We start from the raw sequence: 46,913 nt of genomic DNA on the forward strand, positions 1-46,913 counted from the left end.
CGATGTCGTCGGGGCCGATCTCGCTCCAGTGCAGCCCGCGCGGGTTGATGAGGTAGCGGTCTTGCGCGCCCGGCAGCATCACGCTGAAGTGGTTGCAGACGCCTTCGGACAGCCCGTGGTGGGCGGCGGCGCGCAGGGCCAGGGCGAGGTCTTCGCGCAGCTTGCGGACGGCAGGGCTGGCGTAGGTGGCATCGGCGGACATCGAGGGGCTCTCCATTTTTCTTGTTGCGCAGGAAGGGCGTAGATCAGGCGAGGGTTGTGCCCGTCCAGGCCGCGATGAATTTCTTCGCGTCGTCGCGCACCGCCGCGGCCTGCTTGCCGGGCTTGTAGAGCGCGGAGCCGATGCCGAAGCCGGCAGCCCCGGCCGCACGCCATTCAGCCATGTTCGCGGGCGTGATGCCGCCCACGGGCATCACCGGCGTGCCGGCCGGCAGCACGGCCAGCAGCGCCTTCACCACCGCAGGCGAGGCCAGCTCGGCCGGGAACAGCTTGAGCCCGGTGGCGCCGGCAGCGAGCGCGCCGAAGGCTTCGGTCGGCGTCATGACGCCCGGCAGGCAGACCATGCCGAGCCGTACGGCTTCGGCGATGACCTCGGCGTTGAAGTTGGGCGAAACGATCAGCTCGCCGCCGGCCGCATGCACCTCGCGCACCTGCTGCGCGCCGAGCACCGTGCCGGCGCCGACCAGCGCATGCGGAAAGCGCTTGCGCATCAGCGCAATGCTTTCCAGCGGCTGCGGCGAATTGAGCGGCACTTCGAGCAGCCGGAAGCCGGGCTCGACGATGGCATCGCCGACGTCGGCGGCCTCTGCGGGCGTAAGGCCCCGCAGGATCGCCACCAGGGGCAGCTCGCGCATCGCGGCGCCGAATTTGTCGAGGGGTGTTGGGGTGCTCATGCGGGAATTCTGTCGGAATCGAGAAAGCCGGACAGCGCATGCAGCCCGGCCCAGGTGGCTTCGGCCCCCAGTGTGCGTGTGGCGACGCCGGTGGCACGCAAGGCCAGCGTGTAGCGCTGCGTGAGGGTTGACGAGCCGATCAGGATCACTTCGCCGGCTGCCTGCAGCGACTGCGTGCGCAGTTCTTCGCCAATCAGCAGGCCCGAGAGGTAGCTTGCGAGCTCTTCCTTCGGCATGCGTTCGAACAGCGCGAGCGTGCGCGTGCCGAAGGCGTTGTGCAGCAGCCCGTGTCCGTTTTCGGAGCGGGTCACGCCTTCGAGGAACGAGGCTTCATCGAGCGGCGCCGATGCATCGAGCGTGCGCGCCAGGATCGAGTGCTGGCTCAGCAGCGCATAGAACTCGCCCGTCATGTAGGTACGGAAACCTGCGACGCGGCCCTTTTTTACCGTGACCCATTTGTTGTGCGTGCCGGGCAGTACAAAGACGCCTTCGCTCAGGCCGGTGAGCTCCATCGCGCCGAAGATCTGCACCTCTTCGCCGCGCATCACGTCGGGCACGCCGGCATGCTCGTCGCTCAGGCCGGGCACGATCGCGATGCGGGCGCCGGGAATGGCATCGATGTCGATGATCTTGCGGCCCACTTCGACGCGGCCCGCGGGGCAGGCGCAGTAGGGTGCTTCCACCCAGCCCTGCTTGCTGCCGGCCATGCCGGAGATCAGGCAGCGCGTGCCCTCAAGGCGCATCCAGTCGCCGAACAGCGTCTCGAAGACGGCGGGAAAGCCGCCTTCGGGCACAGTGAGAATGCCGCGCGCATCGCTGCGCTCTTCCAGCACCTTGCCGCCGGCATCCAGCAGTGCGCCGCGAAGGGAACTCGTGCCCCAGTCGATTGCTACCAGTCTTGTCATCTCAGTGATTGTCGCGCGGCACGAATGCCCCGCGGCGACCACGCAGGAAGGCCAGGTCGGCTCCCTGGTCAGCCTGCAAAACTGTATCGACGTACAACTTCCAGTAACCAGAGTCGAGCGGTGCCTTCGGTGCCACCCATTTCGCGCGGCGCTCGGCCAGTTCTTCGTCGCTCACATGCAGATGCAATTTACGGTTCGGCACGTCGAGCTCGACGATGTCGCCGTCTTGTACCAGCGCCAGCGGGCCGCCCGCGGCCGCTTCGGGCGCGGTGTGCAGAACCACCGTGCCGTAGGCTGTGCCGCTCATGCGCGCGTCGCTGATGCGGACCATGTCGGTGATGCCCTTGCGCAGCACCTTCGGCGGCAGCGGCATGTTGCCCGCTTCGGCCATGCCGGGGTAGCCCTTGGGGCCGCAGTTCTTGAGCACCATGATGCAGTGCTCGTCGATGTCGAGGTTCTCGTCGTCGATGCGCTTGTGCAGGTCTTCGGCGCTTTCGAACACCACCGCACGGCCCTTGTGCACCAGCAGCTCGGGCGTGGCCGCGCTGGGCTTGATGATGGCGCCGTTGGGTGCGAGGTTGCCGCGCAGCACGCAGATGCCGGCCTTCTCCTTGAAGGGCTCCGCCAGCGTGCGGATGACTTGCGGGCCGTAGTTCTCGGCGTCCTTCACGTTCTCCCACAGGCTCTGGCCGGTGACGGTGAGGATGTCCTTGTGCAGGTGCTCTGCAATTTCCTTGATCACGACCGGCAGGCCGCCCGCGTAGCAGAAGTCTTCCATCAGGTACTGGCCCGACGGCTGCAGGTTCACGAGGCAGGGCAACTCGGCGGCGAGGCGGTCGAAGTCGTCGAGCGTGAGGTCGACACCGATGCGGCCCGCAATGGCCAGCAGATGGATCACGAAGTTGGTCGAGCCGCCGATGGCCGCGTTGACCTTGATCGCGTTCTCGATGGCCTGGCGCGTGAGGATCTTCGACATGTTCATGTCTTCATGAACCATGTCGACGATACGCCTGCCCGCCTGCCGTGCCAGCACGTTGCGGCGGCCGTCCACGGCGGGGTAGGCCGCATTGCCCGGCAGGCCCATGCCCAGCGACTCGACCATGCTGGCCATGGTGCTCGCGGTGCCCATCGTCATGCAGTGGCCGTGGCTGCGATGCATGCAGCTCTCGGCCTCGAAGAATTCCTGCAGCTTGAGCGTGCCGGCGCGCACCTGTTCGCTCATCTGCCACACGCCGGTGCCCGAGCCGAGCTCTTGTCCGCGCCACTTGCCCGAAAGCATCGGGCCGCCCGACACGCCGATGGTCGGCAGGTCGACGCTGGCTGCGCCCATCATCAGTGCGGGAGTGGTCTTGTCGCAGCCCATGAGCAGCACCACGCCGTCGAGCGGGTTGCCGCGGATGCTTTCTTCCACGTCCATGCTCGCGAGGTTGCGATACAGCATGGCGGTGGGCCGCAGCAGTGTTTCGCCGAGCGACATCACGGGGAATTCGAGCGGGAAGCCGCCCGCTTCATACACGCCGATCTTCACCTGCTCCGCGAGCGTGCGGAAGTGCGAGTTGCAGGGCGTGAGTTCGCTGAAGGTGTTGCAGATGCCGATGACCGGGCGACCGTCGAACTGGTCGTGCGGCACACCCTTGCCCTTCATCCAGCTGCGGTAGATGAAGCCGTCGCGGTCATGGCGGCCGAACCATTGCTGGCTGCGAAGTTCACCGGGTTTTTTCTTTGGGGCGGTGCTCATGGAATGTCTCTCTTTGTTGTCGATGCGTGGGCTCAACCCTCAGGGTTTGTCCTGCCGATCTGCGGTTTCAATCATCATATGATAAGCGTGAACAATGCGCCGGAGCCTTAGTGTTTTCGAGCGGCGAGATACCAGATTTCACATCGCACATGATCAAGAACATCCACGGTCGCACGCTCGAACTCCTCGGTGAAGCCGTGGTGGCGGGGCGCTATGCGATTGGCGCGTCGATCCCCTCCGAGCCCGTGCTCGGCGAGGAACTCGGCGTGAGCCGCACCGTGGTGCGCGAGGCCATCAAGTCGCTGGCGGCCAAGGGCCTGATCGTCACGGGACCGAAGGTCGGCACGCGCGTGCTGCCCAAGGACAAGTGGAACTGGTTCGACCCCGACGTCATCACCTGGCAGGCACGCGCGGGGCTCACGCCTGAGTTCCTGCGCGACCTGCAGGACCTGCGCCGCGTGGTGGAGCCGGCGGCAGTCAGGCTTGCGGCCGAGCGGGCCACGGCCACCGACATCGAGGAAATAGAAAGCGCCTTCGCGGGCATGAAGGAGGCCGTGGAGAACGGCGGCGATTACGTCACCTTCGACCTGCGCTTTCACAACGGCCTGCTGAGCGCAGCAGGCAACCGCATGCTGTCGCAGATGAGCAAGGTGCTCAATGCGTTGCTGCGCACCAGTTTCGAAATTTCGACCACCAAGCCTGACGGCCCCACGCTTTCGCTGCCGCTGCATCGCGCGGTGCTCGATGCGGTGATCGCGCACGACCCGGCCAAGGCGGAGCTCGCGATCATTCGTCTCATCGACGGCGCGCGTCAGGACATTGAGGACGTGTTGGGCTCGCGCCGGCGATTGCCGCGCCTGAGCAGGCCACCGCCCAGGCTCAAGGCCAGTTAGCTGGTCGCATTTGCGCCATCTACGCGTTTGTCCGCAGTTCGCATCCGGTTCTTTCACCCTACGCTCGCGCCCCGAGCAAATTCCACCCAAGAGAAGAAGGAGACATCAACCATGAAACTCGTCAAGTCGCTGATTGCGCCGACGCTGGTCGCGCTGGGCCTGCTTTCAGCAGGCCACGCCGCCGCGCAGGAAAAACTCACCGTATGGTGGGTCAAGGGCTTCTACAAGGCGGAGGACGACGCACTGTTCGCCGCCATCAAGAAGTTCGAGGAGAAGAACAAGAACGTGAAGATCGAACTGTCGCAGTACCCGATCCAGGACATGATCCCCAAGACCGTGTCCGCGCTCGACTCGGGCAGCCCACCCGACGTGGCGTACGCCGACGTGTACGACTTCCAGGTCACCGGCAAGTGGGCCTACGACGGCAAGCTCGAAGACATCAGCAGCGTGCTCACGCCCATGAAGGACCGCTTCGCGCCCAACACGCTGGAGACCACCTACCTCTACAACGACCAGACCAAGACCAAGGCCTACTACGCCTTCCCGATCAAGCAGCAGACGATGCACATCGAGTACTGGCGCGACATGCTGGCCGAAGCGGGCTTCAAGGAGTCGGACATCCCGACCACCTGGAAGGAGTACTGGTCGTTCTGGTGCGACAAGGTGCAGCCCGCCAGCCGCAAGGAAAGCGGCAAGCGCAACTTCGGCATCGGCATGCCGATGGGCGTTGATTCGAGCGACGCGTTCTATTCGTTCCTGACCTTCATGGACGCCTACAACGTCAAGCTGGTGGACGACAACGGCAAGCTGCTGGTCGACGACCCGAAGGTGCGCACCGGCCTGATCGGCGCCATGACCGACTACACCACGCCCTACACCAAGGGCTGCACGCCGCCTTCTTCCACCAGCTGGAAGGACCCGGACAACAACGTCGCGTTCCACAACAAGACGACCGTGATGACGCACAACGCGACCATCTCCATTGCCGCCAAGTGGCTCGACGATTCGAACAACGCCTCGCTCACGCCCGAGCAGCGTGAAGAAGCGCGCAAGAACTACACCGAGCGCATCCGCACGGCAGGCTTTCCGAGCAAGCCCGACGGCAGCAAGATGGTCTACCGCACGGCCGTGAAGACCGGCGTGGTGTTCAAGGACGCGAAGAACAAGGCTCGCGCCAAGGAGTTCGTCACCTTCCTGCTGCAGGAAGAAAACCTCACACCGTACGTCGAGGGTTCGCTGGGCCGCTGGTTCCCGGTGACCAAGACCGCGCAGCAGCGTGACTTCTGGAAGGCCGACCCGCACCGCCTCTCGGTCTACAACCAGTACGCCTCCGGCACCGTGACCTTCGAATTCACCAAGAACTACAAGTTCACCGTGCTGAACAACGAGAACGTCTGGGCCAAGGCCATGAGCCGCGTCGTGACCGACAAGGTGCCGGTGGACAAGGCCGTGGACGAGATGATCGCGCGCATCAAGACGGTGGCGGGGCAGTAAGCCGCGCACGCACGGCACCCGTCAACAACAGCAGCTGCATGCCATGAGCGCCACTGCCACCGCCACCGCGTCGACCACATCGGCGCCTGTCGTCAATCTCGGGGCGCGGCATGCGCGCTGGCAGTTCTGGGGCGCGGTCATGGTCGTGCCCTACCTGCTGGTGTTCGTGGTGTTCGTGCTGTACCCGGTGGGCTACGGGCTTTGGCTCGCCCGCCATCCGCAAAGCTACGTGAAGCTGGTCGAAGATCCGATCTTCTTCCGTTCGGTGGTCAACACGGCCATCTTCCTGGTCGTGGCGATCAACATCAAGATGCTCGTGGCGCTGGTGCTCTCGGGCTTCTTCGTAACGTCTCGCTGGTGGATCAAGATCATCTCGGCGATCTTCATCCTGCCGTGGGCGATGCCCTCGATTCCGACCATCCTGTCGATCCGCTTCATGCTGAACCCGGAGTGGGGCGTGATCAACAGCACCATCTTTCGCCTGACCGGCGCCGATGGCCCCAACTGGCTCAACGATCCCTCGCTGGCACTGGCCTTCGCGATGATCGTGCACATCTGGAAGTCGCTGCCGTTCTGGACACTCATCCTGGTGGCGGGGCGGCTGGCCATTCCCACCGAGCAATATGAAGCGGCCTCGGTCGACGGCGCATCGTCGTGGCAGAAGTTCCGCTTCGTGAGCTGGCCTGCGCTCAAGACGCTCTACATCACCTCGCTGATCCTCTCGATGATCTGGACGCTGGGCGACTTCAACAGCGTGTACCTGCTGACCGGCGGCGGCCCCGCCGACCTGACGCACGTGCTCGCCACGCTGGGCATCCGCTACCTGCGGCTCGACCAGGTCGACCTGTCGATGGCGTCCATCGTGGTGGCCCTTCCATTGGTGCTGCCGCTCGTGTACTTCATGATGAAGAGGCTCTCGAAATGAAGCGCTGGACCCCCAAGGCCGTGGCGACCGAGGCCAAGCTGCTGCTCATCGGCATTCCGGTGCTGCTGTGGACGCTGATCCCGGTCTATCACATGGTTCTGTTCGCGATCTCGTCTAAAGACTCCGCGACCTCGGGCCATCTGTGGCCCAAGAATCCGACGCTGGACAACTTCCGCATCGTGTTCCAGCAGAAGCACTTCTACCTCGACCACTTCTGGCTGCAGCTGTGGAACTCGCTGCTGATCGCGGTGTCGGTAGGCGCGCTGACGCTCTTCGTGGCGACCACGGCAGCCTTCGCGATCAGCCGGCTGCGCGTGCGCGGCGGGCGCACGGTGATGAACCTGGCGCTGTTCACGTACTTCATTCCGGCGGCGTTCCTGGCCGTGCCCATGTACAAGACCATGGGCAACTACGGCCTGCTCAACAGCCAGTGGGCGCTGATCCTCGCGATGGTGACCATCGCCTCGCCGTACTGCATCTGGGTGCTGAAGCAGGCGTCGGACAAGCTGCCCTACGAGCTCGATGAAGCCGCGCGCATGGACGGCGCCTCGCCGCTGCAGCTGTTCCGCCTCGTGTACCTGCCGCTGATGGTGCCGTCTCTGGTGGCCGTGGGCACGTATTCGCTGCTGCTGGCCTGGAACGAGTACCTCTATGCCTTCCTGCTGCTGTCGAACGACAAGAGCGTGACGCTGGCGGTGGCGCTGGGCAGCTTCCTGTCGGCCGACGATTCGCCGTGGGAGCTGCTGATGGCAACCGGCCTCATCTACGCACTGCCGCCCGCGGCTATTTACTACGCATTCAAGCGCTACATGGTCGGCGGCCTCACCGCTGGCGCCGTCAAGAGCTGAACGATTTCAGGGACAACACATGGCATCCGTATCCTTTCGCAATATCGAGAAATCCTTCGGCAAGGTCCAGATCATCAAGGGCCTGGGCTTCGACATCACCGACGGCGAGTTCGTCGTGCTGGTCGGCCCGTCGGGCTGCGGCAAGTCGACGCTGCTGCGCATGCTCGCGGGCCTGGAAGACATCAGCGGCGGCGAGATCGTCATCGACGGCCGCGTGGTCAACGACCTCGAGTCGAAGGACCGCGACATCGCCATGGTGTTCCAGAGCTATGCGCTGTACCCGCACATGACGGTGGGCGAGAACATGGGCTTCAGCCTGCGGCTGCGCAACGCCGAGAAGTCGGTGACCGACGAGCGTGTGGCCAGGGCCGCAAAAATTCTCAACCTTGATGCGCTGCTGGGCCGCTATCCGCGCGAGCTCTCGGGCGGCCAACGCCAGCGCGTGGCCATGGGCCGCGCCATCGTGCGCGACCCGAAGGTTTTCCTGTTCGACGAGCCGCTGTCGAACCTCGACGCCAAGCTGCGCGTGGCGATGCGCGCCGAGATCAAGGCGCTGCACCAGCGGCTGAAGACCACCACCGTCTACGTGACGCACGACCAGATCGAGGCCATGACCATGGCCGACCGCATCGTCGTGATGCACGACGGCATCGTCGAGCAGATCGGCACGCCGCTGGACTTGTACGACCGGCCCGACAACCTGTTCGTCGCGCAGTTCATCGGCTCGCCGTCGATGAACGTCCTCGAAGGCACGGTGCGGCGTTCGGGCGGCGACTGCTGGGTCGAGTCGCAGGGCGCGCGCTGGCCGGTTCCCATCGGTACTTCGGCGGCCGATGGCCAGCCGGTGCACTACGGCATCCGGCCCGGCGACATGACGCTCGGCGGCGGCTCGCACGGCGTGGAGGCCAGGGTGATCGTGGTCGAGCCCACGGGCGCGGAGACCGAACTGCTGGTGCAGGTCGGTGAAGCCAAGCTGGTGCTCGCGGTGCATGGCCGCGTTGACGCCGGACCCGACGACACGGTGCGGCTGGCCATCGAGGCCGAGAGCGTGCACATGTTCGACCGGCAGACCGGCCGCCGCATGGGCTGAGTCGCCAGGGTCAGGCCGTGCGCAGCCGCAATAGGGCGCGCACGAAGCCGTGGTCGGAGCGCGAGCGGTCGCGCCCTTCGTGCAGGTGGTCGTTGAAGTAGTCGACACGCCGCACGTCGCCCAGGCTGTGCCGGCTGCTGGCGACGAACTCCTCGCTCACGAGGATCTGGTCGAGCACATCCGGAAAGCCCTGGTGGATGTGCGAGTACGCCACGTCCTTCTTGAGCGCCGACTCGCCCTGCATCTCGTAGGCGTTGAACAGCGCTACATCGCGCGCGGCCTTGTCGTAGGCCACTTCGGAGGTGGCCGCCACGAGCTGCGTGGTCACGCTGTGCGGGTTGTCGTTGAAGTCGCCCATCACCACGAGCGGCACGTTCGTGCCCTGCAGCAGATCGATGACGATGCAGCGCAGGGCCGCGGCCTCCGCGCCGCGCATCAGCAGAGAGCGCAGCGACGCCATCACGCCGATCTTGCGGTCGTCGCGGTCCTCGAGGTGGTTGCCCTGCGCATCCTGCAGGAACTTCGGGCGCTTGGACTTCAGGTGCACCGTGAGCACATGCACCTGCTGGCCGTGCTTCATGCGCACCGTGACCAGCAGGGGAGGCCGCTCGAAGCGCGTGTGCGGACCGAGGCCGGGCACGTCGACGCCGAAGCCCGGTGGAAAGTCGACGAAGGAGCGGACCTCGTCCACCTTCAGCCGCGTTGCTATGCCTACGCGCGGCGTGCCTTGTGCGCCCGTCCTTGCCGGCGTGCCCTCGGGGCTCCCGGGCGGCGGCGTGTTCTCGGCGCCGGGCACCGAGACGAAGTCGTAGCGCAGGCCGCTGCGCGCAATGGCCGCCTTCAACGCCGACTCGTCCCACACCTCCTGCACCGCCAGCACGTCGGCGTTGAGCGCATGGAAGCGCTCGCCTGTCCAGTCGATTTTTCGCTCGTACTCGCGCTCGGTGTAGGCGTCCTGGTTCTCGTAGTACACGCGGTTCGGGGCCGCGAGATTGAGGAGGTTGCAGGTGGCTACGAAGAGGGTGGCGTAGTTGGGTGGTATGTATTGCATGGCGGAACGATTGTGCCGATGCACCAAAGAAAAAGGGCACCGAGGTGCCCTTTCTTCATGTTCCGGGGCAGGTGTTCTGCCCGTGGATATCAGCGACCGAACGAACGGCCGCCGCCACCGCCACCCGAGCGGTTGCCACCACCGCCGCCACCGTAGCCGCCACCACCACCCGAACGGCCACCGCCGCCCGAACGGTTGCCGCCGTAGCCACCACCGCCGCCGCCACCCGGGCGACCGCGTCCGCGGCCACCACCCATGTGGTCGACGCTCGTGCGCAACGGATCCGGCTGGCCGGCACCGCCTGCGACTGCTTCGGCACGCAGGTGCGCGACCTGGTTGGCTTGCGTCGGGCTGTGGCTGTTGCCGTGATGGCGCGGCTGGCGCTCGTCATGCGGCAGATGGCCCTGTTGGTGCTGCGGGGCATGGTGCGGCGTGCGTGCCGGACCTTGCGGGCCGCGGCCCTGCGGCGGGCGGGCGCCCTGGCCGCGCGGACCCTGGCCTTGGCCCTGTCCACCGCCGTTGTTGGCATTGCGGCCTTGACCGCCGCCCTGGCCACCGCCACGGCGCTGACCGCCGCCATTGCCGCCGCCACCGCCGTTGCCAGCACCCTGGCCGGCCTTGTTCTCGCGGATGCGCTGCAGCATCTCGGTGCGGGCGGCCTTGGCGGCTGCCTGCATCACGTCGCGGCTTGGCGGACGACCGGCGCCGCCCCAGATCGTCTGGCGGCCCATGGCGATCGGTTCGGCGCGTTCGCCGTCTTCAGGGCCGAAGCCTTCGACCAGCTGCACCGGAATCGTCTGCTTGGTGAAGCGTTCGATTTCCTGCATGAAGCCTTCTTCGTCCAGGCACACGAAGCTCACGGCCTCGCCGCTCGAACCGGCGCGGCCGGTGCGGCCGATGCGGTGAACGTAGTCTTCGCTGACGTTCGGAATCTCGTAGTTCACGACGTGCGGCAGCTCGTCGATGTCGATGCCGCGGGCCGCGATGTCGGTGGCCACCAGCGCGCGGATGTCGCCGCTCTTGAAGCCGGCCAGCGCCTGCGTGCGCGCGCTCTGGCTCTTGTTGCCGTGCAGCGCCATCGCCTCGATGCCGTTCTTGGTGAGGAATTCGGCCACGCTGTTGGCGCCGAACTTGGTGCGCGTGAACACGAGCACCTGGCTCCACTTGTTCTCGTTGATGATGTGCGCGAGCAGCGCCTTCTTCTTGCCGCGGCCCACGGGGTGGATCACCTGGGTGATGCGCTGCACGGTGGTGTTGCGCGGCGTGACCTGGATGCTTTGCGGGTTCTTCAGCAGCGTGGCGGCCAGGTCGCGAATTTCGTCGCTGAAGGTGGCCGAGAACAGCAGGCTCTGCTTTTCCTTGGGCACCAGGGCCAGGATCTTCTTCACGTCGTGGATGAAGCCCATGTCGAGCATGCGGTCGGCTTCGTCCAGGATCAGCATCTGGACCTGGCTCAGGTCGAGCATGCCTTGCTGCTGCAGGTCGAGCAGGCGGCCGGGGGTGGCCACGAGGATGTCCACGCCCTTCTTGAGCTTGCTGATCTGCGGGTTCATGCCGACGCCGCCGAAGATCACGGTGGAGTCGAGCTGCAGGTATTTGCCGTAGGTGCGCACCGACTCTTCGACCTGTGCCGCGAGTTCGCGCGTGGGGGTCAGCACGAGGGCGCGGATGCCGGTGCCGCCGAACTTGTTGGTGGCGCTGCGACTCATGCTGAGCTTGTGCAGCATCGGCAGCGTGAAGGCGGCCGTCTTGCCGGTGCCGGTCTGGGCGCCGCCGAGCAGGTCGTGGCCGTCGAGAACGGCGGGGATGGCCTGCGCCTGGATGGGGGTGGGGGTGTCGTAACCGTGCTCGTGCACAGCCTTCAAGATGGCAGGAGCCAGCTTCAGTTCATCAAAATTCATTGGAAACAATAAGCGCCATACACGGCGCAGTGGCATCGGCCCGCTTGGCGTCTTGTTGACGCCGAGCCAGTCAAGGCAGATGAAGGTCAGGGGTGGGAGCCGAAAAACCCGTCGTGATAAAGGGCTTTCTTCGTCCCCGGCAGAGAGCCGGTGTTGCGGGCAACTGGACCCGGCAACGGTGGCTATTGTCGCATGAGTCGATAATGTGTGGTTTGCCGCGCCCGAATACCGCTTTCGGGCGCCCGCGCTTTTCCCGAATCTCCGCTACCCAAGGTAACTACCCCCAGATGGCTCAATACGTCTATTCGATGAACCGCGTCAGCAAGACCGTGCCGCCCAAGCGGCAGCTCTTGAAAGACATTTCGCTCTCTTTCTTCCCCGGCGCCAAGATCGGCGTGCTCGGCCTGAACGGCTCGGGCAAGTCCACGCTGCTCAAGATCATGGCGGGTGTGGACAAGGAGTTCGAGGGCGAGGCGCTGCCCATGCCGGGAATGACGATCGGCTATCTGGAGCAGGAACCCAAGCTCAACACCGAGCACACGGTGCGCGAATCGGTCGAAGAGTCCATGGGCGCGGTGTTTGCGGCCAAGGCGCGCCTCGAAGAGGTGTACATCGCCTATGGTGCCGAAGACGCCGACTTCGACGCGCTGGCGGCCGAGCAGGCCCAGCTCGAAGCCATCATCGCCACCGCCGGCACCGATTCCGAACATCAACTGGAAATCGCCGCCGATGCCCTCCGCCTTCCGCCGTGGGACGCGAAGATCGGCCTGCTGTCAGGTGGCGAAAAGCGGCGCGTGGCGCTGTGCCGCCTCTTGCTGTCCAAGCCCGACATGCTGCTGCTCGATGAGCCGACCAACCACCTGGACGCCGAATCGGTGGAGTGGCTCGAAGTGTTCCTGCAGCGCTTCACAGGCACCGTGGTGGCCATCACCCACGATCGCTACTTCCTCGACAACGCGGCCGAGTGGATCCTGGAAATGGACCGCGGTCGCGGCATTCCCTGGAAGGGCAACTACAGCACCTGGCTCGAGCAGAAGGGCGAACGCCTGGCGCAGGAGCAGAAGAGCGAAGAAGCTCACGCCAAGGCGCTGAAGAAGGAGCTGGAGTGGTCGCGCCAGAACCCGAAGGCACGCCAGGCCAAGAGCAAGTCACGCCTGGCCCGCTTCGAAGAGCTGAGCGACATGGAATACCAGAAGCGCAACGAAACGCAGGAAATCTTCATTCCTGTGGCCGAGCGGCTGGGTCAGCAGGTGTTCGAGTTCCACGGCGTCAGCAAGTCCTTCGGCGACCGCATGCTGATCGACAACCTGAGCTTCACCGTGCCGCCAGGCGCCATCGTCGGCATCATCGGCCCGAACGGCGCCGGCAAGTCGACGCTGTTCAAGCTGCTCGCGGGCAAGGAGCAGCCGGACGCCGGCAGTGTGGTCATCGGCTCGACCGTCAAGGCGGCTTTCGTCGACCAGCACCGCGACGAGCTCGCCAATCAGAAGACCGTGTGGGAGGACATCTCGAACGGCCTGGACATCATCAACGTCGGCAAGTTCCAGATGGCCAGCCGTGCGTATGCAGGTCGCTTCAACTTCAACGGTGCGGACCAGCAGAAGAAGGTCGGCACGCTGTCGGGCGGCGAGCGCGGTCGTTTGCACCTCGCCAAGACCCTGATCGCCGGCGGCAACGTGCTGATGCTCGATGAACCGTCGAACGACCTGGACGTGGAAACCTTGCGCGCGCTCGAAGACGCGCTGCTCGAATTCGCCGGCACGGTCATGGTGATCAGCCATGACCGCTGGTTCCTCGACCGTATCGCCACGCACATCCTGGCCGCCGAAGGCGACAGCCAGTGGACCTTCTTCGACGGCAACTACCAGGAGTACGAAGCCGACAAGAAGAAGCGCCTCGGCGAAGAAGGCGCCAAGCCCAAGCGCATGCGCTACAAAGCCCTGAAGTAAGCCTTAGGCGGCTTCGGTCGCTTCAGCAAGAGCGCGCGGTTCCGCAAGGGGCCGCGCGCTTTTTTCATCGTCCGCCGCGAAAACCTCGCGTGCGGCGAAGATGCCGTTGAGCGCCGCCGGGAAGCCCGCGTACACCGCCATCTGCATCATGATTTCGATCACTTCCGTGCGCGTGACGCCGACGTTCAGTGCGGCCTGGATGTGCACCTTCAGCTGCGGCGCTGCATTGCCCATGGCCGTGAGTGCGGCCACCGTTGCGATCTCGCGGGCGCGCAGGTCGAGGCCGGGGCGCGAGTAGATGTCGCCGAACGGAAACTCGATCACCAGGCGGGCGAAGTCGGGCGCGATGCCGGCCAGGCTCTCGACCACCTTGACGCCGCCTTCACCGTCGATCTCGTGCAGCTTGGCCAGTCCGCGCGTGTAGCGCAGGTTGTCGTCGTGGCCCTGGTTCTGTGTGTTCGTCATTGCTCGTCTTTCCTTCCGGGGCAGTGCCCGATGAAGGAGGACGCTTCTTCGTCTTCTCGACCGCGCGGTAGTGGTCGATCTTGAACGACAGCGCCTGCATGGATTGCTGCAGCGCCGCCATCTTGGCCTGAACTTCGGCGAGATGCTGTTCGAGTATCTCGCGCCGTTCGCCGACGCTGGCGTCCCCCTGGTTTCGAAGCCTGGCGAAGGCTTGCATGCCCTGGATGGGCATGCCGGTCTCGCGCAGGCGCAACAGGAAAGCCAGCCAGTCCATGTCGGCGCTCGCATACCGCCGCTGGCCGCCTGGTGCACGCGGCACCGCGGCAATCAGCCCGATGCGTTCGTAATAGCGCAGCGTGTAGGCCGTGAGGCCGGTTCGCTCTGCGACTTCCGCAATGGTCAGACTGGTTTCCATGGCGTTGATTCTCGAAATTAGAGCGCGCTCTAAGTCAAGCGCTTTGTCGAACTATTTTTGCGGGACATTCAGATAGGCATCCAGCCAGCCGCGCAGGCTGTTCACGAAGGCCAGCGCCTGCACCCGGGGCAGATCGTCCACCCGCACGACCGTTTCGGCAAGCTGGCCGCTGCGCACGCGGCCGGCGCGGCCGATGCCGTTCAGCAAACCACAGTGCAAGGGCGGTGTGACCCAGCAGCCGTCGAGCAGCAGGGCGATGTTGCCGCGCGTGCATTCGGTGATCTCGCCGTCGCGGTTCCAGAGCAGGGTGTCGAACACGCCCGGAGCGGTGGGCGCGAAGGCTTCGTAGTGGGCGCGGCGGGTGGTCTTGAAGCGGGTGAAGTCGCTGCCCGATTCATCGAAGCTGCGGTCCGCGAGCTGCAGTTGCACGCGTGCGGGCGGCGCTTCCATCGCGAAGGCTTCGGCGCGGGGCGTGCCTTGTGCGTCGAGCAGCAGGCGCACGCGCCACGTGCTGTTCGCGTGCTGTGCTTGAAGACGATACAGGCAGGCGGCGACCTGCGCTTCGTTCCACGCGTAGCCGAAATGCCGGGCGGCGTTTGCCATGCGTGCCAAGTGCGCCGGTGCATCGCGCAATTCGCCTTCCGCCAGCGCCAGCGTTTCGAGCAACTCGAAAGGCGGCTTCGCGGGTCGCCTTGCGTGCGACAGGAAGGCGCGCTTGTGCCGCCACTCCTCCCACTCGGCATCGGCTTGCGCATCGGCGGTGATGCCGCTTCCGATGCCGCAACGCGCCTCGCCACCGCGCAGCGTGACTGTGCGAATCGGCACATTGAAAGTCGCATGCCCGCCGGGCTGCACCACGCCCACGGCGCCGCAGTACACACCGCGCGCCTCGGGCTCCAGTTCGCGGATCATGCGCATTGCGCTGACCTTGGGCGCGCCGGTGATCGAGCCGCATGGAAACAGCGCCCCGAACACGTCGGCCAGCGTGGTGCCTTCGCACACGACGGCTTCGACGTCCGATGTCATCTGCCACACGGTCGGCAGCGCCTCGGTGTGGAACAGCCGAGGCACGCGCACCGAGAAGGGCCGGGCCACGCGCGAGAGGTCGTTGCGGATCAGGTCCACGATCATCACGTTCTCGGCCCGTTCCTTCGGCACGGTGCGCAGCCGCTGCGCCAGCGCCTCGTCTTCGGCGGGCGTGGCGCCGCGCGGGGCCGTGCCCTTCATGGGGCGCGTCAGGATGCGGTCGCCATGCCAGTCGAAGAAGAGTTCGGGTGACACCGACAGCACCTGCTCTTCGCCGGTGTCGATGAAGGCGGTGTAGCCGACGGGCTGCGCCTCTCGTAGCGCAAGGAACCAGTCGCGTGCATCGCCGTGAAAGCCGGCATGCAATGCAGCGGTGTAGTTGAGCTGGTAGAGCTCACCGTTCGCAATCGCGCGGTGAATGGCCTGCATGCGCCCGTCGAAGTCGGCGCGCGAGAGGCTGTTTTGCCAATCGACAGTGGGCACTGGCGAAGCGTCGTTCCCGGCTGCAGGCCAGGGCAGCGCTTCGTCGTGAATGCCGAACCAGGCCAACGGCCCGTCCGCTGCATGCACCGCGAATGCGGGATCGAAGGCCGCCGCAGCCTCGTAGCGCAGATACCCCACGCACCAGCGTCCCTCGCGCGCCATAGCCTCGACGGCTTCGAGCACGGGTCGCACTTCGGCTGCCGTCCGCGCCACCAGCACGCGCGAAGGCGCACCGAAAGACAGGCGCAGCCGGCTCGCGCCGTCACCGCGCGGCTGTGCGAAATCGATCAGCGTGCGCAAGGTCGAATGCAGGGCGCCATCAGGCGGTATCGTTCGCCGCGGTCGTCGGCCCGGCCCCACCGCCCGCTCCGCCTGCGCTGCCTTGCGGCGCACGGGCCAGCACCCGCTTGCGCACCGCATAGATGTTGTTGCGCAGCGCATAGAGCTCGTCGGCGTACGACAGCGGCACCGCCACCTTGTTCACCACGTGGTCGAGCTGGTCGAGGTCTTCGAGCAGGGACTTCTGTTCGGCCTCCTTCACTTCCGTCTTTGCATCGACCTTGGCCTCGATGTCGCGCAGTCGCGCATACCAGCGGAACACGCGCCGGCGCACACGGAACTGGTACAGCGGCGGCACCACGCGGCTCAGCGGCAGCATCAACACCAGCAGGCCGCCCAGCACCAGCCACATGCGCTCGACCAGGTTGCTGGCCCAGAAGGGCAGGTAGCGCTGCCAGATCGGCGGCGTGCCGTTGATGGCGCGGTCGCCCTCGGGGCTCACCGGCAGTTCGCTGGTGCGGGTGTTGGGGAAGTCGCGAGCCCGGTTGAACCAGCCGGCGCCGCTGTGCACCGATTGCGCCGCCTGCGCGAACAGCTGGCGCAGGGCCGGGTGGGTTTCGTCGCGCGACAGCAGCGAGGTGGTGGCCGCGAGCAGCGCCACGTCGTGCGGCGGCAGGTCTTTCGAGAGGTCGACCACGCCGCGCGGCAGCGTCACCGCCGAGAGGAACGGAAAGCGCCGCGAGTAGGCGTCGGCCTGACCGAAGTCCATGAGCTTGATGTCGTCCGAGCGCAGCAGGCGTTGCACCTGCGGCGATTGCGGCGCGGAAGACAGCACGATGGCATCGAGCAGTCCGGCCGCCAGCGCCTCGGCGGCCGACGCCTGTTCGAGGTTCGACAGCAGCAGGTCGTCGGGGCCCAGCCTGTTGGCCTTGAGCAGGCGCTCCATGATGTCCGGAAGCCCGCTGCCCTGCAGGTCGATGTTCACGCGCAGGCCGCGCAACTGGGCGAGCGTGGTCAGCGTGCCGGTCTTGCGATCGATCTTCTGCGCCGAGTCGGCGCGGTAGAAGAGCCAGATCGGCTCGTAGAACAGGCTGCCGAGCGAAGTGAGGCCGGCTTCTTCGTCGGCCACCGGGTCGGCGCTGCCGCCGCGCACGAAGGCCACGTCGGCACCGCCGGTGCGCAGCAACTGCAGGTTCTCGGTCGAGCCCGAGGTGGGCTTGAGCTCCACTTCGATGCCGCTGTGCTTGAGGGCTTCGGCATAGCGCTTGCCGAACTGCGCATATGCGCTGCCGGTGGGGCCGGTGGCCAGCGTCACGTGCTTGGGCGGCTGCGGCTGCAGCCACCAGTAGGCGGCAATCAGCAGGCCGATGACGATGAAAATGATCGGCCCTGCCGACGCGATCAGGTCGCGGATCGACAGCAGGATCAGCTTCAGGGTTCTGGGGAACGCCATGGTGGTCTTCTCGTGTTCAGCCGCGCGCTGCGGCGAGATCCGCCGCGCAGGGAATGTGCAGCTCGCCCACCGTCACCGTGCGCGCCGCATGCACCGCGCGCAGCGTGGCAATGGCCACCGCCTCGGCGGCCATGGTGCTGAGCACTGTCATGCCGGGAGCGTTGCCTTCCAGTGGCACGCGGCCGGTGGCCAGCGCGAACAGCGTGTCGCCGTCGCTCATGGTGTGCACCGGGTTGATGGAGCGCGCCAGCCCGTCGTGCGCGACCATGGCGAGCCGGTTGGCCTGCACCTTGGTCAGCACCGCGTCGGTGGCGATCACACCGATGGTGGTGTTGGTGCCCGCCAGCAGCGGCTTGGGGCTGTCGCCGCGCAGCAGGGCGCGGCGGGTGTCCAGCAGCGCCTTGCCGTCTTCGGTGCGCGCGCCGGCCACGGGCTGGCCGGTGTTGTGGTCGATCACGTCGCCCAGCGAATTCACCGCAATCAGCGCGCCCACAGTGACGCCGCCGACCGTGACCGATGCGGTGCCGATGCCGCCCTTCATCGCGCGATGCACGCCAAAGAGCTTGCCCACCAGCGCGCCGGTGCCCGCGCCTACGTTGCCTTCGGCAGGTGCCGCGGTGCTAGCGGCCTCGCAGGCGGCATAGCCGGCCGCGGCGTCGGGGCGGATGCGCGCGTCGCCCATGGGCAGGTCGAACAGCACGGCCGCCGGCACGATGGGCAGGGTGCCGAAGCGCACGTCCATGCCGATGTTGCGTTCTTCCATCCAGCGCATCGCGCCATCGGCCGCCGCCAGGCCCCAGGCGCTGCCGCCCGCGAGCATCACGGCGTGCACCTGCTGCACGAGGTTGCCGGGCGCGAGCAGGTCGGTCTCGCGCGTGCCGGGGGCGGCGCCGCGAACGTCCACGCCGGCCACGGCGCCGTCGCGGGCCATGACAACAGTGCAGCCGGTGGGGCGGCGGGTGTCGGAGAAGTGGCCGACTTCGATGCCGGCAACGTCGGTGATGGCGCCGGCGGCACCGGAGGGATGGGAGGGGGTGGAAGACGAGGCAGACATGGCGGCCGATTATGAGACCGCACCCTCTACGATCCCCACCATGACAGTTGCAAGAAGTTTCTCCTCCCCCGACGGCGGCCGCCGTCATGTCGTGGTGATCGGCGCAGGCGCGGTGGGCAGCGCCACCGCTATCGAGGCCTTGCGCGCGGGCCTGCGCGTGACGGTGGTGGAGCCCGGCGAACCGGGCGGTCCGCAGGCCACGAGCTACGGCAATGCCGGTTGGCTGTCGTCGCACTCCGTGGTGCCGCCCGCGCTGCCGGGGGCCTGGCGCAAGGTGCCGGGTTGGCTGGCTGACCCGCTCGGGCCGCTCGCCCTGCGCTGGCGCTACCTGCCGCGGGCCCTGCCATGGCTGCTGCGTTACCTGGCTTCGGGCTGGACCGAGGCGCGCGTGCAGCGCACGGCCGATGCACTGCGCACGCTGCTGGCCGACGCGCCCGCGCTGCACGCGCAACTGGCCGCCGAGGCCGGCGTGCCGCAGCTCATCGAGCGGCGCGGGCTGCTGCACGCCTACCGCTCGCGCGCAGAGTTCGACGGTGATGCGCTGGGCTGGCGTGTGCGTGGGCGCGTCGGCGTCCGGTGGGAAGAATGGCCGGAAGACGAACTGCGCCGCCGCGAGCCCGATCTGGCGGCGCGCTACACGCTCGGCATCTTCGTGCCCGAGGCCGGCCACTGCCGCAATCCGGGCGCCTACGTGGCTGCCTTGGCGCGGCATGCGCTCGATGCGGGCGCCGAGCGAATCACCGCCCGCGCGACGGGTTTTCGCATCGAGGGCGGCCGGCTGCGCGCCGTGCGCACCGAGGCCGGCGAGATTGCCTGCGACGGCGCCGCTATCTGCGCCGGTGCCCGTTCGGGCCCGCTGGCCGCAGCGGCCGGCTCAGCGGTGCCGCTGGAGTCTGAGCGCGGCTACCACGTGGTCGTCGAAGACGCCGCGGCCGGCCCGCGCACGCCAACCATGGTGGCCGACGGCAAGCTCATCGCGCACTGGATGGACGGCGGCCTGCGCGCGGCAGGGCAGGTCGAGATCGCGGGCCTCGAAGCGGCGCCCGACTGGCGCCGCGCCGAAATCCTGCACGAGCATCTGCAATCGATGTTTCCGTCGCTTGCACGGCCCGCGCCGGGCGCGCCTTCCGTGAAGCATTGGCTCGGACACCGCCCGAGCCTGCCCGACGGGCTGCCCTGCATCGGCCCGTCAGGCGCCAGCGCCGACATCGTGCTGGCCTTCGGGCATGGTCACGTCGGCCTGTGCGGCTCGGCGCGCACGGGGCGGCTGGCAGCGCAGCTGCTCGCGGGTGTTGCGGCGGAGATACCGCTGGCGCCCTTCGATCCGGGGCGCTTCAAGTCCTAGAGTTCGCCGCGCTCCAGTTCCGCAAGACGCACGCAGACGGACCTCAGTTCGCTGGCGCTATCGACAGCACCGTGAGTGCGCCGTCGACCTTGTCGGCCGTGAACTGCACCTTGTCGCCGGGCTTCACCTTCGTGAGCAGCGCGGGGTCGCTCACGCGGAAGACCATCGTCATGCCCGTCATCTCGAGATTGGGAATGTCGCCGTGCTTCAGAGTGATCTTCTTCGCATCAAGGTCGATCTTGCGGACCTCGCCTTCGACGGATGGCAGGGCGGCTTGCGCGAAGGCGGCTGCGGCGAGCAGGGCGGCGGAGAGTGCGGTGAACAGTTTCTTCATGATGAGTTTGCTTTCCTCGGTAGTTGGTTGATTCAGCGATAGCTTTGATAGATGCGCGTGCTGCCGTCGGCCTGCACCAGCAGCACGTCGTAGGGATCGCGCTGATCGCCGTAAGCCGGGCCGTCCATGCCCGGCGAGCCAACCGGCATGCCGGGCACCGCGAGGCCGATGGCCTTGGGCTTTTCCTTGAGCAGCCGCTGCACTTCGCGTGCGGGCACATGGCCTTCGATGGCGTAGCCGCCGACGAGGCCCGTGTGGCACGAGCCCAGCTTGGCGGGCACGCCCAGGCGGGTGCGTGCCGCTGCGTTGCCTTCGTCGTGCACGCGCGTGGCGAAGCCGCTCTTGTTGAGGTGCTTCACCCAGTCCTGGCAGCAGCCGCAGTTCGGGTCTTTCCAGATCTCGACCGTCGGCGCCGCGGCCATCGCAGTGAAAGGCACGGCAGTGGAAGCCAGTGCCAGCAGCAGGTTTCTTCTTTGCATGGGTTCTCCTTCAGGACTTGCCGGAGGCAGGCAGCACGCGGATGCGGCCGGCCATGCCGAGCTCGTAGTGATCCTTCACGAGGCAGGCGAAGTCGAAATCGCCAGCGCGGTTGAAGGTCCAGACCATGTCGCCGGTCTTGCCGGCGGGCACGTGCACCATCCACGGGTCGTCGTGTTCCATGTCCGGGAATTTCTTCATCATGGCCGCGTGGGCTTCGATCTCGGCGGTGGTGCCGAGCACGAGTTCGTGCAGTTCCTTGCCGCGGTTCTTCAGGCGCAGGCGGATGGTGTCGCCTTCGCGCACTTCGATGACCGAGGGCGTGAAGGTCATGTCGTCGGCCATTGCGATGTCGATGGTCCGCTTCACCGCGCCGGCCTTGCCTGCGATGCCCCAGGCCTTCTGCTCGGGCGCGAGCGCGGCGGCGCCTTTGGGCTTGGGGCCGTTGTGCGCTTCGTGCGCCAGCGAAGCAGTGGCGACAGCCGCGAGCACGAGGCCCGCTGCGATGGACTTGATGAGTGTCTTGTTCATGAGTTGAGCTCCAGAAATGAAACGGATCAGTGGTTGTGTGCGCCAGACCCGGAGGGCTTGCGCACGGTTGCGTCGGGGGTGCCGCTCTTCATCGACGGCGCGGGCGTTTCCTTGCGCGTGGCCGGCGGCACGTTCGCGTTCGGCACTTCGCGTGCGACGGTGCCGGGCGGGTGCTTGAACCAACCCGGGTCGCGGTAGTCGCCGGGCTTCTGGTCGCGCCGCACTTTCAGCAGCGTGAACATGCCGCCCATCTCGGCGGAGCCAAAGGGCCCGGTGCCGGTCATCATCGGCACGGTGTTGTCGGGAATGGGCATTTCCATTTCGCCCATGTCGGCCATGCCCTTGTCGCCCATCACCATGTAGTCGGGCACGAGCTTGCGGATCTTCTCGGCCACGCCCTTGTGGTCCACGCCGATCATGGTCGGCACGTCGTGGCCCATCGGCCCCATGGTGTGGTGCGCCTTGTGGCAGTGCAGCGACCAGTCGCCTTCCTCGTCGGCGATGAATTCCATCTGCCGCATCTGGCCCACCGCCACATCCACCGACACCTCGGGCCAGCGCGCGGTGCGCGGCACGGGGCCGCCGTCTGTACCGGTCACCTCGAACTCGTGGCCGTGGATGTGAATGGGGTGATTGGTCATCGTGAGGTTGCCCACGCGAATGCGCACGCGGTCGCCCTTGCGCACGTTGAGCGTGTCGATGGCCGGGAACACGCGGCTGTTGAAGCTCCAGATGTTGAAGTCGGTCATGGTGTTGACCTTGGGCGTGGCGCTGCCGGGCTCCACGTCGAAGCTGCCGAGCAAAAAGCAGAAGTCACGCTGCACCGGGTCGATGAGCGGATGGTTCTCTTTCGGATGCGTGACCCAGAAGCCCATCATCCCCATCGCCATCTGCACCATCTCGTCGGCATGTGGGTGGTACATGAAGGTGCCGGGCCGGCGCGCAGTGAACTCGTAGACGAAGGTCTTGCCCGGCGGAATGTGCGGCTGCGTGATGCCGCCCACGCCGTCCATGCCGTTGGGCAGGCGCTGGCCGTGCCAGTGCACGGTGGTGTGCTCGGGCAGCCTGTTCGTGACGAAGATGCGCACGCGGTCGCCCTCGACCACCTCGATGGTTGGGCCGGGCGACTGGCCGTTGTAGCCCCACATGTTGACCTTGAAGCCGGGCGCCATCTCGCGCACCACGGGCTCGGCGACGAGGTGGAATTCCTTGACACCGGCGTTCATGCGCCAGGGCAGCGTCCAGCCGTTGAGCGTGACGACGGGGTTGTAGGGGCGGCCGTTCGGTGGAACAAGTGGCGGCGCAGCGGCGGTGGAGCCTTGCGAAACGGGTTCGGGCAGCGCTGCCATGGACACACGGCTGACGGTGGTTGCGGCGACGGCAGTGGCTGCGCCTGCGAAGAAGTTGCGACGGTTCATTTCAATGGCCTCCCGTTGCGGGGGCATCGCCGGCCGATGCGGTCTGCGCAGCCGTCATTCCACCGGGCGAGCTGCCCGTGAGCACCAACTGCAGATCGGTGTCCGCCAGCCAGAAATCGCGCTGCGCCTCGATGCCGGCGTTCACGGCGAGCATGCTGGCGCGCGTTTCGCTGAGCAGCTCCCACACGCTGGCGAGCATGCCGTTGTAGCGCAGCACCATCTCTTCGTTGACCTTCTTGCGCAGCGGCAACACCTCGTCGCGGTAGCGGCGGGCAATGGCGTAGGCGGTGTTCCAGCCCTGCCACGCTTCGCGCGCCTCGCTCGTGGCGAGCACGCCCACGTCGCGCACGCGGGCGGCCGACTGCAGGTACTGCGCCTCGGCGCGGCCGTTGCGAGCCTGGCCCCAGTCGAAGATCGGAATGGGCAGGTCGAGTTCGAAGCCGCGCTTGGTCTTTTTCGTGCGATCGGCGTCGTTGTCGAAGGTGGTGTTGCGCACCACGCCCAGTTCCATCGCGTTGATCACGCTGGTGGCATGCGTCAGGCCGAGCGAGCCGGCCACGGCCGAGTTCTGCGCTTGGGCCGAGCGAACGTCTAGACGGTCGCGCAGCGCCAGCGCCTGCACGTCGCCCAGTTCCGGCGCGGCCTTCGGCAGCGGTGGCAGGCGGTCTGGCAGGGTGTAGCTGGCGGCGCGGTCGCCGCTCAGCCCGAGCAGTCGCGTGAGCTGCTCGCGCGAGGCAACGGCCGCTTGCTCGGCCCGAGCGAGCTGCGCGGACGCATCGGCCAGCAGCAGTTGTTCGCGCGTGCGCTGCAGGGCACTCCAGTTGCCGACCTGGGCCATGCGGTGCGCGAGTTCGGCGCCCGCTTCGGCCGCTTCCTTCGCGTCGCGCAGGTAGACCACGCTCTGCTGCGCCGCCACCGCGCGCACCCAGGCGCGGCGGGTGTCGGCGGCCAGCATTAACACGCTCTGCGCAGCCTGCAGCTTGGCCGCCTCGTGCCGTTGGCCGGCCCAGCGGGCCTGCCATGGCAGCGTGACCAGGCCCACCACATTGAAGCTGAGCATCCGCTCGAACTCGCGTTCGCTGCCCTGCGCCAGGCGGCTGAAGGAAAGCATCGGATTCGGCAGGCTCGCGGCCTGCACGCGATCGGCATCGCTCAGCTGCAGGGTGGCAAAGGCGTCCTGCACGCGCGGGCCGTTGATGAGCGCGATTCGCACCGCGGCTTCGACGTCCAGCGGCTTGGCGAGCAGTGCATCGACGCTCTTTTGCGAGGCCTCGTCAGGTGTGCGCTGGGCTGCGGTGCCAGCCATCAGCGGGTTGCCGGAGACCAGCGCCTGCACGTCGGCGGTGCCGCCGTCGGGCGAGAGGCTGGCGCAGCCGGCCAGTATTAGGACGCTTGCGAATGCAGCGGCGCGTTTGAGCAGCGCGCTACTTCTTCGATAGCAAGGGGGGCCGGCACGCTGCCGGCGAACAATGTGGTTCACGCTCGATCTCCATGAGCAATACGACGGACGCTGCGAGCCGGAATGGGCTCACTGCGGACGGACTACGGGCAGGGAGATCAGGAAATGGGCGGCTTCAGGCCCGGTGCGGGCTCTGCGCTGGCGAAGCGGGCCGCGTGTGCTGCGGGCGGCGCCTGGGGCGCGCTGTGCACGATGTTGACGAGGGGCATGCCGCCAAGCGCAACCGTATGGCAGACCTGGCAGGCGGTGCAGGTACCGCAGCCTTGATGGCCGGCGCCGTCGTTGCTGCTGTTGTCATGCGAACCGGCGTGGTCCGCCATGTCCATGTGCATGTCCGTGCTGTTGCTGTCATCCATCGCCTCGTGGCAATGGGCTTCGGTGGCCGCAGTCGCCATGGACACGGCCGCCTCTGCCGTCGGCAGCGAATGCCGCACCATCTCTACCGCCATGGCATCGCCGAGCCAGCCGCGGATGGGCAGCAGGACGATCATGAGGGCGAGCAGCAAGGTGCGCATGGGGCGGGATGATAAACCTGCGTCCTAGGACATCAGATCAAGACACCAGTTGGCCGCGGGCCTTGTCCACCCACACCTGCAGGTTGTCGAGCAGGTCTTTCTGGCTGAAGGAGCAGCTTTCCTCGCTGAAGAGCGCGCTCGACTCCAGCCGGTCGAGCAGGCTCAGCAGCACCTCGCCGTAGCGCGGGGGCAGGGCGCCGAGCAGCTCGGTGCTGGCGCGGGTTTCGTTCGACAGCGTGGTGACGGAGCCGTCTGCGTCGGTGCGCAGGGCCGCGATGCGCGCGGCAATGGCGTCGAGTTGCTGTGCGGCGCTCATTGCTTGTTCTTTCCGGGCGGTGGCAGCGACAGCCCGCGCTCGCGCATCAGGTCGCGCAGGATGTCCGGGTAGTCCGTGATGATCCCGTCCGCGCCCCAGTCCATCAGCCGCTGCATGTCGGCGCGCTGGTTCACGGTCCAGGGCAGCACCTTCAGGCCGAGCTTCTGCGCTTCCTTGATGACTGTGGGCGTCAGGTCGGCAAAGGCCGGCGACCAGATCACCGGGCCCGGCGCATTGGCCGAAGCGGCCCTGACCATCTGTGGCACTGATGCGAAGCCGGCTGCGTCGAACCCGGCTGTCCAGCGGCTGTCCTTCAGCGTGCGGGGCGTCGTCAGGTAGGCGCGCGGCAGCTGCGGCGCGAGCTTGCCGACCAGTGCCAGCGTGCGCCAGTCGAAGCTCTGGATCGTCACGCGGTCGGCCATCTTCGCCTTGTCGATCTCGGCGAGCAGCGCGCGAACCATCGGCTCGGGCGCTGCGGTTTCTTCCGGCTTTGTCGGATCGATCTTGGTCTCGATGTTGAAGCGCACCGTGGCCGCGTCGGCGCCGCGTGCCTGCACCTGCGCGAACAGCGCGGCCAGCGTGGGAATGCGCTCGCCGTCTCGCGGCTGCTGCAGCGCGAACTGCTTGCCGTAGTTGCTCGCCGGGTTGAGGCGGCCCACGTCGTAGGTTTGCAGCTGCGCAAGCGTGAGCGAGCGGATGGCCGCGCCGGTGTTCGGCGCCAGCCATGCGCCGCTCGCATCGCGCGTGTGGTCGGGGTTGAGCGAGGTGTCGTGCGAGATCACGACCACGCCGTCGGCTGTGAGCCCGATGTCGAGTTCGAGCGTGGTCATGCCCATGTCGACGGCATTGGAGAACGCGGCCAGCGTGTTCTCGGGTGCCAGCCCGCGTCCGCCGCGGTGGGCTTCGAGGTCGAAGTGCTGCTTGGCCGTGGGCAGGACGGCGGCACAACCGGCAACGAGCAGGGCGGAGGCGAGAAGGGCGTATTTCATTTGAGCTGCACTTTGATGCCGTTGTCTTGCACCGTGATGTCGCCGATCTCGTAGGTCTTGCGCCCGACCGTGAGCTCGTCGGCCGTGAAGCTGCGCAGCACCTGGCCCTGCAGCAGCTCCTGCGCGACCACGGCGCCGACCTTCTGCAGCCGCTCGGCATCGCGGCCTTCAACGCCCTGCAGCTCGAGGCGCTCGGCCTTGGGCTGGTCGAGCCGCAGCGCGCGCGTGGCCGGGTCGTACCTCAGCGCGCTGCTGACCGACACCACGCCCTGCACCGGCGAGGCCGCCAGCAGCGGGCTGGCGATGGTCAGCGTGGCCGTGATGGCCGCGCGGTTGCCGCGTGCGTCCAGGCCCAACTGCGGATCGCGCAGCCCGACCATGAAGATCTCGGCATAGCGCTCGGCCACCGGAAAGCGCTTGGCAATCTGCGTCTGCAGCTCGTCGCGGGTGGCGGTGTATTCGCCGGTGAAGAAATTGAAGCCGGCCAGCGCCGCGAAGGGCGCCTGCAGGGCCGCGGCGCCCAGCAGCGCGCGCAGCACCTGGCGACGGGAGGTGGGGGACGGGGTGCGGAGGTTCATACCGTCCCGAGCTTGCCACAGCCGCAAAGGTTCCCGCCAGTCGCCCGCCGGGGAGTGCCTCAGAGCAGCCGGCGACGGGCGTAGCGCACCACCGTCACGCCCGGCTTGGCCTGGCGCGTCGAGGGCATCACGAGCACGCAGTCGTCGTACGGCGTGGTCACGGGCTCGCCGTCGTTCCAGCCGATGACGGTGCCGGCCTGGGCGATCACTTCCAGGCCAGTGAAGGGTTGGGCGAAGCGGAAGTCCTCGCTACGCGCGACCACCGGGCCGGTCACGTCCAGCGCCCACTGGCGGGGCGCGTCGGGCTGCAACCAGCCGGGCAGTTGTTGCGCGATGGCGTCGCCGTCCAGCGTTTCGGCCGCCCGCAGGAAGCGCGCGCACTGGTCTTGCGCCACCGTGCGGCTGGCCGGGTCGCCGTGGAAACCGCATTCGACCAGCAGCGCGAGGGAGTCGCTCCGCGCGTCGGCATCGGGCGCGCCGAACCGGCCGAAGTCGCGCATGCGCACGCCGTCCTTGTGGCCTGCGTCGATGACCACGTGCTCCGGGCTGCGCATTGCCTGCGCCAGCTGCAGATTGCGCGGCTGGATGCCGGTGAGCGTCAGCGGCGCCGAGGGCTCATGCATCGAGTGCAGGTCGAGCAGCCAGTCGGCCTGAGTCACATAAGGCAGCAGCGCCGCGGCGCGACGCCGCTCCCGTGTGCCCCCGGCCTCGATGCGATCGGGCAACCACTGGCGATTGAGGTCTTCGTCGACAAAGCGCGAGGCATCGTGGTCGGCCACGTCGAACGTGTCGAAGGCTTCCAGGTTGCAGAACGCCAGCGTGAGCGTGCCGCGCTGCGGGCGCACGCCGGCCTCCAGCAGGCCCTTGAGCGCCCAGGCGCCGCACACTTCGTTGCCATGCACGAGCGCGCTGATCATCACGTGCCGGCCGGGCGCTTCGGCTTCGAAGTGCCAGACGCCTTCGACGCCGGTGTTGCCGGCGCGCCAGGCAGAGAGATCGGGGGCGGGGAGTTGAAACAGCGTGGACAAGCTCATTCCTTGATGTTGGCGAATTTGACGATGGTCTTGTACTTGGCGGTCTCGGTGACCAGGAATTTTTCGATGTCCACGTTCGACGCCGGGACGACCGAGCTGGTGGCTTCCATCTTCTTGCGGAAGTCGGGCGACTGCAGCGTCTCGTTCAGTGCCGTCTTCAGCCTGGCCAGCACCGGCTCCGGCAGCTTCGCCGGCCCCAGCAGCGCGAACCAGACGCCGATGTCCAGGCCCTTGAGGCTCGGGCTCTCGCTGAGCGCCGGCAGATCGGGCGTGATGGCCGAGCGCTTGGCCTCGGTGGTGCCCAGCGCCACCATCTTGCCGCTGCGGATGTAGGGCAGGGCGCTGGAGAGGACGAACACGCCGAAGTCGATGTTGCCGCCCAGCAGGTCATTGGTGAGCGGCGCCACGCCGCGGTAGGGCACGTGCGTCATGAAGACGCCGCCCTGCTGCTTGAGCATTTCTCCGGCCAGGTGCAGCGAGGTTCCGACGCCGGAGCTGCCATAGCTGTACTTGCCGGGGTTCTTTTTCAGCAGCGCGAGGAAGTCGCCGGTGTTCTTCACGCCGGCGCCCGGGGCGGCCACCAGAACCAGCGGCTGCGAGGCAATCAGGCCGATGGGGGTGAAGTCCTTGGGCTCGTATTTCACGTTGCTGTTGACCAGCCTGCTGATTGCCACTTCGTTGCTGGCACCGGCGAGCAGCGTGTAGCCATCGGGTGCGGCATTGGCGACTTTCTGCGCGCCGATGGCGCCACCGGCGCCGCCCACGTTGTCGATGATTACCGGTACGCCAAGGCGATGGGACAACTCGACGCCGAGCGCACGCCCGGTGAGATCGGTCGAGCCGCCCGGCGGGTAGGCCACCACCAGCGTGATGGGCTTGTTCGGGTAGGCCTGGGCATTGGCCGGGCTGGCTGCGGCCCAGGCAAGGCCGCACAGGGCCATGGCGAGACATGAAGAGAAAGCACGGGGAAGACGCATCGTTGCCTCGGAGTTGTAGTAATCCCGAGGATTCTGCGGGGCCGATGATTCCTGCGTGGTGCCGTACTGGCACGAGGTCGTGCCGATTGGGCTAGCGCGGCGTCATTGCCCGCCACACATCCTCGGCCAGCGGACCCAGCCGGCGCTTCGGCCGATAGAGCCGAACCTCGAAGCGCACCTCCATGCGCCGGCCGCCCACGGGCACCAGCCGACCGGCCTTGCAATCGCCCTGTACCATCGACCAGGGCAACCATGCCACGCCCAGCCCTCTCAGCACGTACTCGTAGAGCGCATCGGCCGAGTCGCATTCGATGCGACGTTGGAGGCGCGGCGCCTGCGGGTTGTTGGCGAGCAGGTCTTCCACCATGCGGCCCATGGCGAGCGTGCGGACATAAGACAGAAAAGGCACCTCGCCGGCGCCGTCGAAGTTGTGCCTGGCAAGGCCTTGCGCATCGGTGCGCGACACGGGCACGAGCTTGTCGGACGCCACCGTCACGTGGGAAAACTGCCGCCCGTCGAGCCGGAAAGTGAGCGCGGCGTGGTGAAAGATCAGCGAGAAATCCACCTCGTTGTGTTCCAGCATCCGCACCGTTTCCGCCAGCGCGCCTGTCAGCACGCGCACCTCGCCATCGCGCAGCACGGGTTGCAGCCGCACCAGCCAGTCGGCCATTACCGTGCGCGCCAGCGTGCGGCCCGTGACCACTGTCACCGTGCGGGCCTGCCGGCCGGCCACGTTGTGCACCTCTTCACGCGAGCCCTCGACGCTGCGCACCACCTGGCTGGCGTTGTCCAGAAAGCTCTCGCCTGCCGCCGTGAGCACGACCGGCGAGCTGCCGCGTTCGATCAGCGTCGCGCCGGCCCACGACTCGAGTGCGCGGATGCGCCGCCCGAAGGCCGGGTGCGTGACATGGCGAAGCTCGGCCGCGCGTGTGAAGCTGCGCGTTTGCGCCAGCGCGATGAAGTCCTCCATCCATTTGAATTGCATGGCGCGGCGCGAGGCTGGCTAGTTGCCCAAGGGGAGTTCGTAGCGGGCAAAGGACGTGGTGCCTTTTTGAATCTCGCTGTGCAGCATGAACCCGAAGCGCTCGTAGAGGCTTCGCAGGGCCGCCCTGTCTGCCACGCAATCGAGCCGAAGATGCTTGCGCCCGAGCCCGAAGGCGCGCTCGCGCGCAAAGGCCAGGAGGGCGGCCGACACGCCTTGCCGCGCCCATGACCGGCGAACAGCCAGCTTGTGCACGAACGCGGAGCTGCCCGGTTCGATCTCGGGCCAGAAGAAGGGGTCTTCCATGTCGAGCCGCATCACCCCGGCTACGCCGCCGTTTTCGCGTGCGATGAAGTAACGCCCGGCATCGGTGTCGCGCTGCACGCGCTCGAGGCCGACGTCGGCGGCCGACCACAGCGGCCGGCCATCGGCGGCGAGCCATTGGGCGGCTTCGTTCAGAACGGCGGCAACTGTGGCCGCTTCGGAGGGGGTTGCTTGTTCGATGTGCATCGCGGGGGCCGAGGATAGCCGACCGCAAGCACCTCAGTCAGTCATGCAGCGACGACAAGAACTGCTTCAGCTCCGCCGTCTGCGGATTGCCGAACAGCTCCGCTGGCGGCCCCATCTCGTGCACGCGGCCCTGGTGCATGAAGATCACGCGGTCGCTGACCTTGCGCGCGAAGCTCATCTCGTGCGTGACCATCAGGAGCGTCATGCCCTCGTCGGCCAGCGACTCCACCACGCGCAGCACTTCGCCCACCAGTTCGGGGTCGAGCGCCGACGTAATTTCGTCGCACAGCAGCACGGCCGGTTCCATCGCCAGCGCACGGGCGATGGCCACGCGCTGCTGCTGGCCGCCCGAAAGCTGGTCGGGCATGGCGTCGAATTTTTCGGCCAGGCCCACGCGCGTGAGCAGCTTGCGCGCCTGCGAGGCCGCTTCCAGGCTGCCGCGCTTCTTCACCAGCGTGGGCGCGAGCATCACGTTCTTGCCGACCGTGAGGTGCGGGAACAGGTTGAAGCTCTGGAAGATCATGCCCACGCGCTGGCGCAGCTCGCGCATGGCCATGGCGCTTTCGTGCAGCAACGGCTTGCCGTCCACCGTGAGCGAGCCTTCCTGGAACACCTCGAGCCCGTTGATGCAGCGCAGCAGCGTGCTCTTGCCCGAGCCGCTCTTGCCGATGATGGCGATCACCTCGCCGCGTTTCACGTCGAGGTCGATGCCCTTCAAGACTTCGTTGGTGCCGTACGACTTGCGCAGCGCGGTGATGCGCACGATGGGGGCGCCCACCGAGGTGGCGGGTTGTTGCGGTTCAAGCACGGCGGCCATGGGTTTTCCTCTCGAGATTCTTGGCGTACAGGCTCACGGGGAAGCACAGCACGAAATAAAGCAGGGCCACGCAGCTGAACACCACGAAGGGTTTGAAGGTGGCGTTCGAAATCATGCTGCCGGCCTTGGTGAGTTCGACAAAGCCGATCACCGACGCCAGCGCCGTACCCTTGATCACCTGCACCAGAAAGCCGACCGTGGGCGCGATGGCAATCTTCACGGCCTGCGGAAGGATCACGTGGCGCATCTGCTCGCCGAAGCTCAGCGCCAGGCTGCCCGAGGCTTCCCACTGGCCCTTGGGGATAGAGGCCACGCAGCCGCGCCAGATCTCGGTGAGAAACGCACTGGTGTAGAGCGTGAGCGCCACGCTGGCCGCCGTCCACGCCGATACGTCGATGCCGAACAGCGCAATGCCGAAGTAAGCCAGGAACAGCTGCATCAGCAACGGCGTGCCCTGGAAGAGCTGCACGTACAGGCCCACGGCCTTGCCGATCGCCTTGCCGCCGCGCATCCGCAAAAACAGCAGCAGGGCACCCACTAGGCCGCCGCCGATGAAGGCGATGAGCGACAGCACGACGGTCCAGCGCAATGCCATCAGCAGGTTGCGCAGGATGTCCCAGAGAGAAAAATCAGCCATGGTGAAAAGGGCCTCGGTATTCGGTCAGCGGCCGAAGAAGAACTTCGGCCCCGCCCAGTCGAGCAGCCGCCGCAGCGCCACCGACAGCGCCAGGTAGATCAGCGTAGCGATGATGAAAGCCTCGAAGGCGCGGAAGTTGCGGCTCTGGATCAGGTTGGCGGCGTAGCTCAGCTCCTCGGTCGATATCTGTCCGCACACGGCAGAGCCCAGCATCACGATGACGATCTGGCTCACCATTGCGGGCCACACTTTCTTCAGCGCCGGCGGCAGCACCACGCGCAGGAACACCTGCGACTTGCTCAGCGCCAGGCTCACGGCCGCCTCGATCTGCCCCTTGGGCGTGGCCTCGATGCCGGCGCGGATGATCTCGGTGGAATAGGCGCCCAGGTTCATCACCATCGCGATCACCGAAGCCACCTCCGGCGAAAGCTTGACGCCCGCCGCCGGCAGGCCAAAGAAGATGAAGAACAGCTGCACGATGAAGGGCGTGTTGCGGATCAGCTCCACATAGGTGCCCACGATGGCGCGCAGCCACTTCGGGCCGCCCGAGCGCGCCCATGCGCAGAAGGTGCCGACGATCATGCCCAGCACGGTGCCCACGGCGGTGAGGCCGACGGTCCACGCCACGCCGCGCAGCAGCAGCGGCCATTCGGCGAGCACCGCGCCAAAGTCAAACTCGATGTTCATGGCCGCGCAGTTCGATCAGACGGGAAGGTCGCCAGCGACTTTGCCCAGCCACTTCTTCGACATGGCGTCCAGCGTGCCGTCCTTCTTGGCGGCGGCAATGATTTCGTTGACCTTGGTCTTCAATGAGGTTTCACCCTTGGCGACGCCGACGAAGCAGGGGCTGTCTTTCAGCAGCAGCTTGAACTCGGCGCTCACCTTCGGATTCTTGGCGAGCATGTCGCCAGCAACCGCCGCGCTGGTCGCGAGGGTTTGCGTCTGGCCTGCCACGAAGGCCGCGATCGTCGCGTTGTTGTCCTCGAAGCGGCGGTAGTCGACGTTCGGCGGTGCCACCTTGTTCAGCTCCTGGTCTTCCATCGCGCCGCGCGTCACGGCGACGGTCTTGCCGGCCATGTCGGCGAAGCTGGTGAGCTTCATGCTCTTGGCGGCGTACACGGCCTGGAAGAAGGGCGCATAAGCCGACGTGAATTCGATCACCTTCTCGCGCTCCGGGTTCTTGCCGAGCGTGGAGATCACCAGGTCGGCCTTCCTGGTCTGCAGGTACGGAATGCGGTTGGCGCTGGTCACGGGCACAAGCTCGACCTTTACGCCGAGCTTGGCGGCGATGAGCTCGGCCATTTCGACGTCGAGGCCCTGCGGCTTCATGTTCTTGTCGACCGAGCCGTAGGGCGGGTAGTCGGTGGGCACGGCGATCTTGATGGTCTTGGCCTTGAGCACGTTGTCGAGCGCGTTCTGGGCGTACGCGCCGCCGGCCGAAGCTAGCAAGGCGACTGAAGCAAGCGCAAGGGCGAGGTGGCGTTTGGATGCAGAGAAGGTCATAGCAGGGCTCCTAGGTAAGTCGAAGAATCTGAATCGGGGGGCGCACCGGGCTTGCGGCGCTTGCCCTTGGGGGCGGCGGGTACAGCGGCGGCGGCCGTGTTCTGCAGCGGCGCCAGCGCGTCGCGCAGTTGGGCCAGCGGATCGGTGGGGGCCTGCACGCGAAGGGCCGACTGCACCGTGCCGATGTGCTCGGCCATCAGCGCCTCGGCGGCGGCATGGTCGCCGCGCTCCAGCGCCGCGACGATCTGCACGTGGTCTTCGCACGACTGCACCGCGTCGTGCGTGGACTGGTAGAGCATTGCGATCAGCGTGGTGCGCGCCGTGTAATCGCGCAGCGTGTCGGCCAGCAGCGTGTTGCCCAGGCATTCGGCCAGGCACACATGGAAGTCGCCCAGCAGGAAGCTGCGGTTGCCGACGTCGCTTTCTTTCAGTGCGGCCTTTTCACGCTGAAGGTGCGCCTTCAATTGGCGCAGGGCGGTCTTCTCGATCTTTCCAGTGCTGCCTGCACTGCGGATGAGGCCCAGCTCAATGACGCGCCGCGCCTCGAAGGCCTCGCGGGCCTCGTCCTGCGAGGGCTCGATGACGAACCAGCCGCGCCGCGCGCTCACCGTGACGATGCCGCGCGCCGCCAGCCGGGTGAGAGCCTCGCGCACGATGGTGCGGCTGCAGTCGAACAGCATCGCCAGCTGCTGCTCGCCCAGGCGCGAACCCGGTGCGAGCTTCTGCGCCATCACCGCTTCGACGATGCGTGCACTGATTTCGGATGCGGAGATGGCCATAGGCCTGCATACCAGCAGCTTCTGTGCCAACTGGTATGCAAGATGTGTGCACCAAAAAGAGGCTGTGCGGCCCTCGGGTTTTTCAGAACCGGATCGGAAAGTCGCCTTTCTCGAACGCGGGGATCATGGCCTTGAGTTCCTCGACCCGCTCCGGCGTGCAGAACTTCGGGTTGGCCTTGCTCTGCGCCGCGTGGAAGTCGATGCCGTTCATTTCGTGCGTCAGCGCGTCCTGCTGGTACTTCCTGATCAGTTCCGCAACGGCGTTCGCGCGGTCGTACGGAATGCCGCAGGTTTTCGCCGCGCCCAGGCGCGACCAGGCGAATTGCAGGTTCGGGTCCCAACCCGTGGCATCGGGTCCGGTGAAGCCCTTGTCGTAGTGGTACTCGTAGACGTTCGACTCGATCTTGTAGGCGCCCATGCCGCCTTTGCCGCGGTAGCTGCCGTAGTCGGCGGCCATGGCTGCATGCCCTGCCATCGCGGTAAGCAGAACGATGGCGATGCGCGCTGTGCTCTTCTTCATCTGGAATCTCTTGAAGGGTTTGTTGGAGGCTATCTGGCGATGAAGGTCTCGATGTCGTAGCCGTACCGGGAAAGCAGCGCATCGAAGGGCGGTTGCCGCAGCGAGACAAGCAATTGCGCACGATCGGCCGGCTTGGCGTCGGTGCCCAGCAATTCTTTGCCGCGATCGAGATCCTTCCTGGCCAATTCGCGCTGGCCCTGCGCGTCGTACGCGAGGGCGCGGTACAGGTAAGCCCACGCATAGTTCGGTTGATAGCTCAGGCCCTCGGTGAAGGCTTCGGTCGCTTCGGGCCATTGCTTGAGCTCGCTCAAGGTCCTGCCCAAGTGGTAGTAGGCCGGCATGCCCGACAGGCCGAGCCGCTCGTCCTGCATCTTGCGAAGCAGCTCGAGTGCCTTGGTGGGCTGCCCTGCATCGCGGTACAGCGACGCGAGGTTGATGAAGTCCCAGGCCTCGCGGGGTGGAATCAGGCGCTGGGATGCTTCGAGGTCCTGGATGGCCTCGTCGTACTGTTCGAGCTGCCTTCTCACGTGGCTGCGCATCTTCAGCGCCAGGCCCTTCAGGATGGCGGTCTGCGGTCCGCTCTCGACACAACGGGTCCAGAGCGCCACGGCCCGGTCCGGTTGCACATACGCGTCCTTGCTGGCGGTCAGCGGCAGGTTGCTGGCGGCACGGCATGCGCCCTGGCCCGTGAGGGGCACCGACGCGCAGCCCGCGATGGTCAGTCCCAGCGCGGCGGCCAGGACGAGTCTGATGCTGGCTTCGCTCATTGCTGCAGCGATGCGGGAAGGTCGGGACGCACGCGTTCCAGCAAGGGCGGCGTGACGGAGCCTTGCAAGGCGCAGGAGACTTTGGTCCGGCCGGGCGCCTCGTCGGCTTCGATGAGCAGCACGCGCTCGACCGTGCCCTTCTGCGCCACTGACCCGGACTGGCCACCACGGCGCCATGCGTCGATGGGATCGCCGATCCGCCGGTTTTCCGCGCGAGCCCATTCGGCGCCTGTCTTCACGACTCGCTGGGCTGGCTGCAGCAGGCGGTTGAGGGCGTCCGCGGCCGTATCGGGCGTGCCTTCGACGTCGAAGCCCCACCAGAGAAATGCGCCCATCGTCGCGTCGTAGCTCACCTCGTTGCGCCAGGCGAGCAGGCGCAGGCCTGCCACGTCGATCGGCCGTGCGAAAGGCTGCCGCTGTCCTTTTTCCGACCGCGGGTCGGCCACTGTGGGGGCGGCCGCCGTGCCATTCATGGCGACTTCGACGCCCGATCCGAAGAGCTGCGGCTTCTGACCCAGCAAGGTGAAAAACGACGCATCGCATTGCGCGAATGCCGTGAGCGCCGTCTTCGCTGCATCGAGGTCGGGCGCGAGGTTGGCGGACGCCGTGTCGGCGGCGCCGGCCGAGAAAGACATGGCCGTGAAACAAGCCAGGGCTGCCATGCGGCGGCCAAAGCCGGTGTGGTCTTGGTGTGTGCGCATTGCGCGATTCCTCCCATTTGATTGCGTTGCCCTTATCGTCACCGGCGATGCAGGTCGCCCTCCATGTGACAAGGTGCGCGCACTATATAAGAGGCTTGGAAACGCGCGGCGGACGCGCCTGCGTATCGGGCAAGGCAATCGCAAAAGTTGGCGCCAGTGTTGGCGGAGGCGCGCAACCGGACCGGTCGCCGGTCAGTCCATCCGCGCGCCCGACGCCTTCACCGCCTTCTCCCACCGTGGCGTCTCCGTCGCCAGGAAGCGCGCGAAATCCTCGCTGCCCAGGAAGGCCGGGTCTGCACCCTGGCTCACCATGCGCTCGCGCACCTCGGAGCTGTTCAGCACCTGCTTGAATGCGTCGCTGAGTTTGGCGACCACGTCTTTCGGCGTGTCCTTCGGCGCGAGAAAACCGTAGAAGCCCACCACCTCGAAGCCCTTGACGCCCGACTCGATCACGGTCGGCACGTCGGGCAGGGCGGGGTTGCGCTCGCGGCTGGTCACGGCCAGCGCGCGCACTTTGCCCTGCTTGTGATAGTTGGCGGCCTGCGGAATCGACTCGGCCATGAACTGCACCTGCCCGCCCATCAGGTCGGTGAAGGCCGGAGCACTGCCGCGGTAGGGGATGTGCACCATGAAGATGCCCGTCGCGGTCTTGAACATCTCGGGTACCAGGTGGCTGATGCCGCCGTTGCCGGCCGAGCCGTAGTTGACCTGGCCGGGCCGCGCCTTGGCGTAGTCGACGAACTGCTTGAGGTTCTGCACCGGCAACTTGGGCGTGACCAGGAGCGCCAGCGGCTGCATGGCGGTGCGCGCGATGGGCACGAAGTCGCGCTGAGTGTTGTAGGGCAGCTTGCTGTAGAGCGCGCCGTTGATCACGGCCACGCCGGTGTTGGCCAGCATCAGCGTGTAGCCGTCGGCCGGGCTCTTGGCGACCGCGTCGGCGCCCACCGAGCCGCCCGCGCCGGGCTTGTAGTCGACGATCAACGGCTGGCCGAGCACGGCCTGCAGCTTGTCGGTGAGCAGGCGCGCGTGCTGGTCGAGCGGGCCGCCGGCGGGGAAGCCGATGACGACCTTGATCGGCTTGTCGGGGTAGGCCGCCATCGCGGCCGTGCCGAGGGCGAAAGAAAGGACCGCGAGCGCGGTCCGGGCAGGCTTGTTCATGATCCGTCTCCTTTTTATTGGGAGACGATCATAAGCAGCGGGTTCAGCCGGCGAGCGTCGCCTTCAGCGTGATCTCCGGCACGCTAGCCAGCGCCTTCGACAGCGGGCAGCCTGCCTTGGCGGCGGCCGCGATCTGCTGGAACTTGGCCTCGTCAAGGTTCGGCACGCTGGCGTCGAGTTCGAGCGCGATGCGGTCGATCTTGAAGCCATCGCCGTCCTTGGCCAGCCGCACGGCAGCCCTGGTGTCGATTTTCGTGGCCGCGAGGCCTTCTTTTTCGAGCGCGAAGGCGAAGGCCATCGTGAAGCAGGCGGCGTGCGCCGCGCCGACGATCTCCTCGGGATTGGTGCCGCGCTTGTCGTCCTCGAAACGGCTGGCGAAGCCGTAGGGGTAGTCTTTCAAGGCGCCGGTCTCGGTGCTGACCTGGCCCTTGCCGGTCTTGCCGGCGCCTTCCCAGTGAACGCTTGCGTGCTTTTCTGCTGCCATGTGAGTTCCTTCATTCGGTGGATGGGGGCTGACAGGTATCGCGCGGAAGGCGGCCCGTGTCTGTAGTCGCAGGGCGCGTGAGCAGAAGGTTGCGCATGTGAGAAGAAATGGCGTCACCTAGGCGACGCTCCGGGGGCTTCCCCGATGGGAGCGACGGCCTTGGCGGCTTAGGCTGGCGGGCTGTCGCGCTTTTCTTTGTCCCGCCTGTACTCACCATGCAACAACGCCCGCATTACAAGTTCTGGCCCAAACGCCTCCCGCATTCGATTACCGTCCCCGCCACCTCCCTCTGGCACAACCTGGCCACCTCGGCCGCACGCTACCCCGACAAGCCCGCGCTCGTGTTCTTCGGCCGCGTGATCAGCTACCGCGAGTTCGCCGCCCAGGCCGAGCGCCTGGCCGGTGCGCTGCACGCGCTGGGCGTGAAGCGCGGCGACCGCGTGATCCTGGACATGCAGAACTGTCCGCAGCTGGTGATCGCGCATTTCGCGATCCTGCGCGCCAATGCCGTCGTGGTGCCGGTCAACCCGATGAACCGGGCCGAGGAGCTCAAGCACTACATCACCGATCCCGACGCCAAGGTGGCCATCATCACCGGCGACCTGGCGCCCGAGTTGGCCAAGGCCAGCAACGCCTTGCCATCCGAGCAGCGGCTCGCCCACATGATCGTGACCCAGTTCACCGACGCCTTCGATGCCGACGCGTCGGGCGACGATGCCCCGGCTCCCGCCTGGAAAGACTGGCTCACCACCCGCCACCCGCTGCCCGCGCTGGAAGGCGGCAAGGTCATCGCCTGGACCGACGCGCTCGAGGCCGGCCACCCGCCGCCCGAGCACGTGGTGGGTGCCAACGACATGGCACTGCTGCCCTACACCAGCGGCACCACCGGCCTGCCCAAGGGCTGCGTGCACCACCATTCGAGCCTGATGCACAACGCGGTCTCCGGCCAGATGTGGGGCGGGTCGACCTCGGAGACGGTGGTGTTGGCCGTGGTACCCATGTTCCACATCACCGGCGTGGTGAGCATGATGCACACGGCCATCCTGGCGGCGGCCACGCTGATCATCATGCCGCGCTGGGACCGCGACGTGGCCGGCCGGCTGATCTCGCGCTGGAAGGTCACGGCCTGGACCAACATCCCGACCATGGTCATCGACCTCATGGCCAGCCCCAACTTCGCGAGCTACGACCTGTCGAGCATGACCTACATCGGCGGTGGTGGTGCGGCCATGCCGCAGGCTGTGGCGCAGCGCCTGTTCGAGCAGTACGGGTTGAAGTACCAGGAAGGCTACGGCCTCACTGAAACCGCCGCGCCCTCGCACACCAACCCGTCGGACCATCCCAAGCAGCAGTGCCTGGGCATTCCGTTCATGAGCACCGACGCGCGCGTGGTCGACCCCGACACGCTGGCCGAAATGCCCATCGGTGAATCGGGCGAGATCATCATCCACGGCCCCGAGGTGTTCCAAGGCTATTGGAAGCGCCCTGACGCCACGGCCGCCGCCTTTGTCGAATTCGAAGGCAAGCGCTTCTTCCGCTCGGGCGACATGGGCCGCATGGACGAGGACGGCTACTTCTTCATGACCGACCGCCTCAAGCGGATGATCAACGCGAGCGGCTTCAAGGTGTGGCCGGCCGAGGTCGAACTGCTGATGTTCCGCCACCCTGCGATCCAGGAGGCCTGCGTCATCTCGACCAAGGACGACTACCGCGGCGAGTCGGTCAAGGCCGTCGTGGTGCTGCGTGCCACGCACAAGGAAACCACCGAGCAGCAGATCATCGACTGGTGCCGCGAGAACATGGCGGTCTACAAGATCCCGCGCAGGGTGCAGTTCGTCGATGCGCTGCCGAAGAGCGGCAGTGGGAAGGTGATGTGGCGGTTGCTGCAGGAAGACGAGAACGTGGCGAAGTGAGCGCGGTTCACTTGATGAGGCCCAGCGACTTCAGCAGCGCCCCTGCTTCCGTGCGTCCATTCGGGGTGATGGACCGCGAGGCCACCGCCTTGCCCAGGTAGTCCACCACCTTGTGCCGATTCTGGTTCGGCCCTTCCCACAGGAAGAGCCGTCCCAGCTCCAGCGCTGCATCGCCGTCGCCCTGCGCATAGGCCTTCTCGAACCAGAAGCGCGCCCAGCGGAAATTGCCCTCGTCGCGGTAGCAGATGGCGAGGTTGGCGCACCCCGCCACGTCGCCCGCCTTGGCGGCCTTGCGGTACCAGTCGCGCGCGGCCGCGGGGTTCTTCTTCACGCCGATGCCATGGTCGAGGAAATAGCCGACGCTGTTGAGCGCGTGGGTCTCGCCCGCGGCCGCGGCCTTGAGGAACAGCGAGAGGGCCTTCTTGTGCGCGCCAGCGTCCCATGCGTCGTTGGCCGCAAGGAACCAGTCGTCCTGGGTGGGTTCTTGCATGGTGCGTGCTCTCCTTCGAAGCGTGGTTCAAAAGAAAAAGTCTGTGTACCGATCTGTTCCGCCGGGTGGATCACTTAGCCTCGATCAGTCCTGCCATTCTGCCTATCTCCCCGCTTTTTCATGCATTCACGCACGCTGCTGCTTTCCTGCCTTCTTGCCTTTTCTCCCCTCCTGACCCAAGCCGCTCCCCGCACCTGCCTCGTCGTCGGCATCAGCGACGGCGACACGCTCACCGCCCGCTGCGGCCGCATCGGCGCCTACGAGCGCGTGAAGGTGCGCATCGCCTCCATCGACGCGCCCGAAAGAGCTCAGCCCTACGGCCAGCGCAGCAAGCAGGCGCTGAGCAACATCTGCTTTCGCGAGCAGGCGCTCATCACCGAGATCGACACCGACCGCTATGGCCGCACGGTGGCCGACGTGCGCTGCAACGGCGAGGACGCCGGCAGCCGCATGGTGTCCGAAGGCTGGGCCTGGGTGTACGACTACAACCACCTGGCCACCAAACGCGGTGGCGGGCTGTTCAGGCTGCAGGACAGCGCGCGTGCCCGGCACGCCGGCCTGTGGGCCGACTCGAAGCCGACGCCTCCCTGGGACTGGCGCAAGCGCCAGCGTGGCGAGCAGCCGCACTGGGGCGGCTTCTTCTGAGTTCTTGTTACATGGTCCGTGTCATGCGGAATTCACGAGGCGGCGACACTATGCTCGGCTCCGCAACCCCACGACGACAAGAACATGGCCAAAGACTTCGCCCGCATGGAGGACTCCAACCCGTCCGCCAACCCCACGATCCACGAAGTGTCCGACCCGAAGCGGCGCATGCTCGTGCAAGGCGGCCTCGCTGCCGCGATTGCCGGACTGTTCGGCCCGCTCGCCGGCTGCGCGGCAACGGGTGGCACGGCGGGTTCGCTGGGCCGGGCCATAGGCTTCAAGAGCGTGCCGATGGCCGCCGTCGACACCGTGGTCGTGCCCGAGGGCTACAGCACCCAGGTGCTCTACCGCTGGGGTGACGCCACCGGCATCGCGGGCGCCATGCCCGCATTCAAGACCGACGGCTCCAACACCGCCGACGACCAGGCGCTGCAGGCCGGCATGCACCACGACGGCATGGCCTTCTTTCCGATCGACGGCTCCAACCGCGGCCTGCTGGTGCTGAACCACGAATACGTCGACGACGGCCTGCTGCACACCGACGGCATGAAGACCTGGACGCCCGAGAAGGTGCGCAAGTCGATGAACGCGCACGGCGTGTCGGTCATCGAGCTGCAGCGCGACGGTGGCAAGTGGACGCAGCTTGCGCCCTCGCGCTTCGCGCGCCGCATCACCGCCCTGACGCCGATGACGCTCACAGGCCCCGCAGCCGGCCACGCCATGCTGCGCACCGCCGCCGACCCGTCGGGCACGCAGGTGCTGGGCACCTTCAACAACTGCTCGAACGGCCACACGCCGTGGGGCACCTACCTCACCTGCGAAGAGAACTTCGCCGACTACTTCGAAGGCACCGACACGCCCGACGCCCACCAGAAGCGCTGGGGCATCAGAAAGGGCAATGGCGCGAAGTACCGCTGGCACGAGCATGAAGCGCGCTTCGACGTGTCGAAGAACCCGAACGAATCGAACCGCTACGGCTGGGTGGTCGAGATCGATCCGCAGGACCCCACCTCGACGCCGCGCAAGCGCACCGCGCTCGGCCGCGCCGCGCACGAAGGCGCCGCCACCGCGCTCACCAACGACGGCCGCGCCGTCATCTACATGGGCGAAGACTCGCGCTTCGAGTACATCTACAAGTTCGTGAGCCGCGACAGCGTCAAGCCCGGCGGCGCCGCGGCCAACCGCGACCTGCTCGACCACGGCACGCTGTACGTCGGCCGCTTCGACGTGGACGGCACCGGCGAATGGCTGCCACTGGTGCAGGGCAAGAACGGCCTGGTCGCAGACAAGGGCTTCACGACCCAGGGCGACGTGCTCATCAAGGCACGCCAGGCCAGCGACCTGCTGGGCGCCACCAAGATGGACCGCCCCGAGTGGACCACCGTAGACCCGCTCACCAAGGAGGTCTACTGCACGCTGACCAACAACAGCAACCGTGGCGGCGCCGGCCAGCCCTTCATGGACGCGGCCAATCCGCGCTCCAACAACACGATGGGCCAGATCATCCGCTGGAAGGAAACCGGCGACCTCGACGCGACCAAGTTCGCATGGAACCACCTCGTGCTCGCGGGCGACCCGAAGCAGACGCGCTATGAAGCGCAGGGCAACATCAAGGGCGACACCTTCGGCAGCCCAGACGGCCTGATGGTCGATGCGCGCGGCGTGCTGTGGATCGAGACCGACGTGTCGACTTCGACGCTGGGCAAGGGCGAGTACGTCAACCTGCCCAACAACCAGATGCTGGCCTGCGACCCGACCAAGGGCGAAATCCGCCGGTTCCTGCTCGGCCCGGCCGGCTGTGAAATCACCGGGCTCACGGCCACGCCAGATTTGCGCACGCTGTTCATCAACATCCAGCACCCGGGCGAGCCGGCCAATGAGCGCAGCGACCCGGACCGTCCGCTCGCCGTGTCGAAGTGGCCCGACGGCGCGGGCCGCCCGCGCTCGGCAACCATCGCCATCACCAAGAACGATGGCGGCGTGATCGGGACCTGATGGGGTAGGGTGGGTTGGCGGCGCTCAGCAGGAGCCGCCGACCCAGCAGCGCAGCGAGGGCACGAACAGGCCCACGACGAAAGTGATGGCGCAGAAGACCAGCAGGATCAGCGCCGCCATGCGCAGCCCCTCGGCGCTCCAGCGCGGGGCGAAGGTGCTGATGAGAAAACCCGAGGCGAAGGTGCCTTCGAGCCGTTCCGCGCCACCCCAGCGAAGCACCCAGAGGAAGAGCAGCGCCTCGGCGGCGTGTACCACGATCCACACGGCCAGCGACATCGCGTGATCTCCTTCTTCAGGATTCGCTCTTGCCCTGCACGTCTGCCACCACGCGCGCATTGCGCTGGAAGCTCCAGTAGGCGCCGGCCCAGTCCATCATCACGACGATGCGGTTGCGAAAGCCGATCAGGAAATACGCGTGCGCGAACAGCCAGAACAGCCACGCGAGCCGGCCGCTGAAGCGCAGCGGACCGAAGGGCGTGCCCAGGTCGACCACTGCCGAATTGCGGCCGATGGTCGCGAGGTTGCCGTAGTCCGCATAGCGGAACGGCACCGTCGGCTGGCCCGCGATGCGGCGCAGGATATTGGCGGCCGCCGCGCGCCCCATCTGCTTGGCGCCGGGCGACACGCCGGGCACGGGCTTGGGTGGCTTGCCCGGCGCATGGCTCATGGCGGCCGAGAGGTCGCCGACCACGCTGATTTCAGGGTGGCCCGCCAGGCTCAGGTCGGGCTCGACCTTGATGCGGCCGGCGCGGTCGCATTCAACGCCGGTGGCCGCGCCCAGCATGCGGCCCAGCGGCGAGGCCGCTACACCCGCAGCCCACACCACGCAGCTGCTATCGATTCGGTAGCTGGCGACTGGCGCGCCGTCTGCGCCACCGCCGGTCTGCACTTCGAGCCCGGTGGCGTCGATGGAAGTCACGCGCGCGTTGAGGCGCACTTCGACGCCCAGTTTCTCCAGCTGTTCGAGCGCCTTCTGGCTCAGCGATTCGGGCATGGCTTGCAGCACGCGCGGGCCGCCTTCGACCAGCAGCACCTGCGCGCTGGCGGGGTCGATGTGGCGGAACTCGCCCGACAGCGTGTGCTTGGCGATCTCGGCCAGCGTGCCGGCCATTTCGACGCCGGTGGGGCCGGCGCCGATCACCACGAAGGTGAGCAGGGCGCGGCGGCGCTCCAGGTCGGCCGCGACCTCAGCGTTTTCGAACGACAGCAGCACGCGGCGGCGAATCTCGAAGGCATCGGCCAGCGTTTTCAAGCCCGGGGCCATGGGTGCCCATTCGTCGTGCCCGAAATAGCTGTGCGTGGCACCGGCCGCGACGATCAGGTGGTCGTACGGCACGCGGTCCCCGTTGGCCAGTTGCACCGATCGCGTGGCCGGATCGATGCCGCCCACCTCGCCCAGCAGCGTCGTGATATTCGGCTGCTTGCGGAACAGCGCGCGCACCGGCGCCGCAATCGACGGCGCGGCGAGCCCGGCGGTTGCCACCTGGTACAGCAGCGGCTGGAACAGGTGGTGGTTGGTCTTGTCGATCACCGTCACGTCCACGTCGGCGCTCTGCAGCTTGCGCGCTGCTTCGAGTCCACCGAATCCGCAGCCGACGATGACGACTTTGGGCCTGCCCGAGGGGTTGGTCGTTTGCATCGCACGGATGATACGCAGCCGCCTGCAAGGCCTCGAATCTTGTGCCACAGTGGCTGCCCTTTGCCGAAGTCCCGGCGGCAGGGCGGCGGCGTTTTGTCCTACGCGCCGCCGCGGCCCGGATGGGCTAAAACTTGCGGCTGACCCGACTGGAGACCCCATGACGCTTTCCCGGCCGATCACACAGGCGGCGAGCACACTGCGCGACAGGTTTCGCGAGGTGCGCGCCACGAGCCTGGCGCTTGCCGCCCCGCTTTCCCCCGAAGACCAGTGCATCCAGTCGATGCCCGATGCGAGCCCGACCAAGTGGCACCTCGCGCACACCACGTGGTTCTTCGAGACCGTGCTGCTGCAGCCGCATTCCAGCGGCTACCAGCCCTTCGATGCGCGTTTTCATTACCTCTTCAACTCGTACTACGAGGCGCTTGGGCCGCGGCATCCGAGGCCGCAGCGCGGCCTGCTGACGCGGCCTTCGGTGGACGAGGTGCATGCGTACCGCCGCCATGTGGACGAGGCCGTGGTCGCACTGCTCGAAGAGGGCGGGCTCGACTGGGCCACCGTCGAGCCCATCGTCACACTCGGGCTGAACCACGAGCAGCAGCACCAGGAACTGCTGCTCACCGACATCCTGCACGCACTGTCGTGCAATCCGCTGCTGCCGGCCTACAAGCCTGCGAGCGGGCCCGCGCTGCGGCTGGCTGCCGTGCCGCCTGCGGTGCGCTGGATCGAACAGCCCGGTGGCTTGGGCGAGGTGGGGCATGCGGGACAGGGCTTTTCCTTCGACAACGAGACGCCGCGCCACAAGGCCCTGCTGCAGCCCTATGCGATTGCCGACCGGCTGGTGAACTGCGGCGACTACGCGCAGTTCATCGCGGATGGCGGCTATCAGCGGGCCGAGCTCTGGTTGTCCGATGGCTGGGCCGCCGTGCAGGCGAACGGTTGGAGGCATCCGGTGTACTGGCTCGAGCCGGATGATCCGCGCCTTGGCCTTGGCGCGCAGCAACAGGGCGGCAATGCAGGCTGGCAGGTGTTCGGCCTGCACGGCGTGCGGCCGATGGAGGCCGATGCTCCGGTGGCGCAACTCAGCTTCTATGAAGCCGCCGCGTACGCCGAATGGGCCGGCGCGCGGCTGCCGACCGAGTTCGAATGGGAAGCCGCGTTCGACGCACCCGGCATCTCGCAGATGACCGGGCACGTCTGGCAGTGGACGCGTTCGTCGTACGACCCGTATCCCGGCTTCCGTCCGATGCCCGGCATCGCGGCCGAATACAACGGCAAGTTCATGGTGGGGCAACTGGTGTTGCGAGGCGGCAGCGTGGCCACGCCAGCAGGGCACACGCGGCCCAGCTATCGCAATTTTTTTCCGCCGGCGGCGCGCTGGCAGTTCTCGGGGCTGCGGCTCGCGAAAGACCTTTGATCATGCGCAATCCAACTTCTTCCTCGTCGCTGTCGTTCGCGCCTGCGAAGGCCCAGCAGAAGTCACCGGCCGCCGCGCCGCTGTCGGAGTTCGGGCGCGAGATGCAGGCCGGGCTTGCGCGCTCGCCACGCAGCATCTCGCCGAAGTTCTTCTACGACGCGGCGGGGTCGCAGTTGTTCGACCGCATCTGCGAGCTGCCAGAGTACTACCCGACGCGCACCGAGCTGCGCATTCTTGGCGAATGCGCCGGGGAGATCGCCGAACAGATCGGGCCGAACGCGGAGATCGTGGAGTTCGGAGCGGGGTCGCTGACGAAAGTGCGGCTGCTGCTCGATGCGCTGCAGGCGCCAAAGCGCTATCTGCCCATCGATATCTCAGGAGAGCACCTGGAGGCTGCGGCCGAGCGGCTGAAGGCGGACTATCCGAAGCTGGTGGTGCAGCCTATTGCTGCGGACTACACGATGCCTCTGGTGCTGCCTGCGCCTATGGCAGGTTCGGGGCGGCGAGTCGGGTTTTTTCCGGGGTCGACGATCGGGAATTTCGAGCCTGAGGAGGCGCTGGCTTTTCTGCAGCTGGCCGCTCGGATGTTGCGTGGGGGCGGGCTGCTGATTGGCGTAGATCTGGTGAAGGATCCGGGCCGCTTGCATGCGGCCTACAACGATGCGCAAGGGGTTACGGGGGAGTTCAATCTCAATCTGCTGCGTCGGGCGAATGCTGAGCTGGATGCGGACTTCGATGTCGATGGGTTTGCGCATGCGGCGTTCTACAACGCGCCTCGGCAGCGGATCGAGATGCATCTTGTTAGCCGTCGGGCTCAGAGCGTTTCTTTGAATGGGGAGCGGTTTGGGTTTGAGGAGGGCGAGACTATTCATACTGAGTACTCGCATAAGTTCACTGTTGAGGGACTTCGGGCTTTGGCTGTTCGGGCTGGGTTTAGGCCTGCTGCGGTTTGGACTGATCCGGAGAAGCTCTTTAGCGTTCATTGGTTGGCTGCCTAGTTTGCTTTTCGGGGCCGGGACTCGCCCCGGCGGGCGACCTACTTTTCTTTGCTTCGCCAAAGAAAAGTAGGCAAAAGAAAGGCGACCCCACTGTCTGCGACCCCTTCGCTGTGCGAAGGGGCAACC

General features: G+C 66.7%; 49 protein-coding genes (1 of these 49 only partly in view). 12 read left to right on the top strand and 37 right to left on the bottom strand.

Annotated features, from left to right (window positions below; genetic code table 11):
* The 4 genes in view from ACSFBF_RS23430 to ACSFBF_RS23445 are tightly spaced (at most 28 nt apart) and all read right to left on the bottom strand, a layout consistent with a single transcriptional unit that may run on beyond the window.
* Window positions 1-217, bottom strand: partial view of an aldolase gene (locus ACSFBF_RS23430; protein ID WP_435471136.1) — the beginning only. The gene continues 536 nt to the left of window position 1, outside the view; the window shows 217 of its 753 coding nt (coding positions 1-217); the start codon lies at window positions 215-217; the stop codon falls past the left edge of the window.
* 28 nt (window positions 218-245) lie between these two features.
* Window positions 246-893 carry a 2-dehydro-3-deoxy-6-phosphogalactonate aldolase gene (locus ACSFBF_RS23435; protein ID WP_435471138.1) on the bottom strand — a complete coding sequence of 216 codons (648 nt, stop codon included), beginning with the start codon at window positions 891-893 and terminating at the stop codon, window positions 246-248.
* Window positions 890-1,798 carry a 2-dehydro-3-deoxygalactonokinase gene (locus ACSFBF_RS23440; protein ID WP_435471140.1) on the bottom strand — a complete coding sequence of 303 codons (909 nt, stop codon included), beginning with the start codon at window positions 1,796-1,798 and terminating at the stop codon, window positions 890-892. The genes ACSFBF_RS23435 and ACSFBF_RS23440 overlap by 4 nt, the downstream gene beginning before the upstream one ends.
* Before the next feature lies 1 nt (window position 1,799).
* The gene (locus tag ACSFBF_RS23445) at window positions 1,800-3,536 is read right to left on the bottom strand and encodes an IlvD/Edd family dehydratase (RefSeq protein WP_435471142.1); all 1,737 of its coding nucleotides are present in this window, start codon (window positions 3,534-3,536) and stop codon (window positions 1,800-1,802) included.
* A 149-nt stretch (window positions 3,537-3,685) separates the two neighbouring features.
* Between ACSFBF_RS23445 and ACSFBF_RS23450 the strand changes: the two genes are divergently transcribed.
* The 5 genes from ACSFBF_RS23450 (at window position 3,686) to ACSFBF_RS23470 (ending at window position 8,786) form a co-directional block, all read left to right on the top strand.
* On the top strand, window positions 3,686-4,429 hold the full coding sequence (locus ACSFBF_RS23450; protein ID WP_435471144.1) for a FadR/GntR family transcriptional regulator: 744 nt from the start codon (window positions 3,686-3,688) through the stop codon (window positions 4,427-4,429).
* 111 nt (window positions 4,430-4,540) lie between these two features.
* The gene (locus tag ACSFBF_RS23455; protein WP_435471146.1) at window positions 4,541-5,923 is read left to right on the top strand and encodes an ABC transporter substrate-binding protein; all 1,383 of its coding nucleotides are present in this window, start codon (window positions 4,541-4,543) and stop codon (window positions 5,921-5,923) included.
* A 43-nt stretch (window positions 5,924-5,966) separates the two neighbouring features.
* Window positions 5,967-6,848 (top strand): carbohydrate ABC transporter permease, encoded by an 882-nt coding sequence (locus ACSFBF_RS23460; protein WP_435471148.1) that lies wholly within the window; start codon window positions 5,967-5,969, stop codon window positions 6,846-6,848.
* Window positions 6,845-7,696, top strand: coding sequence for a carbohydrate ABC transporter permease (locus tag ACSFBF_RS23465; RefSeq protein WP_435471150.1), 852 nt, complete (start codon window positions 6,845-6,847; stop codon window positions 7,694-7,696). The genes ACSFBF_RS23460 and ACSFBF_RS23465 overlap by 4 nt, the downstream gene beginning before the upstream one ends.
* A 19-nt stretch (window positions 7,697-7,715) precedes the next feature.
* The gene (locus ACSFBF_RS23470) at window positions 7,716-8,786 is read left to right on the top strand and encodes an ABC transporter ATP-binding protein (RefSeq protein ID WP_435471152.1); all 1,071 of its coding nucleotides are present in this window, start codon (window positions 7,716-7,718) and stop codon (window positions 8,784-8,786) included.
* 10 nt (window positions 8,787-8,796) lie between these two features.
* Here ACSFBF_RS23470 and ACSFBF_RS23475 read toward each other — a convergent pair whose 3' ends face one another.
* The gene (locus tag ACSFBF_RS23475; protein WP_435471154.1) at window positions 8,797-9,837 is read right to left on the bottom strand and encodes an endonuclease/exonuclease/phosphatase family protein; all 1,041 of its coding nucleotides are present in this window, start codon (window positions 9,835-9,837) and stop codon (window positions 8,797-8,799) included.
* A gap of 89 nt (window positions 9,838-9,926) precedes the next feature.
* Window positions 9,927-11,738 (bottom strand): DEAD/DEAH box helicase, encoded by a 1,812-nt coding sequence (locus ACSFBF_RS23480; protein WP_435471156.1) that lies wholly within the window; start codon window positions 11,736-11,738, stop codon window positions 9,927-9,929.
* A 287-nt stretch (window positions 11,739-12,025) separates the two neighbouring features.
* Between ACSFBF_RS23480 and ettA the strand changes: the two genes are divergently transcribed.
* Entirely contained in the window at window positions 12,026-13,687 is a 1,662-nt protein-coding gene (gene ettA / locus ACSFBF_RS23485; protein WP_435471158.1) for an energy-dependent translational throttle protein EttA, read from the top strand.
* A gap of 3 nt (window positions 13,688-13,690) precedes the next feature.
* Here the strand turns inward: ettA and ACSFBF_RS23490 are convergent, their stop codons facing one another.
* From ACSFBF_RS23490 to ACSFBF_RS23510, 5 genes are read right to left on the bottom strand one after another with little or no spacing between them, the layout of a single operon-like run.
* Window positions 13,691-14,152 (bottom strand): carboxymuconolactone decarboxylase family protein, encoded by a 462-nt coding sequence (locus tag ACSFBF_RS23490; protein WP_435471160.1) that lies wholly within the window; start codon window positions 14,150-14,152, stop codon window positions 13,691-13,693.
* Window positions 14,070-14,567 (bottom strand): MerR family transcriptional regulator, encoded by a 498-nt coding sequence (locus ACSFBF_RS23495; RefSeq protein ID WP_435471162.1) that lies wholly within the window; start codon window positions 14,565-14,567, stop codon window positions 14,070-14,072. The genes ACSFBF_RS23490 and ACSFBF_RS23495 overlap by 83 nt, the downstream gene beginning before the upstream one ends.
* A gap of 51 nt (window positions 14,568-14,618) precedes the next feature.
* Window positions 14,619-16,376 carry an aminodeoxychorismate synthase component I gene (pabB, locus tag ACSFBF_RS23500; RefSeq protein WP_435471164.1) on the bottom strand — a complete coding sequence of 586 codons (1,758 nt, stop codon included), beginning with the start codon at window positions 16,374-16,376 and terminating at the stop codon, window positions 14,619-14,621.
* A gap of 19 nt (window positions 16,377-16,395) precedes the next feature.
* Window positions 16,396-17,808, bottom strand: a complete 1,413-nt coding sequence (locus ACSFBF_RS23505) for a TAXI family TRAP transporter solute-binding subunit (protein WP_435471166.1) — start codon at window positions 17,806-17,808, stop codon at window positions 16,396-16,398.
* Window positions 17,809-17,824: 16 nt separating this feature from the next.
* Window positions 17,825-18,862 (bottom strand): P1 family peptidase, encoded by a 1,038-nt coding sequence (locus tag ACSFBF_RS23510; RefSeq protein ID WP_435471168.1) that lies wholly within the window; start codon window positions 18,860-18,862, stop codon window positions 17,825-17,827.
* Window positions 18,863-18,902: 40 nt separating this feature from the next.
* Between ACSFBF_RS23510 and ACSFBF_RS23515 the strand changes: the two genes are divergently transcribed.
* On the top strand, window positions 18,903-20,207 hold the full coding sequence (locus ACSFBF_RS23515; RefSeq protein ID WP_435471170.1) for an NAD(P)/FAD-dependent oxidoreductase: 1,305 nt from the start codon (window positions 18,903-18,905) through the stop codon (window positions 20,205-20,207).
* Window positions 20,208-20,250: 43 nt separating this feature from the next.
* Here the strand turns inward: ACSFBF_RS23515 and ACSFBF_RS23520 are convergent, their stop codons facing one another.
* The 23 genes from ACSFBF_RS23520 to ACSFBF_RS23630 all read right to left on the bottom strand — a co-directional run bounded on the left by ACSFBF_RS23520 (window position 20,251) and on the right by ACSFBF_RS23630 (window position 37,693).
* Window positions 20,251-20,541, bottom strand: coding sequence for a copper-binding protein (locus ACSFBF_RS23520; protein ID WP_435471172.1), 291 nt, complete (start codon window positions 20,539-20,541; stop codon window positions 20,251-20,253).
* 32 nt (window positions 20,542-20,573) lie between these two features.
* The gene (locus tag ACSFBF_RS23525; protein ID WP_435471174.1) at window positions 20,574-21,020 is read right to left on the bottom strand and encodes a DUF411 domain-containing protein; all 447 of its coding nucleotides are present in this window, start codon (window positions 21,018-21,020) and stop codon (window positions 20,574-20,576) included.
* A 10-nt stretch (window positions 21,021-21,030) separates the two neighbouring features.
* Complete coding sequence (locus tag ACSFBF_RS23530) at window positions 21,031-21,549, bottom strand: cupredoxin domain-containing protein (protein ID WP_435471176.1); 519 nt, start codon at window positions 21,547-21,549, stop codon at window positions 21,031-21,033.
* Window positions 21,550-21,575: 26 nt separating this feature from the next.
* A complete protein-coding gene (locus ACSFBF_RS23535; protein WP_435471178.1) occupies window positions 21,576-22,967 on the bottom strand; it encodes a multicopper oxidase family protein in 1,392 nt (463 codons plus the stop codon).
* 1 nt (window position 22,968) lies between these two features.
* A complete protein-coding gene (locus ACSFBF_RS23540; RefSeq protein ID WP_435471180.1) occupies window positions 22,969-24,447 on the bottom strand; it encodes a TolC family protein in 1,479 nt (492 codons plus the stop codon).
* Between the two features lie 77 nt (window positions 24,448-24,524).
* Entirely contained in the window at window positions 24,525-24,941 is a 417-nt protein-coding gene (locus tag ACSFBF_RS23545) for a hypothetical protein (protein ID WP_435471181.1), read from the bottom strand.
* A gap of 37 nt (window positions 24,942-24,978) precedes the next feature.
* Window positions 24,979-25,257: a hypothetical protein gene (locus tag ACSFBF_RS23550; RefSeq protein ID WP_435471183.1), complete on the bottom strand. Its 279-nt coding sequence runs from the start codon at window positions 25,255-25,257 to the stop codon at window positions 24,979-24,981.
* Entirely contained in the window at window positions 25,254-26,246 is a 993-nt protein-coding gene (locus tag ACSFBF_RS23555; RefSeq protein WP_435471185.1) for a glycerophosphodiester phosphodiesterase, read from the bottom strand. Before ACSFBF_RS23555 ends, ACSFBF_RS23550 begins: the two co-directional genes overlap by 4 nt.
* A complete protein-coding gene (locus ACSFBF_RS23560) occupies window positions 26,243-26,824 on the bottom strand; it encodes a DUF1439 domain-containing protein (protein ID WP_435471187.1) in 582 nt (193 codons plus the stop codon). Before ACSFBF_RS23560 ends, ACSFBF_RS23555 begins: the two co-directional genes overlap by 4 nt.
* 59 nt (window positions 26,825-26,883) lie before the next feature.
* Window positions 26,884-27,852: a M14 family metallopeptidase gene (locus tag ACSFBF_RS23565; protein WP_435471189.1), complete on the bottom strand. Its 969-nt coding sequence runs from the start codon at window positions 27,850-27,852 to the stop codon at window positions 26,884-26,886.
* A gap of 2 nt (window positions 27,853-27,854) precedes the next feature.
* Complete coding sequence (locus tag ACSFBF_RS23570; RefSeq protein ID WP_435471191.1) at window positions 27,855-28,835, bottom strand: Bug family tripartite tricarboxylate transporter substrate binding protein; 981 nt, start codon at window positions 28,833-28,835, stop codon at window positions 27,855-27,857.
* 91 nt (window positions 28,836-28,926) lie between these two features.
* Window positions 28,927-29,820 (bottom strand): LysR family transcriptional regulator, encoded by an 894-nt coding sequence (locus ACSFBF_RS23575; RefSeq protein ID WP_435471193.1) that lies wholly within the window; start codon window positions 29,818-29,820, stop codon window positions 28,927-28,929.
* 18 nt (window positions 29,821-29,838) lie between these two features.
* The gene (locus tag ACSFBF_RS23580) at window positions 29,839-30,327 is read right to left on the bottom strand and encodes a GNAT family N-acetyltransferase (RefSeq protein WP_435471195.1); all 489 of its coding nucleotides are present in this window, start codon (window positions 30,325-30,327) and stop codon (window positions 29,839-29,841) included.
* A gap of 37 nt (window positions 30,328-30,364) precedes the next feature.
* Entirely contained in the window at window positions 30,365-31,144 is a 780-nt protein-coding gene (locus ACSFBF_RS23585) for an amino acid ABC transporter ATP-binding protein (RefSeq protein WP_093078782.1), read from the bottom strand.
* On the bottom strand, window positions 31,128-31,781 hold the full coding sequence (locus ACSFBF_RS23590; protein WP_435471197.1) for an amino acid ABC transporter permease: 654 nt from the start codon (window positions 31,779-31,781) through the stop codon (window positions 31,128-31,130). The genes ACSFBF_RS23585 and ACSFBF_RS23590 overlap by 17 nt, the downstream gene beginning before the upstream one ends.
* A 24-nt stretch (window positions 31,782-31,805) precedes the next feature.
* On the bottom strand, window positions 31,806-32,468 hold the full coding sequence (locus ACSFBF_RS23595; RefSeq protein WP_093058300.1) for an amino acid ABC transporter permease: 663 nt from the start codon (window positions 32,466-32,468) through the stop codon (window positions 31,806-31,808).
* 15 nt (window positions 32,469-32,483) lie between these two features.
* Window positions 32,484-33,284, bottom strand: coding sequence for a transporter substrate-binding domain-containing protein (locus ACSFBF_RS23600; RefSeq protein WP_435471199.1), 801 nt, complete (start codon window positions 33,282-33,284; stop codon window positions 32,484-32,486).
* The gene (locus tag ACSFBF_RS23605; protein ID WP_435471201.1) at window positions 33,281-34,063 is read right to left on the bottom strand and encodes a GntR family transcriptional regulator; all 783 of its coding nucleotides are present in this window, start codon (window positions 34,061-34,063) and stop codon (window positions 33,281-33,283) included. The genes ACSFBF_RS23600 and ACSFBF_RS23605 overlap by 4 nt, the downstream gene beginning before the upstream one ends.
* Before the next feature lie 82 nt (window positions 34,064-34,145).
* Window positions 34,146-34,583 carry a hypothetical protein gene (locus tag ACSFBF_RS23610; RefSeq protein WP_435471203.1) on the bottom strand — a complete coding sequence of 146 codons (438 nt, stop codon included), beginning with the start codon at window positions 34,581-34,583 and terminating at the stop codon, window positions 34,146-34,148.
* 29 nt (window positions 34,584-34,612) lie between these two features.
* Window positions 34,613-35,350 carry a tetratricopeptide repeat protein gene (locus ACSFBF_RS23615; protein WP_435471205.1) on the bottom strand — a complete coding sequence of 246 codons (738 nt, stop codon included), beginning with the start codon at window positions 35,348-35,350 and terminating at the stop codon, window positions 34,613-34,615.
* Window positions 35,347-36,051, bottom strand: coding sequence for a hypothetical protein (locus ACSFBF_RS23620; protein WP_435471207.1), 705 nt, complete (start codon window positions 36,049-36,051; stop codon window positions 35,347-35,349). The genes ACSFBF_RS23615 and ACSFBF_RS23620 overlap by 4 nt, the downstream gene beginning before the upstream one ends.
* Window positions 36,052-36,243: 192 nt before the next feature.
* Complete coding sequence (locus ACSFBF_RS23625) at window positions 36,244-37,209, bottom strand: Bug family tripartite tricarboxylate transporter substrate binding protein (protein ID WP_435471209.1); 966 nt, start codon at window positions 37,207-37,209, stop codon at window positions 36,244-36,246.
* Between the two features lie 43 nt (window positions 37,210-37,252).
* Complete coding sequence (locus tag ACSFBF_RS23630) at window positions 37,253-37,693, bottom strand: OsmC family protein (RefSeq protein WP_435471211.1); 441 nt, start codon at window positions 37,691-37,693, stop codon at window positions 37,253-37,255.
* Window positions 37,694-37,908: 215 nt separating this feature from the next.
* On the opposite strand from ACSFBF_RS23630, the gene ACSFBF_RS23635 reads away from it, so the two are divergent.
* A complete protein-coding gene (locus ACSFBF_RS23635; RefSeq protein ID WP_435471213.1) occupies window positions 37,909-39,606 on the top strand; it encodes a long-chain fatty acid--CoA ligase in 1,698 nt (565 codons plus the stop codon).
* A 7-nt stretch (window positions 39,607-39,613) separates the two neighbouring features.
* Here ACSFBF_RS23635 and ACSFBF_RS23640 read toward each other — a convergent pair whose 3' ends face one another.
* Entirely contained in the window at window positions 39,614-40,096 is a 483-nt protein-coding gene (locus tag ACSFBF_RS23640) for a tetratricopeptide repeat protein (protein ID WP_435471215.1), read from the bottom strand.
* 120 nt (window positions 40,097-40,216) lie between these two features.
* On the opposite strand from ACSFBF_RS23640, the gene ACSFBF_RS23645 reads away from it, so the two are divergent.
* The gene (locus ACSFBF_RS23645; RefSeq protein ID WP_435471217.1) at window positions 40,217-40,741 is read left to right on the top strand and encodes a thermonuclease family protein; all 525 of its coding nucleotides are present in this window, start codon (window positions 40,217-40,219) and stop codon (window positions 40,739-40,741) included.
* A gap of 84 nt (window positions 40,742-40,825) precedes the next feature.
* Window positions 40,826-42,736 (top strand): PhoX family protein, encoded by a 1,911-nt coding sequence (locus ACSFBF_RS23650; RefSeq protein ID WP_435471219.1) that lies wholly within the window; start codon window positions 40,826-40,828, stop codon window positions 42,734-42,736.
* Window positions 42,737-42,760: 24 nt separating this feature from the next.
* On the opposite strand, the gene ACSFBF_RS23655 is transcribed toward ACSFBF_RS23650, so the two are convergent.
* Together ACSFBF_RS23655 and ACSFBF_RS23660 are read right to left on the bottom strand one after the other, a co-directional pair.
* On the bottom strand, window positions 42,761-43,012 hold the full coding sequence (locus ACSFBF_RS23655; RefSeq protein ID WP_435471221.1) for a hypothetical protein: 252 nt from the start codon (window positions 43,010-43,012) through the stop codon (window positions 42,761-42,763).
* Window positions 43,013-43,028: 16 nt separating this feature from the next.
* A complete protein-coding gene (locus ACSFBF_RS23660) occupies window positions 43,029-44,375 on the bottom strand; it encodes an NAD(P)/FAD-dependent oxidoreductase (protein WP_435471222.1) in 1,347 nt (448 codons plus the stop codon).
* 157 nt (window positions 44,376-44,532) lie between these two features.
* On the opposite strand from ACSFBF_RS23660, the gene egtB reads away from it, so the two are divergent.
* Both egtB and egtD read left to right on the top strand, forming a co-directional pair.
* Window positions 44,533-45,789, top strand: coding sequence for an ergothioneine biosynthesis protein EgtB (egtB, locus tag ACSFBF_RS23665; RefSeq protein ID WP_435471224.1), 1,257 nt, complete (start codon window positions 44,533-44,535; stop codon window positions 45,787-45,789).
* A gap of 2 nt (window positions 45,790-45,791) precedes the next feature.
* Window positions 45,792-46,787 (top strand): L-histidine N(alpha)-methyltransferase, encoded by a 996-nt coding sequence (gene egtD / locus ACSFBF_RS23670; RefSeq protein WP_435471226.1) that lies wholly within the window; start codon window positions 45,792-45,794, stop codon window positions 46,785-46,787.
* Window positions 46,788-46,913: the final 126 nt, after the last annotated feature.

The organism is Variovorax nivicola, assembly GCF_051216475.1.
In the GTDB taxonomy this organism is placed as follows: domain Bacteria; phylum Pseudomonadota; class Gammaproteobacteria; order Burkholderiales; family Burkholderiaceae_C; genus Variovorax.

What these genes read in the sequence shown, in the direction of transcription:
- ACSFBF_RS23435 (WP_435471138.1), bottom strand. Translation starts at nt 893, where the DNA reads ATGAGCACCCCAACACCCCTCGACAAATTCGGCGCCGCGATGCGCGAG.
- ACSFBF_RS23440 (WP_435471140.1), bottom strand. Translation starts at nt 1,798, where the DNA reads ATGACAAGACTGGTAGCAATCGACTGGGGCACGAGTTCCCTTCGCGGC.
- ACSFBF_RS23445 (WP_435471142.1), bottom strand. Translation starts at nt 3,536, where the DNA reads ATGAGCACCGCCCCAAAGAAAAAACCCGGTGAACTTCGCAGCCAGCAA.
- ACSFBF_RS23450 (WP_435471144.1), top strand. Translation starts at nt 3,686, where the DNA reads ATGATCAAGAACATCCACGGTCGCACGCTCGAACTCCTCGGTGAAGCC.
- ACSFBF_RS23455 (WP_435471146.1), top strand. Translation starts at nt 4,541, where the DNA reads ATGAAACTCGTCAAGTCGCTGATTGCGCCGACGCTGGTCGCGCTGGGC.
- ACSFBF_RS23460 (WP_435471148.1), top strand. Translation starts at nt 5,967, where the DNA reads ATGAGCGCCACTGCCACCGCCACCGCGTCGACCACATCGGCGCCTGTC.
- ACSFBF_RS23465 (WP_435471150.1), top strand. Translation starts at nt 6,845, where the DNA reads ATGAAGCGCTGGACCCCCAAGGCCGTGGCGACCGAGGCCAAGCTGCTG.
- ACSFBF_RS23470 (WP_435471152.1), top strand. Translation starts at nt 7,716, where the DNA reads ATGGCATCCGTATCCTTTCGCAATATCGAGAAATCCTTCGGCAAGGTC.
- ACSFBF_RS23475 (WP_435471154.1), bottom strand. Translation starts at nt 9,837, where the DNA reads ATGCAATACATACCACCCAACTACGCCACCCTCTTCGTAGCCACCTGC.
- ACSFBF_RS23480 (WP_435471156.1), bottom strand. Translation starts at nt 11,738, where the DNA reads ATGAATTTTGATGAACTGAAGCTGGCTCCTGCCATCTTGAAGGCTGTG.
- ettA (WP_435471158.1), top strand. Translation starts at nt 12,026, where the DNA reads ATGGCTCAATACGTCTATTCGATGAACCGCGTCAGCAAGACCGTGCCG.
- ACSFBF_RS23490 (WP_435471160.1), bottom strand. Translation starts at nt 14,152, where the DNA reads ATGACGAACACACAGAACCAGGGCCACGACGACAACCTGCGCTACACG.
- ACSFBF_RS23495 (WP_435471162.1), bottom strand. Translation starts at nt 14,567, where the DNA reads ATGGAAACCAGTCTGACCATTGCGGAAGTCGCAGAGCGAACCGGCCTC.
- ACSFBF_RS23505 (WP_435471166.1), bottom strand. Translation starts at nt 17,808, where the DNA reads ATGGCGTTCCCCAGAACCCTGAAGCTGATCCTGCTGTCGATCCGCGAC.
- ACSFBF_RS23510 (WP_435471168.1), bottom strand. Translation starts at nt 18,862, where the DNA reads ATGTCTGCCTCGTCTTCCACCCCCTCCCATCCCTCCGGTGCCGCCGGC.
- ACSFBF_RS23515 (WP_435471170.1), top strand. Translation starts at nt 18,903, where the DNA reads ATGACAGTTGCAAGAAGTTTCTCCTCCCCCGACGGCGGCCGCCGTCAT.
- ACSFBF_RS23520 (WP_435471172.1), bottom strand. Translation starts at nt 20,541, where the DNA reads ATGAAGAAACTGTTCACCGCACTCTCCGCCGCCCTGCTCGCCGCAGCC.
- ACSFBF_RS23525 (WP_435471174.1), bottom strand. Translation starts at nt 21,020, where the DNA reads ATGCAAAGAAGAAACCTGCTGCTGGCACTGGCTTCCACTGCCGTGCCT.
- ACSFBF_RS23530 (WP_435471176.1), bottom strand. Translation starts at nt 21,549, where the DNA reads ATGAACAAGACACTCATCAAGTCCATCGCAGCGGGCCTCGTGCTCGCG.
- ACSFBF_RS23535 (WP_435471178.1), bottom strand. Translation starts at nt 22,967, where the DNA reads ATGAACCGTCGCAACTTCTTCGCAGGCGCAGCCACTGCCGTCGCCGCA.
- ACSFBF_RS23545 (WP_435471181.1), bottom strand. Translation starts at nt 24,941, where the DNA reads ATGCGCACCTTGCTGCTCGCCCTCATGATCGTCCTGCTGCCCATCCGC.
- ACSFBF_RS23550 (WP_435471183.1), bottom strand. Translation starts at nt 25,257, where the DNA reads ATGAGCGCCGCACAGCAACTCGACGCCATTGCCGCGCGCATCGCGGCC.
- ACSFBF_RS23555 (WP_435471185.1), bottom strand. Translation starts at nt 26,246, where the DNA reads ATGAAATACGCCCTTCTCGCCTCCGCCCTGCTCGTTGCCGGTTGTGCC.
- ACSFBF_RS23560 (WP_435471187.1), bottom strand. Translation starts at nt 26,824, where the DNA reads ATGAACCTCCGCACCCCGTCCCCCACCTCCCGTCGCCAGGTGCTGCGC.
- ACSFBF_RS23570 (WP_435471191.1), bottom strand. Translation starts at nt 28,835, where the DNA reads ATGCGTCTTCCCCGTGCTTTCTCTTCATGTCTCGCCATGGCCCTGTGC.
- ACSFBF_RS23575 (WP_435471193.1), bottom strand. Translation starts at nt 29,820, where the DNA reads ATGCAATTCAAATGGATGGAGGACTTCATCGCGCTGGCGCAAACGCGC.
- ACSFBF_RS23580 (WP_435471195.1), bottom strand. Translation starts at nt 30,327, where the DNA reads ATGCACATCGAACAAGCAACCCCCTCCGAAGCGGCCACAGTTGCCGCC.
- ACSFBF_RS23585 (WP_093078782.1), bottom strand. Translation starts at nt 31,144, where the DNA reads ATGGCCGCCGTGCTTGAACCGCAACAACCCGCCACCTCGGTGGGCGCC.
- ACSFBF_RS23590 (WP_435471197.1), bottom strand. Translation starts at nt 31,781, where the DNA reads ATGGCTGATTTTTCTCTCTGGGACATCCTGCGCAACCTGCTGATGGCA.
- ACSFBF_RS23595 (WP_093058300.1), bottom strand. Translation starts at nt 32,468, where the DNA reads ATGAACATCGAGTTTGACTTTGGCGCGGTGCTCGCCGAATGGCCGCTG.
- ACSFBF_RS23600 (WP_435471199.1), bottom strand. Translation starts at nt 33,284, where the DNA reads ATGACCTTCTCTGCATCCAAACGCCACCTCGCCCTTGCGCTTGCTTCA.
- ACSFBF_RS23605 (WP_435471201.1), bottom strand. Translation starts at nt 34,063, where the DNA reads ATGGCCATCTCCGCATCCGAAATCAGTGCACGCATCGTCGAAGCGGTG.
- ACSFBF_RS23610 (WP_435471203.1), bottom strand. Translation starts at nt 34,583, where the DNA reads ATGAAGAAGAGCACAGCGCGCATCGCCATCGTTCTGCTTACCGCGATG.
- ACSFBF_RS23615 (WP_435471205.1), bottom strand. Translation starts at nt 35,350, where the DNA reads ATGAGCGAAGCCAGCATCAGACTCGTCCTGGCCGCCGCGCTGGGACTG.
- ACSFBF_RS23620 (WP_435471207.1), bottom strand. Translation starts at nt 36,051, where the DNA reads ATGCGCACACACCAAGACCACACCGGCTTTGGCCGCCGCATGGCAGCC.
- ACSFBF_RS23625 (WP_435471209.1), bottom strand. Translation starts at nt 37,209, where the DNA reads ATGAACAAGCCTGCCCGGACCGCGCTCGCGGTCCTTTCTTTCGCCCTC.
- ACSFBF_RS23630 (WP_435471211.1), bottom strand. Translation starts at nt 37,693, where the DNA reads ATGGCAGCAGAAAAGCACGCAAGCGTTCACTGGGAAGGCGCCGGCAAG.
- ACSFBF_RS23635 (WP_435471213.1), top strand. Translation starts at nt 37,909, where the DNA reads ATGCAACAACGCCCGCATTACAAGTTCTGGCCCAAACGCCTCCCGCAT.
- ACSFBF_RS23640 (WP_435471215.1), bottom strand. Translation starts at nt 40,096, where the DNA reads ATGCAAGAACCCACCCAGGACGACTGGTTCCTTGCGGCCAACGACGCA.
- ACSFBF_RS23645 (WP_435471217.1), top strand. Translation starts at nt 40,217, where the DNA reads ATGCATTCACGCACGCTGCTGCTTTCCTGCCTTCTTGCCTTTTCTCCC.
- ACSFBF_RS23650 (WP_435471219.1), top strand. Translation starts at nt 40,826, where the DNA reads ATGGCCAAAGACTTCGCCCGCATGGAGGACTCCAACCCGTCCGCCAAC.
- ACSFBF_RS23655 (WP_435471221.1), bottom strand. Translation starts at nt 43,012, where the DNA reads ATGTCGCTGGCCGTGTGGATCGTGGTACACGCCGCCGAGGCGCTGCTC.
- ACSFBF_RS23660 (WP_435471222.1), bottom strand. Translation starts at nt 44,375, where the DNA reads ATGCAAACGACCAACCCCTCGGGCAGGCCCAAAGTCGTCATCGTCGGC.
- egtB (WP_435471224.1), top strand. Translation starts at nt 44,533, where the DNA reads ATGACGCTTTCCCGGCCGATCACACAGGCGGCGAGCACACTGCGCGAC.
- egtD (WP_435471226.1), top strand. Translation starts at nt 45,792, where the DNA reads ATGCGCAATCCAACTTCTTCCTCGTCGCTGTCGTTCGCGCCTGCGAAG.